Source organism: Planktothricoides raciborskii GIHE-MW2 (assembly GCF_040564635.1).
GTDB classification, from domain to species: Bacteria; Cyanobacteriota; Cyanobacteriia; order Cyanobacteriales; family Laspinemataceae; genus Planktothricoides; species Planktothricoides raciborskii.
Window position 1 is genome coordinate 2,357,474 of the sequence record NZ_CP159837.1, and the last position, 57,671, is coordinate 2,415,144.

Below are 57,671 nucleotides of genomic sequence, written 5' to 3' on the forward strand. Positions count from 1 at the left end.
AATGCCATCAATCAGCAAGCCAGTCAATCGAGCAAACGCTTTGTGACCGTAGAAGATAGAGAAGGAGATGTTTTTAGTTTTTTTAAAGCCGAACGAAAGACAAATGTAGATCTGCTCGTCAGGGTATATCAAGCTCGTAATTTGGAAATCGTCAGCAGTAATATAGTCTGCCAATTGCCCGATGTGTCGTCTCACTTGCCCGACTATGGAACCCAACGAGTACGCATTTATCGTCAAAACCGGGAAGTAGAACTGATTCTTCGCTTACGGGCAGGGGCAGTCAATGTTTATCCAGATAAAAATTTGAGTGCCAACAAGCATAAAACCCAAGGTTTATCTTTGGTGGTCGCCCAAGAGATCGGTTGTATCGATCCCAAAACAAACGAAGATATCTTCTGTTCAGAAGATGCAGCCACATGGTATTTACTGACCAGTCTTCCGATTGCCACTACCAGTAATGTCCAAAGGGTGACTCGATTTTATGCCCTGCGATGGCGGGTAGAACGCTTTCATTACACTCTTAAGTCTGGTGCTTTACAGGTGGAAAAATTACAAGCAAGATGATATTCAGACATTGATTAACTCCTTGGCTTTTTATTCGGTCGTGGCTTGGCAGATTCTCGCTCTTACTTATGCCGTCAGAGAAAACCCAGACCAAAGTGCCAGTATTCTGTTTGATGAGTCTGAGGTGATTCTGTTAGAAAAAGTATCTTCTAAAAAAATCATCTCTATACGTGATGCTGTCTTAGCTGTGGCCAAAATTGTCGGCTTTGCACCTACCAAAAAGCAACCATACCCTGGGGTTAAAGTCCTAGCTACTGCAATCGAAAGATTTTTCTTTATTAAGCTTGGTTCTACTGCATGAATCAAAACCCCTACAAGATTAGCCTTTGAAGGGGGGTTGCTGGTTGTTAGTTGTTGGTTATTTGGAGAAAGCCACGAATAACTAATAACAAATAACGAATAACCAATTTATTGCGCCAGCAGCCAATCAAATAATTGATGGGCTAGTGCTAATTTAGTGCAAGGAAGAATCGACTTTTGATTGCCTGACTTGTGGAGAAAGATGCCTTGATTGCGATCGCTGCCAATGCCCGTATCTGGTTGATCGATAGGGTTGGCGACAATGGCGTCTAATTTTTTGCGTTTTAACTTATCCAGGGCGGGGGTCATAATATCCCCAGTTTGGGCAGCAAAACCCACCAAGATTTGATGGGAGTGTTTGCGATCGCCCAACTGAGCCACAATATCCGGCACTGACTCCAGGGGCAAACTTTCTGGCAAAGCACTTTTGGGCAATTTTTCCAGGCTGCACGATCGCGGTCTAATATCTGCGACTGCTGCCGCCATCACCGTAATATCCGCCGCCGGAAATAGTTTCAACATCGCATCTTGCATTTGCGCCGCGCTAGTGACAGAAATAGACTGAATCCCATACACCGAGGACATTAATCGAGAATCAATCGGCCCATGCACCAGAGTGACCGCCGCCCCTCGATCCATCGCCGCTTGCGCCAAAGCAATGCCCATTTTGCCGCTAGAAGGATTACTAATAAACCGCACGGGATCCAAATACTCGCGAGTGCCCCCCGCACTAATCAAAACCCGCTTACCCGCTAAATTTCGTTTGCCCCCCGTGTATAGCAGGGATTCTAAAGTGGCTTTAATCTCGTGGGGTTCGGCCATGCGACCATCCCCCACGCGATCGCACGCCAAAATCCCCGTCCCCGGACCCACTCGATGATAACGGCGGTCTTGCATCAAGTGCTGCCAATTCTGTTGCACCACCCGTTGTTGCCACATATCCGTATTCATCGCAGGCGCCAGCAAGATAGGACAAGTGGACGCCAACACCGTGTTGGTCAGCAAATTGTCCGCCATACCATGAGCTAACTTCGCCAGAGTATTCGCCGTCATTGGGGCGATCGTCAACACTTCAGCCCATTCGCCCAAATCGATATGTAGGGGTCGAGCATGAGTCGGTTGCCAAAAATCTTGATCCGTATAAGCGTGATGACGGCAAAGAGTCGCCACCGTCAGAGGCGGAATAAACTGCTTTGCCCCCTCGGTCATAATCGCGCGAACTAACGCCCCTTCTTTCGCCAGACTGGAAATCAGTTCACACACCTTGTATGCGGCAATTCCACCCGTAATCCCAATCAGAATCCGTCGATTTTGTAACATCATTAGTTGTTGGTTGTTGGTTGTTGGTTGTTGGTTGTTGGTTGTTGGTTGTTGGGTAGGGATTCTTTGGTTGTTTGTTGTTGGTTGATGGTTGATGGTTGATGGTTGGTGGTTGGTGGTTGATGCTTGTTTGTAGACCGCTCCCCTGCACCAGAAGCTCCTCTGCACCTCTGCACGGTGAGCGAAGCCTGTCCTGAGCGCAGCCGAAAGGCCGAACCGCCGCTCCCCCGCTCTCCACACCCCACACCCTGCGACAAATCACAACCGTCAACGGTCAAGAAATACAAATATTAACTAATATTATGGCAAATATTAAAAATTGCATAAACGTCTTGCCAGATTTCATAGAAATGTACGACACTAAAAAAAGATCGGCAAAAGATTCAGTAGCATTGGAATATGATCGCCATAAATTCTCAATTAAACGACTTGATTTCCCAAAGCGAGGGTCGCTATCTGAGTAATTCAGAACTTCAAGGCATCAAGCAATATCTCCAAACCGTCTCGGAACGGGCAAAAATTTACGATATTTTGCAGGCCAAAAGCGACCCGTTAATCCGGCTGGCCTTGAAAAAGTTCATGACCCTGCATCCAGACGTGATGAAAAAACACGGAAAACGTTGTTATTATGACATGACCGAAGTGATGCGGTATATCGCCCTGTCAGTTTTGCGAGACGATCCGCAATTTTTTAAAGAGGCAATGGCTTTGTGGGAAACCAATATTTTAGCGGCTTACCAAAAGCAATATCCTTGTTTGGTCTGTTATCGGTGTTTACAGGAAATAATTCACGAAAATTTACCGACTAATGTAACCAAATATATGGATCCTTATATTACCATTATGATGCAAGCTCTGGATTTACCGGCTAAAATGATGAATGCCGCCTAGACAATATCCAGAATTCAGTATGGGGAAATATTGGAAAAATTTGACATTTCACTAAAACAATTGAAGTGGGGTAATCAAGATGTCAGTCAACAAGTCATTCAACAAAATTGAACTCAAAAATACATCCTCCAGCGAAGAAAGAGAAGCGGTGCTGAAACCCATTTATCAGCAAGTGCTAGAACGGCAACCCTATCAATGGGAACGCCGCCAGTATTTGCAGGATTTGGAGAAACAATTTATTAAAGGAAAACTGGGGATTAGACATTTTTTGAAAGGTCTGGCAGTTTCGCCGCTTTATTTGCAGATTTTCTATGAAAATAGCTCTAATGTCAAGTTTATTGAAAATGCGTTTAAGCATTTTTTAGGCCGATCGCCCCATGATGAAAACGAAATCCGCGCTTGCGATCAAATTCTGGCAACCCAAGGGGTGAAAGCAATGGTTTCCGCTTTAATTGACTCGGACGAATATCGCAAGCTATTTGGCTCATTTACCGTTCCTTATTGGCAAAGCGATCGCACTTATGATTCTCCCAATGATTATTTAGAAAATCAGTTATTGCATAAAGAACACGCAGGCGATCGCGGCTGGGCAGTGCCCACTTTATATTGGCATGAACTCAACCTTGAATGTAAGGGGAATATTTGTCGTCCTAAGTGGCATCCTTCTTCTCGGTTACGTTCTGAATAAAAATATATCGGCTATATCGGCAAAAAACCCAACACAAAGCCACAAAAAAATCAACAAATTACCTATCAAAATTCCTTTGTGGTCTTTGTGTCTTGGTGGTTTTTTCTTTCGATCGCTGATTAATCGCATTGCCAGATTTTAATCGTTTTATCTTCACTAGCACTAATCAGAGTTTTGCCATCGGGACTAAAACATAACGCCAGAATCCGATTAGAATATTCCGGGAGCGTATGAATTAATTCCCCCGTGACAATATCCCATAATTGAATCGCCACGGTTTGATGCCCCAAAGAATCCCCTAAAAAATCTGCCGTGGCGACAGTTTTGCTATCTGGACTAATGGCTACCGCATAGACAGCCCCAAAATTGCCATACAGGGTGCGGACTAATTCCCCAGTTTCTAACTGCCAAATTTTGATCTGTTTTTGCCCATGACCGCTGACAATGGTTTGACCATTGGCACTAATATCTAAAGCATAAATCGCCCCAAAATATCCGTGAATGGTGCGGATTAATTCCCCAGTTTCTAACTGCCAAATTTTAATCGTGCCATCATCACTGCCACTGAGGATCTTTTGGTTATCTGGAGCGATCGCCACCACTTCTACTTTATGGGAATGTCCGTGGAGTTTTTGCAATAATTTGCCCGTGTCTAACTGCCAAATTTTTACGGTGCGATCGTCCCCCCCAGAGACAAACTTCTGACCATCTTGGCTAATACTCACCGACTGAACTTTTGTGGCGGTATTTCTCTGAGACGCACTATCTTTCACGGTGCGAATTAATTCCCCGGTGGCGGCATTCCACACTCTCATTGTGCCATCATCACTGCCACTGACTACGGTTTTTTTATCTGCACTAATGGCTACAGAATGGACACTGCTACTATGTCCCACTAAAGTATAAACAGATTTTCCTGTGGGTAAATCCCAGAGTTTAATCGTATTATCATAGCTGCCACTGACCAATATTTGCCCATCTTTACTGATAGCCACCGCATCAACCCAGCTACTATGACCTTTGAGAGTGCGGGTATTCTTAAAAGACCGAATTTTATCGCGGTATAATTCAGGAGCGATCGCTGGTTTAATCTGAGACTGAGACATTTGTTGCTTTTGAAGGGTTCTGAGGCAATGAGTATAGGGTTGAATCCATTCCCAGGTTATGCCATTTTCTGAAGCATAATTTGCTAAATAAAATAGTCTAGGATCCGATAATGGATTGACTTTGAGATAATACCAATCGGCGATAAATGCGGTTAAAACTTGGTGAATAGCGATCGCAATTTCTTGAATGACTTCTAAGGCTTTTACGGAGTCGATTCCCTCAGCTTCTAAGCTGCTTTTAGCCGATTGCCAATTCCACGAGGGCAGGGGATAAAAGGCAATATGAGAATTCCCAGGCATCCAGAAACCCAAATGGCAATTCATTTGAGTATCGGTGATATTGGTGTATAAAATAGCCGTAGGAATTGGGGCAAATATTTCTTGCATCATCGAGAGAGTGATTTTAGAAATCGGTGCCGGAAAATATGTTCCATAAAATTCTACCGGGGAAGCAGGCGCGATCGGTGAACTGCTGCCTAGGGGATAGTAGTGGTGAAAAAATCTTTCCAGTTGATCGGTGAATTGCAGGGTCAAGTTTTCGTGAAAAGTTTCTGGACAAGTTTGGCTGATTTTCAGTGGGGCGACTAAGATTAACAGGCGATGTTGTTCCTTGTGTGATCGCAAAATTTTCTGGGTTACGGTTTGACTTAATCTAAACAGCCAACTCTCCTTTTGCCAAATTTGCGGCAATTGTTCTAATTGATACTGAATTTTTTCCCCTTGCCACTTTCGCAACAGTTCCAGTATCACTTCAGTTTGTTGAGTCCGGTCTTGTAATGCTTCTTGCTGGATCTGTCGGATCGATTCTTCATTTTCTGGATGCTGAGAATTTTTTTCTAACTCTTGTTCTCGTTTTTCCTGTCGCTGCCAATAGCCACTAATAACGTTTCGATAGCTGTTGATTTCCGGTAACGGTGGCTGTACCGCCCCATTATCCTCTGAGAAAGCGATCGCGGCAAAAGCCTCCGCTAAACCAATCAAAGTCGGTTCGAGTTTTTCCGTGAGACTTTGGGCTGTAGATTGTGAAATTTGCCAAAGAACGTCGATGACAGCAGTGGGTAAAGACATATCAGCTAAGAAGGCGATCGAGGTTAGTAGCATTTAGTTTAGCCTAGCCTAGGGGAATTTGGGTAGACGATAATATTAATTATTAATTAATTATTAACCAAGAACTACTTAACTCGCCCTAATCCTTACACTTTCCGCTTCAAGCATGGGTAGGGTTGAGGGAAAAATCCCTTGAAATCATTGAGGAAAGTGCTGAAACATTAAAAATGTTAAATAAAAATTAAAAATTAACGATAAAAAAATAAGCAACTAAATATTATAATAAATTTTGAAGTGATTAAGCAATTTTTGAATTAGGATCGGCCATGATTTCTGTTGCCAATAAAGTTGCCAATAAAGTTGCCAATAAAATTGTTGTGATTACGGGCGCCAGTTCTGGAATCGGTGCCGCTTGTGCCAAACTTTTCGCGCAAGCTGGGGCGAAGTTGATTTTAGCTGCCCGCCGTCGGGAAAATTTGGCAAAACTTGCTCAGAGTCTCCAAGAAACCTATCAAACTGAGACTTATTTAATTGAGCTAGATGTGCGCGATCGCCTCGCCGTAGAATCGGCCTTTGCCCAGCTTCCAGAATCTTGGCAAAATATAGAAATTCTGATTAATAATGCCGGGCTCAGTCGGGGCTTAGAAAAATTTCACGAAGCCAGCATCGAAGACTGGGAAGAAATGATTGATACCAATGTCAAAGGCTTACTATATGTCTCTCGCACCCTCATTCCTGGGATGGTGCAGCGTGGGGCGGGACATATTGTGAATATTGGCTCAATTGCCGGTCGCGCTGCCTATCCTGGAGGCCATGTTTACTGTGCATCCAAAGCCGCCGTCCGCACAATTTCTGAAGGGATGAAACAAGATTTATTAGGCACTCCTTTACGGGTGACAGACATTCAACCGGGACTGGTGGAAACAGAATTTAGTATCGTGCGATTTCATGGGGATACCAACCGGGCGAATAAGGTTTACGAGAACTTAACCCCTTTAACGGCTGATGATATTGCGGATGTGGTTTTCTTCACCGTCACTCGTCCTGCCCATGTGAATATTTCCGAAGTTTTATTAGTCCCCACAGACCAAGCCAATGCCACCTTAGTTTATCGACATCAATAGTTATTTGTTAATTGTTAATAGTTATGTGTTATTTATTATTTGATTGAATAACAAATAACAAGCAACAAATAACTATTAACAATTAAGATTAAAATCTTAAACCCAACCCTCCTTGTAAAGAAACGGCGGTTTTATTGTCATTTTCATAAGCATCGAAGGAAAAAATGGCATTGCCAAATACCACCAGACGGCTATTGGGAACGCTATAGTCAATTCCGGGCTGAATGGCAAAACTACTTTGATCCCCCACGGGAGTTTTCCCGCTCATCACAAAAGACCCGCCTGCCCCTAGATAAACATCCGCTTGCCAAGTAAGGGGAATATCATAAGAAACTGTGGGGACTACGGCGCTACCGTCGGCGCTAAAGATGCCCTGAGCGCGAAGAGAAATCGGATATCTTAATAATTTATATCGAGCCGCTACAACTACCGCATTTTGCCGGTCTTCAGTCAGTCCGTTGCGATTGACTCCTTCGGTTAAGCCAAAAGAACCGCCGACCCCGACATAGCTGCCGTAGGCGGCTTGGGCAAGGACCGGGGCAGGGTTGAACCCTACCGCAGAGGCGATCGCCGCCCCAACCAGCAGGACGGATCTAATTTTACTGCCCGGATAATTCCAGAAATTAGCAAATTGATTCACGGATCTAACTCCTCACATCATTGAAATTGATTGACAAAGAATTGACAAAGATTAGGGTTGCGGAGTCATGTCACATTGCTCGTGTACGACCCCTTGGGTGCATAAATATGAGATTTGTTTCAGGTCTAAATTTTGCACTTGATTAAAATTTACTCCCTGCAATAAGCCCATGCCCAATGCTGGGGGTGACTTAATGATAAATGAATCGGTTTTTTGGGTTTTTGGGGATTTTTCTGCTGGCGCAGTGGCAAAGATCGCTCCTTGAAGGTTGGCTCCAGCAAGGTTCGCCCCCCGCAAGTCAACCCCCGTCAGATCCGCGTTTTGGAAATTGGCATTTTGTAACTGGGCATTGGCTAGGTTGGCTCCACTGAGGTTGGTTGCTGATAAATTAGCATTTTGTAAATTGGCATTGCTTAAATTCGCCTCCCGGAAATCCGCCCCCTGCAAGTCAGCAGCCCCTAAAGTAGGATTTCTAAAATTGGCTCCCTGAAAGTTGGCGGCTTTGGCGATCGCTTGCCCCAGGCGCCCCCCACCCAGTTGTGCTTGGGAAAAATCGGCGCTGACTAAATTGGCGCCCGTGAGTTTGGCTTGAGAAAGATTGGCATAGGTCAAATCAGCCCCAATGAGTTGAGCGCTGCTGAGGTTGGCATCAATTAAGTTGCTATTGGATAAGTTCGCCTGATTTAAGTTCGCCCGACTCAGGTCGATTTTTTCCATGATGGCGCTGGGGAGAAAGGCTTCACTCAGGTTCGCGTCTGCCATCAAAGCGCCGCTGAGGTCTGCTTTGACATCATCGAAGGTGCCGAAGCGGCGATCGGGTCCCGCGCTGGAAAATTGGCTGCCGTGGAAATTGGCGCCGGTGAGGATGGCACCCCGTAGCTGAATCCCAGAAAGATTTACTTTTTCCAATACGAGGGTAAACTTAGCCAAAGAAGAGGTGACTTGCCCTAGGTCAATGCGATTGAGATTAATCCCTGGCAGTTCGCTACTGTAAACTCGGAGAATTTTGGCGATCGCCCGTTGAGTTGACCGCTGTTTCAGGGCAGCGATCTGTTGTTCTGCCTGATTGCCCCCATAGCGCAGGGAGTCCAAATCCGTTCTCAGGGCTTGATTGAGTTTATGCAGGTATGGCAAGGCATTGGCCCCGGCACTGACTAGGGCTTGCTCAATACTAGAAATCTGGGCGGGGTCATCTTCTAAGGCTAATAAATCCGTCAACATTTTAATCCCCACTTCTGGGTGATTCAGACTACCCAGGGCAAGGATTGCCCCTTGGCGTTCGTTCGGGGCAAATTGATCTACTAATTTGAGAAACTTTTGATTTTCCTGTTCTTGGCGCGATCGCAGGGATGCCTGATTTTGCACATAAGCTTGTGTCCCCACCAACGCCCCCAAAATCACGATCATGGTGATCGCAATGCCGCAGACCAAGCCAATTTCTTGGTGTTCTCGCAGCCAACGAATGATTGAACGAATGATTGTTTCTTTCTCTTCCTGATGTTCCATCACTCCCTCCTCCACCTCCGAGGTCAAAATTTGACTCTCCGAGACGGCTGTAGACAGTTGCCAAGGAACCGATTGACTGGTGGGCAAGGCATTAACCCAAGTTCTAGCCCATTTATCATGGAGTGTCCGTTGTTGGGGATCGAAACCCGCGCTGATGTTGTCAAATAGCCACAGCATTCCCGTCAGTCCGGCTAAAATTCTTAAGTCCGGGACGGCGCCTGTTCCCCACCATAAGCTGTAGGCGATCGCCACAGGCAGCCAGAATTTGCCGATTCCTTCTCGCCAAAATGCCCGCCAAATTCCCGGTGGGTTGCCTGAGTCCGTCACCACTTGGATGTTGCACCAACGTTTCGCGAAAGTTTGGCCGGTTTTACCTAATTTATATATATGTGAGATCGCCAAAATTCCCGGTGCGGCGATCGCTACTGACCAGAATAAGTTGGTTACAGGGGCTACGGGACGACCGCACCAAATCAGCCCTTGATGGTCAACCTGGGGGTTAGAAGCGTTGCGGAAATGGCTGCGAATCCCTGCATCCCGAATCGACCCCTGGGGACAACCGGGGAGGGCTAATTTCACCGCTATTTCTTCGACGGCGATCGCCAAAACTGGATTTAACGGCACAAGCTTGCCGGTATGGTACTCATTGGCATACCAACCAGCGGCCAGGGGAACGGCTGTCACCGTGACAAACACCGTGGTTTCCAGGGTGCTGGCGCCCAAGCGCCGCAGGGATTGGAGGAGGCGATCGACTCGTTTGAGCCAATGAATTCGCCAATCAGGGCGATTCGCGTTGCTCGTCTCCTTCGCGGAATCGTTAATTAGATCGTCTTCTAGGGAAACATTCTCCCCAGGGGCGATCGTCTCTGAATAAGTGAAGACGCTATTATCTAAATTTCCGTTCACCGTTATTTCTTAATATTGGAAGACTCAGAAGCTAAAAATAGCTTATAAGCAAAATAGCCCCCCACGCCAATTACCGCCAGGGTCATCCCCAGGTTAATTAAATTCAAAACCGTGCGGAACACTGACAAACTCAGCATCAATCCCACAATCATCGTCCCCCCTTTGCCCCAGGTGGGCAATCCCTTATACCAAATCAGGACTTGTTCATAAAGAGACTTGAGAGAATTGGATAGCTCAGGAGTTGGTTTTAACGGCGAATCTGACTTGAGTTGCGTTTCGATTTCTTTTAATTTTTTCTGTAAGCGTTCCTGATTATTGTCTTTCATCGTAGGTCAGAATCAATGGGTTTAAGCGAAAACAAATATAAATAGAACTGACTAAGTTTGTCAGCCATTCACGGCCTAAGAGACTCGCGAACCGAGTATCCTCATGGTAGCATTGATCCGGTCTTTTATGCCACCACGAAATCAAGCATTTTACTGTAGATAGGGTCTAAATCTATTTACAGCGAGAGAATTCCCTAAGTCTTGTTTCTCAATTTTTCAGAGCCCGACAATTTACCTGCAACGTAATTAAGAAACCGGGTTTCTTGTAGGGGCGATCCGGGTGTCCCGGTATGAAGCAGAAACCAGGTTTCTCCTTTGTTATGGCTAAACTTCACTTAAGTAACTTGAAAAATACTGGCAAAAACTGGCAAAAATTTAAAATCCGTGTTTATAATTAGATTGTCCCGCAATATGGCTAATTAACAGAGGTTATTCCGGTGGAGATTAATCTCTGGTTGAATTCTAGAAAATCATAATCTGCTAACAATTAAAACTATGTTGCGGCTGGTTAGAGTCCCAAATAACTTTTTTCTTACCTGAATTAAGGATGGGTATGTCCATTCATTACCTTACTACTGTAGATTGACCGATGACGAAATCGCTGAAAACCCTAGGTCTATTGGTTTTCTGTGTTAGATGATCGGAACAGCGATGCAGGTAAACAAAAATACTGCCAAGCATCTCAATTATTGTTTTTTAATTTTACCCCCTAGCCATCTCTGCGTGTTTTAGGGATTACCCAAGATTAAGTTATCAATATCTTGGGAAAAGTCTGATTTGATCAATTTTTTTGTGATTCGGGCAATTTTTCCCTAATTGTCCATAATTCTCCATAATTGAGCGAAATTTCGTTGATATTTTCAGATATTCTGCGGAACTGAAATTTTGGGAATGTAAATAGTAAACATCAAGGTTAGTTAGATTGCAAATAAAGCAGCGATCGCGCGAGTCAAGGACAACTCTCTTGAGTCAGGTTGCTATAGCAAAAAATTGACCACGATAAACATCAATTTCTTTTTTTGAACAGGTTTTTAACACCTATGGATCTTCATCCTTGGTCGAGGCTATAGCAAACAACTGCTGGGCAAATCATTAGAAGCTTTACGGCAACAAAATATCCTGATGATTTATCTGGAAGTGGAAACCGAAAACCGGACAGCGATCGGGCTTTACCAATCCCTCGGCTTTGCCCCGGTTAAACTCTTAAAAGATTACTATCAACCCACCAGAGATGGCTTAAAAATGAAATTGAACTTAGTAGCCTAGAACCATCGGGAATAGTCGATCGCGAGAATAATTTATCACCACAGAGACACAGAGAACACAAAGAAAAAACACAGAAAATTTTCCTGGACTTTCTTTGTGTCCTTTGTGTCTTTGTGGTAAAATTATAAACTTATATTATGACGCATTATTTGCCAAAGTCACATCCTCATATAAATCCTCAAATCTGGTGCGAAAATCGATAGATTCTAAATAAATTTCACTCCCTGGATTGTATAGTCGAAAATTCCAATTTTCCTCAGCATTACGACGGAAACATTCGACGCGCTGGCGTTTTTGGCTAATAATGACATATTCTTGCAGGGTTGGTAATTGCTGATAGTTAGCAAATTTGTCGCCTCTGTCAAAGGCTTCTGTACTATCTGATAAAACTTCAACAATTAAACAAGGATATTTTTTATGATTCGTCAATTCTTTATCTCTGGCATCACAAGTCACCATCACATCAGGATAATAAAATATATTCCCGATATTCGCGGCTGACATATTCGCTTTCATGTCGGACATATAGACGCGGCAACCGCTACCTCGTAGATGATTTCTTAACAAGGCAAATAAGTTTCCGGCAATGGTGACATGAGCATCACTAGCCCCAGCCATTGCGTAAACTTCTCCATCTATATATTCGTGTTTGATGGGGCTGATTTCTTCTCCGCTTAGATATTCTTGAGGAGAAATATAATTTTGACTTGGATTGGCAATCATGGTTAGGAAAATTAAGTTATACCTAAGTTATAGCATTTTCAATTAAATAACCGTAAACATAACTCTGTCAGACACAGAGAAAGAAGTAAAGAAAAAAGTAGGTTGGGTTAAGCGATCGCGCAACCCAACAAAAACCAGACTTGTTTAAAGTTGGGTTTTTTTACCTCAACCCAACCTACATCTACATACAAGAAAAATGGCCTTTAATTGACCATTAGCTATCACTACTGCTACTAGAACTTTCTCGCTGTGCAGCGGCAACTTTGCTGCTGATGATGTCGCTAATTTTCCCTTTCATAAATGCTCGTCCGTAGGCAGTCCGGGCAATCAAAACTGTGCCGGTGCCTTCGTAAACATTCACAAATCCTTCTCCCGACAACATCGAACCCATGAAAGTTCGAGCCGCTTTTTCTACACGATAATCCAAATTACCTTTCCGGGCTACGGCATATTTGCCATCCACCACCAAACGGTTATTTTGTAAATGAATTTCCCGGATCGGTCCAGGAGTGGAGAGGACAAGTTTGCCCCGCCCCCGCGCCACGGTTTGGAATAACCCTTCACCACCGAACAATCCCGATATCAACTTGTTGCGCTTGGCGGTGATTTCTACGGTTTCCTCGGAAGCAAAGTAACCGCCTGCATCCATAATCCATTCCTCCCCTTGCAGTTCTAGGATATGGAAGCCGCCAAAGGAAGGTTCTAGGTATAGTTCGCCGGTGCCTTTGTAAGTAGGACGAAAGATATTTTCGCCGGTGACAGCAGATTTGAGAAATCCACCTAAGCCACCAGTTCCGGCTGATTCCATTTGGATGTTGCCGCGCATATAGTACATGGCCCCAGATTCAGCCCGGACGGTTTCATTTTGCAGGGTTATTTTAACCAGGCGCACACCTTCGCGATCGATGATTTCAATTTCTGCCATCTTAATTGTTAACTCCTGTGAGCCAGAATTATTTCCATTGCCGATATTGCCGATATTGCCGAAAAGTCACTTTAAACGGCCCAAAGCTGACGCAGCATCATTACTTCCCAATAGGCATTGGGTGCCAGCAGGACTGTGCCCGTTCCTTCGTAGGTGTTGACAAAGCCTTCCCCAGAGGTCAAGCTGCCCAATAATGATTTGGTGGCTTTGGTGACGGTGTAATTTAAAGTGGCAGAACGGGCAACGGCAAAAGTGCCATCTACCACTAGGCGATCGTTCCGAAGATGGACTTCTTCAATCGGACCTGGGGTTTTAATGACTACCTTACCCTGCCCTTTCGCGGTGGTTTGAAATAGCCCCTCGCCCCCAAATAACCCGGTCAGCAATTTGTTGCGCTTGGCATCAACCTGGACGCTGCCCTCAGAAGCCCAGTAACCGCCTGTATCCATCACCCATTCCTCGCCCTGCAAGTTCAGAATGTGGTAGCCTTCAAAGCTGGGTTCCAGATACAGTTCTCCCGTTCCCGTATAGCTGGGTCGCACCACGGTTTCCCCAGTGGCAAGGGCCTTGAAAAAGCCCCCAACCCCACCAGTGCCTTGGGACTCCATCCGAATGTCGCCGAGAAAATAAAATAATGCTCCAGCTTCAGCAAGGATGGTTTCGTTGTTTATCAGGACTTTGATAAACCGTAAGCCTTCTTCTTCGATGATTTCAAACTTGGCCATAAGTTATCTTTTGGATTCTTTATTAATATTCTGGCTAGTTTTTGGGGAATTGTCACCCCGAATTTTGCTGGGTATTCTGTAGGGGCGAAGCATGACCGCAGTAAATATCCGCTTAAAACTAATAACCTATGTACCGGAATGCGCGGGTCAGATATCTGTAGGGGCAAAGCATGACCGCAGTAAATATCCACTTAAAACCAATAACCTATATACCGGAATGCTTTGCCCTTTGCAAAATTCAGTTTACCCCTAACCTATAATTTTTTTGTTTGGCCAAAATATTGATTTTTTCCCAATAATTTGAGATTATTTAAAATAATATTCATAATTCACTAAAAAATCTGAGCGATCGCCGTCTAAATGCCCCGGCAACTGAACGCAACCGCGAACCAATTTTAGCGGTATTACAGCAAGTGCTACCCCCCACAGGGACAATTTTAGAGATTGCTAGTGGGACGGGTCAACATGGGATTTTTTTGCCCCTCGGTTACAACCCCGAAAATGGCTACCCAGCGAAAATCATCCCGAATTAAGACTCAGTATTGCCGCGTGGCAAGATGACCAACCGATCGCAAATCTTTATGGGGCGATCGCCTTAGATGTTTGTGAGAATCCTTGGTCAATTGAACGAGGGAAATTGCCGGATAACATGACAAAAGATGATTTAGTGACTCATCCAATTACTGCTATTGTGAATATTAATATGATCCATATTTCTCCTTGGCAAGCTTTAAGTAGGTGAACATAATTAATTGCACTTTTCGTTCCCCGCCGATAGGCTTTGGATTCCCGCCTGTAGGAAGGAGAGAGAATAGAGAATAGAGAATAGAGAATAGAGAATAGAGAATTTTCCTCTTTCCTATGCATCCTCTTTCCTCTTTCCTATGCATCCTCTTTCCTATGCATCCTCTTTCCTATGCATCCTCTTTCCTCTCTTCTCTTTCCTCTAATGGGGTCTGCGGTGCATTTATTTCTGCCCGTAAACTTATATATTCTAGGGCAAATGCTCCCGCATTGAGATTCTGAGAGAATGAAACGGGGCACTTGCCCTAGACTTGAAAATCAAGACTCCCGTGCGCTTCGTTTATTGGGGAGGGCAGGGGGCGACTTTTCTGATTAGATTTCATAAAGAATTTGAAGGCAACACATCAATGCCGGAAAATTTTAGAAGCCAAGTTGTAACCCAAGGAACCCAGCGATCGAGAAAAAGCGGATAGTACCGCTGAGTCCGCCTTTTAGTCAATGCCATTCGCCATCAAATACTGCCCCGGCAAATTCTGACTCGTAAAGCCTTTGATGCAGGCGATCGCCAAAAAATATGATAAAGTTTTGTCGATGTACTAGATTTATACTATGAGCAACAGTCATCCCGATTCAACTCTACCATTGTGGGTGCAAGACCGCGATACAGTCATCGCGAATGATACTGGAGTAATATGGCGTGATGGAAACCGTCCAGATTATTCAGAAAATAATCAAGTTTTCCAAAAAGAAAGCAAAAGAAATCATGTAGAAGGTTCTTTAGAGGCGATCACGCAAAATTTAGTCAGAACTTTCGAGTTGGAAGCATCCAATAAAACCGATCCTCATCAGTGGCTGTCTGTAGTTTCCGAAAAGTTTCGCATGAGTACCAACGGCGGCCCACAATACACGGCGCAAGAAATTTCTGAACGGGGCACCTATAATCTATTTCTGGGTGATACGGAACATTATAAATCCTCCGAAGAAACCTTTGAATCATCCTGGAAAATTGTCACAGAAGCTTTTCCCAAGGGCTTTCTCTGGGAAGTCATAGAAGTATTAGCCGGACCGCCCAAGGTTGTTTTCAAATGGCGACACTGGGGAACCTTTATCGGCAAATTCAAAGACTATTCTCCCACCGGAGAAACGATCGAAATTGTGGGAATCACGATTGCTCATGTCAATGAAGAATTGAAACTTGAAGCGGTAGAACACTTTTTTGATAACAGTGAGTTTCTCCATAAATTAACTGCCGGTGGCTGTCCTTTTCACTAGCAATTAGACATGATATATTATTTGCAATAATCTACCTAAGTAAGCTATCACTATCATTGATGATAAAAATCTTAATCAACCTAGGTAATTATTGCATAATTTATATCTAATATAAATGGATATTATTGGCATATTTTAATCGTAAATTAAGTGATTATTCTGGACAAATTTGTTGTGAATTTGTCCAGAATAATTTGAATCATTTAAAATCGCTTACTTTTGGCCTTTGGCCACGATCTCCATCTTTAGGTAAAATCGATCAGAACAAATAACCTCTTGATCGTGCGATTCAATCAGTCGATTTAATTTGAGCTTTCGGACAAAAATTTTGATTGTAAAAACTGAAAATTTACCCCTTGAATGCTTCGCCCCTAAAGCTGGGAATCATTTTTTAAATAACAAATAAAGAACAAGAAATATTAAATTACCAGTAAAAATAATGAATTTCTTCAGCAAAAAAATTATCCCCGGTCTGAGATTCTGAGAGAATGATCGGGGGCACTTGCCCTGGACTTGAAAATCAAGACTCCCGTGCGCTTCGTTTATTGGGGAGGCAGGGGGCTACTTTTCTGATTAGATTTATTATGGAATTTGGAGGCAACACATCAATGCCGGAAAATTTGAGAAGCCAAGTTGTAACCCAAGGAACTCAGCGATCGCCTAACCGGGCTATGTTAAGGGCTGTAGGGTTTGGGGACGATGACTTTACCAAACCGATCGTGGGGGTTGCCAATGGGTACAGCACCATCACCCCTTGCAATATGGGTTTGGATGATTTAGCAAAACAAGCCCAAGCTGCGATCCGGGATGCCGGGGGAATGCCCCAGGTATTCGGCACCATTACCATTAGTGATGGGATTTCTATGGGCACCGAAGGGATGAAATATTCCCTAGTTTCACGGGACGTGATCGCCGATTCCATTGAAACGGTGTGTAATGGTCAAAGTATGGATGGGGTGCTGGCGATTGGGGGCTGCGATAAGAATATGCCCGGGGCGATGATTGCGATCGCCCGGATGAATATCCCCGCCATCTTTGTCTATGGGGGCACGATTAAACCGGGCAACTATGAAGGACGCGACCTGACCGTAGTCAGTGCTTTTGAAGCGGTGGGACAATATAGCGCGGGCAAGATTTCTGAGGCAGAATTATTAGGTGTGGAACGCAATGCTTGCCCAGGGGCGGGTTCTTGCGGCGGGATGTACACCGCTAATACCATGTCCTCGGTGTTTGAAGCGATGGGCATGAGTTTGATGTACTCCTCGACAATGGCTGCGGAAGATCGAGAAAAAGCGGATAGTACCGCTGATTCCGCCAAAGTTTTAGTCAATGCCATTCGCAATCAAATTCTACCCCGGCAAATTCTGACTCGGAAAGCCTTTGAAAATGCAATTTCCGTAGTCATGGCCGTAGGTGGTTCCACCAATGCGGTCTTACATTTACTGGCGATCGCCCATGCCGCAGGGGTCAAGTTAACCCTAGATGACTTTACGACCATTCGCGATCGGGTTCCCGTCCTCTGTGACCTGAAACCCAGCGGTCAATACGTCATCACCCAATTTCACCAAGCCGGTGGGGTGCCGCAAGTGATGAAAATGCTGCTGGAACATGGTTTGCTCCACGGCGACTGTCTGACGATTACGGGGAAAACCATCGCCGAACAACTAGCGGATATTCCCTCCGAACCCCCCGCCAATCAAAGCGTCATCCGTCCCTGGGATCAACCCATGTATGCTCAAGGACATTTAGTCGTCCTCAAAGGCAATCTGGCGACTGAAGGGGCAGTGGCGAAAATCAGCGGCGTGAAAAACCCCAAAATTACCGGCCCAGCCCGAGTTTTTGAATCCGAAGAAGAATGCCTCCAAGCCATTCTCGACGGTAAAATTAAAGCCGGTGATGTGGTGGTCGTGCGCTATGAAGGCCCCAAAGGTGGCCCAGGGATGCGGGAAATGTTAGCCCCCACCTCAGCCATTATTGGTGCAGGTTTAGGAGATAGCGTCGGTTTAATCACTGACGGGCGCTTTTCTGGGGGGACTTATGGCCTCGTGGTGGGTCATGTGGCTCCAGAAGCAGCGGTGGGTGGCGCGATCGCCTTGGTCAAAGAAGGGGACACCATCACCATTGACGCTACCACTCGTCAGCTAACTTTAGAAATTTCCGATCGAGAATTAGCCGAGCGTCGAGCCAACTGGCAACCGCCCAAACCCCGTTATACCGCTGGGGTAATGGCCAAATATGCCAAGTTAGTCGCTTCTAGCAGTGTCGGGGCTGTCACCGATTTGAACTTGTAATCAAAAATCAGAAAAACCGGGTTTTTGAGTATATAAATAGTAGGGTGGGCAAATCTTGCCCACCCTACTATATCTGTCACTGGGGTTTTGCTTTGCTTTCACATTACGGTAATTCCGCAAAAATCCGAAATCAAATCCTAAATATATCAAATCCTAAATATAGAAGATTGGCAGAAGATTGGCAGAAGATTGGCGCGTTAGGGTATGGTTAACACACCCTGATTATTCCTGAGCAGATAGATGAACAATCTTGGCTTTGGCGATCGCCTCATCCAAATTCACCGCATCGGATCTCATCAACGACATCCACTGACTTTGCAAAACCTGATTATTCGGCTCATACTCCATCAGACTGAGCAAACTACTAACCGTATCAAGCCAAATCCCAGACTCAGCATAAAGCATTGCCTGCTGCCACAAAGATTGTTCCGGGGATAACCCTTGATTCTTTTGCGCCGCTTGAGCAAGCTGGGAAGGAACTTCAACGCGGGTGATAAAACCTTGATCGTAATTAATCCCACCACTATCTCCAGGAGAACAAATCAAGGTCGCATAGTAGGTGTAAGTCTTACCAACCTCCAACTCTGGCAAACTTTCCGGTATTTTGATCGTGACTAAGCCACCTGTTGCCGTGAGATGCTTCGGCAGAGCAAACGTCGTCTCATAAATTTCCTGCACTTCGTCAGGACCACTGTCATCCTGAAGAATAAACTGGACTTCACCGGCAGAAGTTGGCGGCACATAAAGCAAAAGCGTAGGGTGACCAGACACCGTTAAACCTTGATTGGAAGCCGGTAACAGTGCCGTAAGCGTCTGTCCAGGAAACTCAGCATTTCTATCTTGGGGGCAAACAGCAGGTCCTCTTGTCGAACCCCCAACACTTTGCTGCGGCGCCCCTTGATCCGCTGGCGGTTGGAAATTAATCTGTTCGGCAAACCTAGTTGCGCCTCCCGTTGAACTATGGGGCAAGCCATTGTCTTCTGTCTCAAACTTAAGCTTACCTATGCCATCAGGGGTTTTTGCTTGGATCGTATTTAGCGCAGACAAACCCCCAAAAACTTCCCTGGGTTCAGCACTGGCGATTCTCGGAACCATTACCAACCCGAACGACAATGAGAGGAAAACCACTGGTAGAGAAGATGAGTATTTTTTGTGATATCCCATTGAAATGACTCCTGTTGCTGGACGAAAAACTACAATCAAACTAAAATTTTTAAGCTTTAACTTAAGTTTATAAATGGTTGGTTCTTTAGCGAGTTTAATTCTATTATAATTTGCGATCGCGGAATAATGTACAGAGCATTTATATGAAGATTGTGTAAAGACGGGCAAAAGTCCTGTAAATTCATAGATTACAGGACTTTTGCTTTGGGTCGGATTAATCAGTTTTCCAGACTAACTTGAGTGATTTTACGGAGAATCTCCAAAACAACTCATCCCTTTGTCTAAGTTTGCGTATTTTTGCGTATTTTTGCGGTTTTTTTTCTGTTAAATCCTTTTTGTTGTCATCAAATACTTAGATAGATTAAAGCCAGTTTAGTCAGAAGTTTTCAGCTAATTAAGCCAGAGAAACAATGCTGGAGGACTAATGCTGGACTGCTGGACGAATATTGATTGCTCCTCATAGCTAATTCTGCTACTTTCCTAAGACTACCCTAGACCTGGATTATTTATGAAGACTTTGATCTACAACAATTTTTTGTTTAAAATCGGGTTTTTTGAGCAAATTAACTGCCGATTCTACATTCAAAGGCTTAGAAAAAAAGTACCCTTGAATATACTCACAGCTAAGTTCTTGCAAAATGAGAAACTGTTCTAATGTCTCCACCCCTTCTGCGATCGCATCCATTTCTAGACTATGTGCCAGCAGGAGAATCGTCCGAGCAATCTCTAACTTATCGCGATCGCTTTCCACCCCATTCACAAAAGATCGATCGACCTTCAAAGTATCAACTGGGAACCGATGTAAATAACTCAAAGAAGAATATCCCGTGCCAAAATCATCAATACTTAAAGTAATCCCTAAATTTTTAATTTGTTGTAACATTTTAATCGCCATTTCTGCATTATCCATCACCACTCCTTCGGTAATTTCCAACTTCAAAGTAGAAGGATTTAAACCAGTTTCTTGTAAAATATCCGCAATTTTTTCCACTAAATCGGACTGGAGAAACTGCTTGCCAGAAAGGTTGACACTGACCTTTAAACCCGCTTGGTCGGGGAATTGTTGATGCCACGAGTGTAACTGGCGACAGGCGGTGCGTAAAATCCACCAACCCAACGGCACAATTAATCCGGTTTCCTCTGCCAAAGGAATAAATTGACCGGGAGAAACAAAACCCCGTTCTGGATGATTCCAGCGCACCAAGGCTTCAAACCCCGCCAACTCGGTGGTATTGGTCAATACAATTGGTTGATAATACAGTTCAAATTCTTCGCGATCGATTCCCTGACGGATATCCTCTTCCAGCTTAAGCTGGAACATCACATCCGCTTGCATACTGCTATCAAAAATCTCATAGTTGGCTTTGCCACGAGCTTTGGCTCGATACATGGCCACATCCGCAGCAGCCAGCCAATCCTCTGGCTGCTGATAATTCATCGTACTCAGGACAACGCCAATACTGGTACTGGTAAAGACTTCATGGCCATTGATATAAAATGGCAACTTGAGTTGCTGATGAATCCGTTCCGCCACCTGACTGGCGGTTTGGATTTGGTGAATATCTTCTAGGAGAATGATAAATTCATCGCCGCCTAAGCGAGCCACGGTGTCTCTAGGTTTGACACATTCTCCCAGTCGGCAAGCGGTGGCAATTAATAAGTCATCACCTGTTCTATGTCCCAAGGCATCGTTAATCAGTTTGAAGCGATCTAAGTCTAAAAATAGGATGGCGAATAAATAATCTGGGTTTTCTTGGCGATATTCAATGGCACTTTGCAGCCGAGAAATCAGACAACGACGATTTGGCAAGCCCGTGAGTCCGTCATGCAAGGCATTGAAGCGTAATTGCGCCTGCGATCGCTCCCGTTCGGTATAGCCAATATAGCCAACAATAATCACAGACGAGCCAAAAAAGCCCACCAAGGCGGGGACTACGGGAATCCACCAATTACCTAAGAAGGCGACAAAAGAGCCGAATCCGAGACTGGCGCCAACTAGGAAAATACTGACTACTTCCCATTTGCGGCCTAACAAACTCCAGGTTAACGTAGCACCAACGACTGACCAGAAAGAAATCCAGATCCATTCCACAGGTTCAGACCACACCCGGATTAAGCCGCGTCCATCTAGGGCGGCACTGAGAATTTGACTCACTAATTGAGCGTGGATGATCACCCCTGGAGTTCGCGCACTGCCCTTTTGTCCGTCAAAAGAAGTTAAAAAGCTGTCTTTCAGGCTGTCGGCAGTGGAACCAATTAAGACGATGCGATCGCGCAAAGCATCCGGTTCAATTTTGTCGGTCAAAACATCTCTCAGGGACACCGTATAGAAAACGTCGCAATTTAACTCTTGGATCGGACAAGACTTGCGAAAATTGTGCATAATCTGGTAGCCGCCGTTATCAGCGCGGACATACCCACCATCATTTTTTTGCAGTCGGAAAAATAAACTCTTGCCCAGAACATTCGCCTCTTTTTTTGCAGGGTGAGGCTGTAATCTGATTCCTTGTTCTTCCAGATACATGATGGCCAAACGGCTGGACAAAGCATAAATCGTCGGTTCACCGGGCGGCGTCACCGCAAGTAAGGCGCGACGAATTTTGCCATCTTTGTCACTGACCATATCCACCGCTGCCACTTGACCCAACTCACCCAACACTGCTGGCGGCGCCACGGGACCGCCATAAGCGTCTCCGAGAATTTTCTTCACGCCAATCAAATTCGGCGTAGATTTATATACTTTTACTAATTCTTCATAGCCCGGTTCTACCGGCAAATTCCGATAAATATCCATGCCAATGGATTTCGGTTGTTGCTGTTTAATTTTTTTTAACAACTCTGCTAAAACCCGGTCGGGAATCGGCCAAGTTCCCACATAGCTGATATCTGGCTCATCAATTTCTACGATCGCAATTCGTTCATCCTGGGGTTCCGAAGGACGCCAGCGAAAAAATAAATCTAGCGTTCGCAATTCCCATCCTTGGAGCAATCCGGTCATCCGTAATGCTAAAGTCAATCCTGCCACCGTGGGAGCAGTTACAATCACTCCTCGCCATTCCCACAGTAGCTTTTGGAGTTTTTTCCAGGTCTTAGAACCCATGAACAAACAAAAAATGAAAATTTTTTCTATTCTATCTACTTTTAATTTTCTCCGTGTTGTTCCTGAATCCGCCAACGGATTTCTAGGAATTGATCTAACTGTACTGTTTCGGAACTTAAAAGTTGTTGCCACGCATTCGTCGCCACTGTTGAATTTTCAGACTGAGAGATAAATTCAGCTAATGTTGATATGGTATCGTACCAAATGCCATTCTGGGCATAGAGTGACGCTTGTTCTGCGATCGCGGCATTTTGGAGTTGCTGACTCAGGGACGCAGGCAGATCAATCCGCTGAATCCAAGCATCTGCTACTTGATCTCGGAGTCGGTCATCGGCATTGCAAATCATGGCGATCGACCATTGATACCTCCGACCAACTTCTAAAGCCGGTGCCGTAATTGGCAATTGGATCCCCTGAATCCCAGGGGTTTCGCCGAGATCAAAAATAGTTTGGTAAATCCCATTTCCCTGTTCATCCCTGAGACTCAACTCCGCCTGTGTTGCCACGGTTTTGGGAAAATAAACAAAAAACATGGGTCTTTCGGCTACAGTTAAAGCCACCGTATTGGCCGGAACCAGTAAAGTTAGGGCCTTGTAGTCTTGCGGATCGGTACATTTTTCAGCATTCCGGCTTCCTGCCCCTACAGTTTGTTCCGGTTCCCCTTCGTCCGGTTCCTTCGTTTCAAAATTAATTTGTATCCGCAATGGTAATTCAACATCGCTGCTCACTGTCATATTCTTCTCCAATCTCACCTGTGCCTGGGTTGGCATAGCAGACAAGGTGATTAATCCAAAAGATAGGGCGATCGACAGCGTAGATAGATAAAATATCAACCGTTTAATTCCCATCATAAATTATCTCCTAATTTAAATAATACTCACGTCTGTTGACAAATGTTCATTTTTATGCGTATTTTTTCGGATTTTTTCTGCATTGGATCTCATGTTCATCCCGATCACCGGAAAGATCATGGCTTGTTTCGGTTTTTCTTGAAATCAAAGGATTTTTATTTTTTTTCCATCGCTTCAATATTTAAGCTTGGTTAAGGATTATACGATCGCTAATTTATATTAATTATTTTTAACCGAGCGAGAGTTTTTTGATATTTTCTTTATTTTTTTAGTATATAACATGAAGGATTGATTCTACCATAGACTTGATGATTTTCTGATACTGGCTCTGGTTTATAGGGCATTGGTTATAGATAGATGGGATTTTATCGAATGATTTCACCTTTTTTCAAGGTTTTGATGGGGGGGGGAGAAGTCTAGGTGAGACTTACTACCGTAAAATTACGAGCAAGTGAAGCGCTTCTCTGATTAAGGGGTCTGACCCTCTGTCAGGGTTATGCTTAAGACTCCCAGTCGATCGCCATAATTGATAACCATAATACTGATAACAATAGTAAAAAATACTTTGATATCTTTAAAAAAAGATTAATTGATTTCACTTCAGAAATAACACTGATTAGGCGCCCCTAAAATCTGCCAAAAAATTTCTAGGAATCAGCTTGAGGATCATTAATGCCCTGGTTTAGATAGAATTGATGATTCTTGGGATAATCTGCTCCATAACTGGGCAAAACATACCACAAAACTAAATTCCAGCGGATTATTGCCAATTTCCCACTAAAACAAACGGAGCCCAGTAGAAAGGATGACGATACTTCGGATCGGTGAGCAGCTTGATTTGCCCCAAGCGTTGCGCTTCGGCTTTGGTCATATTCGGTTGAGTGAGTTGTCGGTAAAACTCGGCCATGAAAGCAGCGGTAGACTCGTCATTGACTGACCAAAGTGTGGCTAAGGTACTCCGCGCCCCCGATCGCACAGCGATTCCCGCTAATCCAAGGGTAGCTCGATTGTCTCCTTCGGCGGTTTGGCAGGCACTTAGTACCAATAATTCCAGAGGGTTCTTTTGTCGGCGCCGATCGCGCAGAATGCTTTGTAAGTCCTCAATGTTGATTTTGTCATCCCAAGTCAAAATAAACGTCTCTTTAGGGTTAGAACTAAATTGTCCGTGAGTGGCTAAGTGAACCACGGGAAACGGAGTTTTCACCATTTCTTCTTTGAGGGCATCTTTGGTAAAAGCCTGATTTCGCAAAGTCTTGGTGGGAATTTGGGCGGCAATTGCCGCGAGTTCTAAGTCCACCGCAGGCAATGGACTAAATCCTTGGGTGGCTTCGCTGATTCCGCCCAGCAGGGCTTTTACCTCTTCCGGTGGCAGAGAGGATCGCTTTTTGCCCAAAAACTGCAAACCAGGATTAATGGCGATCGCGTATTTCTCCACTAAATACTGTTGCCCATCATAAAGCGCCGCCATCGGCACATTCCGAAACGGCCCATCGAGGACAAAGACCAAAGTCTTAATCTTGTCACTGGCTAAATCGTCAGCTACCGGACGAATCAACCAATCATAGAGTTTTTGCGCCAAGGGTAAACGCTCTTCCAGAAAAGAAGTTTTTCTCAGGGAATTACGCATTTGGCGGATCGTGGTTTCTACCATTTCCTTGGGTTCCCGGATCGTCGTTTGACGCAGAGGATGTCCGGGCAAAGCAAAAATCACTTCGAGGCGATCGGGCAAAATGATCGGATAAATCACCGCTGTATCGGGGTCAACTTGGTTAATCGCGATTTCCTTTCCGTGTCCCTGGCGCGGCATCGCCTCTGAAATATCTGCGAGTTGTGGTTGGTTCAGCAAGTTTGCTAATTCCTGTGCCGATTCATGGGTCATCTCTGGTGCTTTAATCTCTTGGTTTAAAGCCAGCGCTTCCTCAGTTAAGTGTTTGCCTTCCCTGTCATGCTTGGTCGCATCCCATATACAAATAAATTTGTAGGGGCAAAGCATTCCCGCAGAAGTTCGATGGGTTAGAAGCGTGAATTTTTTACGGGAATGCTTTGCCCCTATTCGGGCCGTTAATTTTCGCTTTTCCTGTAGGGACGATTCGCTTTTCGCCCCTACAATATCGTTACCCGAATGCTTCGCCCCGGCAAAAGTGGGATGCGACCCATGAAGGCTGACCGCAGTCAGGCAATTGCATAAACCAAAAAGAATCACTAAAAGCAAAATCTGCCCTAGGCGCCGCCGCTTTTGACACATTAGTTTATGAGACAGAGGCGATCGCTTAAACAGGGATATCAGACATTTCATCACGATTACACAACTGGGAAAGGCTGACAGATTTCACCCAGGGACTTTTTGGTTTTATCATTTGGTTTTATCATTTGCAGGACTTACGCAACGCCTGTGTAGGGTGCCGTTCCGTGACGGTGACACTCGGTGACACATCAATACAATGTCGGGGCGGTTCGCTTGGACGCCCCTACTACCGATCGTCCTGTTATTGACTCAATTTCACCAACGCATCCTGCACCAAAGGCGGTAATCGTCGAATAATCTTACCTTCAGCCATATCACAAGCGACCAATGTCACCAGTGCTTTGACATAGACTTCCTCACCATTAATCGATTGAATATTTTGCTCCCAATTCAGTCGCACTCCCCGCATTTCAGCCATCCGAGTTCTGACCACCGCATCAACCCCCAAGTGCATAGGCTTGTGGTAGCGCAAAGACATCTCGATCACCGGGAAATCACAGCCAATTGTCACCAATTGGGCATAATCAATGCCAATACTTCGCAGGGACTCAATTCGCGCTTCTTCCATCCAAGTTAAATATGTACCATGCCAAACCACTCCGGCATAGTCCGTATGATGTGGGTGCGATCGCACGGGATACTCAAACCAGCCGTCCTCGCTTCTGTGTACTGTAGGGGCGATCGCCCGGACTGGGGGTAACTGTTGCTGCGGATATGTCTGTTCAGTCATGTTACAAAACTACAAATTTTTAGTAAGTAATCAGTCTTATCCTTAAATTTTATCAGGGGATCTTGATCCAAAAGGATCAAGAGAACCTCACTCTGAAAAATACCTGTTTTATCAAGAGAGAGCAAATGATTCAAAAAATTTTAGTCGCCGTTGCCGGACGTGGCTTGTGTGAAGAAATGGTCAATATGTTAATGGACATTCCCGCTTTCCAAGGCGCATCCATTACCCTATTGCACGTCGTCACCCCCGAAACCATCGCCGATGAAATGTCTGCCAAGTTAGCCAAGGGAGGGAAAATTCTCGCCGATGCGGTCAAAGCCCTAAAAGTCGATGCCAAAAAAGTCAACCCCCGACTCAAACAAGGAGATCCAAAAGCCATCGTTTGTGAAGTCGCTGAAGAAGAAAACGTTGACCTGATTATCATCGGTTCGCGGGCATTAGGTCGCTTACGAGCCATTTTAGAAGGATCCGTCAGTCAGTATGTCTTCCAGCTTGCTTCCCGTCCCATGTTACTGGTCAAAGACGATAGCTATGTCAAACGGATCAACCGAGTCATGGTAGCGATGAATAACTCCCCAGAAGCCAAACAATCCTTAGAAATGGCCTTAGCTTTCACCCGAAATGTATCGGGGAGTCAGTTAATCCTCGCTCACGTCAACCCACCCAAAGCGGTCAATCAAGCGGAAGAAGACGAAGTATTAGCTGCCGCTGCTGCGGAAGCGAAAAAAGCCGGAGTTAACTATCGTTGCATCACCGGCAGTGGTAAACCCGGCCCAGAAATCTGCCGGATCGCCGAAGAAACCAATGCCGATCTCCTATTACTCGGTTCTCCCGATCGCCGTCCGAACATGGCCAAAAGCTTGGTGGATTTAGATCGCCTCCTGGGTAGCTCACTTTCCGACTATGTGCGCGTTAACGCTGACTGCCCAGTGTTATTAGTCCGTCGTTAATCCATCTAACCGGACTGACCCATCAGATCCAGCACTAGGGGCAATTCATTAATTGCCCCTATTTGTTGGTTGTTGGCTAGGGATTCTTTGGGTAGAGATTCTTTGGTTGGGGAAAGGGAAGGGGTGCTGGGGTGCTGGGGTGTTCTTTTTCGCCTCTGCGCCTCTGCGCCTCTGCTCCGCCACACCCCCACACCCCACACCCATAAAAACAAAAAGACACCTGTGATTAATCACCTAGGTGTCTGCTGAGTTAGTGAAATAATTTTCGCAGTTTTTCCTAATTTTTCTTACCTTCTCGGCTGGCGGTTTGAATGTACAAAATCAAGAGGAAAACAGCGGGAACCAGTACAAATAGGATGGTTGCCACAAAACCTAGATCGTTAACTTGCATACTACAACACCTCTATGTCAATGTGATTGTTGAACAAAATTAGAATATCATCATTTGTCTGCGGGTCATTTGGCGGTGGCGGTTTTGCCCCATTACAAATGACCAATTAGCAAACAAAAGATTAAGGCTTGATTTTCACGGTGACTGGCCCATTGACCAGAGTTTGGCAAGCCAACCTATAATTGGCGGGCTTTTTCTTGAGTTTTTTCTCTTCAACGCTGCTTCGAGGAGAAAGATTTTCTTCGCCCTCGACAATTTCCACAATACAGGTAGCACATTGACCGTAGCCACCACAGTTCATCATTTTGCCATAAAATTTGTAGAGATCGATTTGGTTTTCTAGGGCTTTCAGGCGTAAATTGGCTCCCTGAGCGGCCACAACTTCTTTGATTTCCTGATTGTCGCTATTGACAAATTTGATGTTACTCATTAGTATTTGAGACTCTGATTTATGTTGATGAACATGGGTAAACACTGGGAGGAACGATGGGCAGCCTAATGCCCAACATCCCAACTGGTCAAGCCGGAGATCGTCCATCCATCAGTCTGCGTGCCAAGGAAATAGGCTCAGACTCTTCTTTGCCCTGATGTTGAGCAATGTAATGGCGATCGGTTACTAGGTTTTAATTTATCACTATATATTACGAAATGTTAAAAAATTCCCCAGGGATATGGTAGCGATCGCCCCTGAAAGCCGCCCCTCAAGCAACCGGGCAAAGAAACCGGGTTTCTATCAGCATGAAGGTTGGGTGACAGAGATTTGGTGTCAATTACCCGGTTTCTGACTCGACAAATAAGCGATCGGGCGAAAGCTCTGGCGAGGGAATCGCCCCTCAGCAAGCAAGAAACAGGGTTTCTATGAGCATGAAGGTTGGGTGACAGAGATTTGGTGTCAATTACCCGGTTTCTGACTCGACAAATAAGCGATCGGGCAAACCAACCGGGTTTCTATGAGCAGGTTGGGTGACAGAGATGGTATGAAAAACCCATTTGCTGTTTACTGTTGACGATGATTGTGCATATTTCAGTAGTTATTAAAATTTTGCAATATATAGCTTTTTGAACACTATATAGCAATTCAATATTTTATGAGTTATACTATAATATAATTTCAATTAATTTTAATAAATTTACATTATTAATTAAATAATTAAATTTAAATTTAAATTTATAATTTTTTCGTAATAGTTATTAATTGTTAATTAAGCACAAAATAGGCTTTTTATATAATAAAAATTTTGGGGAGTATTACTATGTCTGTGTAACTGATTCAGGAGCAAACAACTCAAACGGAAAATCTTCAACTCGAAGACGAGTGGACTCCCTCTCCTCCCCCTACTGATTTAATTTTTGACGACGGAGAACCCTGGGAAAGTAATCGCCATCGCATCGCCATGAATGTTTTGATTTCTGCCGTGACTTTAGCTTATCAAGAACGAGAAGATTATTTTGCTGGTGGGAATATGTTTGTGTATTACAGCAGCGAACAAGCGCGAAATCGGGATTATAAAGGGCCGGATTTTTTTGTGGCTTTAAATGTGGATGGGAAAAAAGAACGTCAAGGCTGGGTGCTTTGGGAAGAAGGTGGCCGCTATCCCGACGTGATTGTCGAGTTGATGTCGCCTTCTACGGCTAATCAGGATCAGGGAAAAAAAAAGGATCTTTACGAGCAGGTTTTCAAAACCGGGCATTATTTTATTTACGATACTTTCGCTCCAGAATCCCTAAAAGGTTGGAAGTTAGGAGAAAATTTCCGTTATCAAGAAATTACTCCTGACGATCGCGGTTGATTGTGGTGCGAAAGTTTGGGATTATTGTGAGGCACTTGGGATGGAACCATTCTGAGGGAAACAGCTACTTGGTTGCGCTTTTAAGATCGGGCGGGTAATTTGGTCAAGTTATCCTTCGAGTTGGCGCCACAGGAACGGGAACGAGCCGATCGCGCTGAAATGAAACGGGAACAAGCTGAAGCCGCTTTAGCCGAAGAACGCCGACAAAAACAACTGTTATGGGAGCGACTCCAGCAAATGGGAATTGACCCAAATCAACTGGGCTAATTGCCAGCAAAAGACAGATAAATAACTGATAAGCATTCAACATTCAATTCAGCATTCAATTCAGTATTCATCTGGTTGGCAGTCTGGTTGGTAGCGCAGAGGTAATGGGTAGGCGATCGCAATTTATCGCCTATATTGATTAGAGATCCGATCAACGCTTCCCGGCTTTTTGACAAAAACCGTGGAGCTAAACCCTTGTCAGTTAAACCATAATGTTAATTCCCATACCACCAGACTGGAAAAATTATCTCAATGATGGCCCAAAGAGCGATCGCAATTTATGGATACTGGCTCTTTTAGTTTTGTTTAGCTTTGCATTCGCCCTATTCTTGCCCACATTAAACACTATGACTAATTCTCCCCAACTCCTCACCGACCCATTTGTCCAAAAACCCACAGAAACCTCAGTCAATATTGTTTGGTTTACGGATTTTCCCGGTGTCGATCATCGGGTAATCTACGGGTCAGATATGAAAAAAATTGTCGGCGCAACCACAACTAAATTAAGTCGGACTCGTGAAGACCAAAAATCTCGATTAGGCCACCAAACCGAAACGGGTCAAATTTGGCAAAAACCCACAGCGCGAGAAATTTGGCGACATGAAGCCGAACTGACTGATTTAGTGCCAGAAATTCGCATCCCTTATCAAGTATTTAGTACCCGCAATGATGGACTGCAAATTAGTAGCGATATCTTCACCGCATCCCCAACACCAAAACCGGGAACGTCCCTGAAAATTTTACTCACTTCCGATCATCAACTGATGCCCATGACTGCCGCAAATTTACAAAAAGTGGTGGAAACCGTGGGTCAGGTGGATGCAGTATTTCATGCGGGGGATTTAGTGAATGTCCCCGATCGCGCTTCAGAATGGTTTGACGATAACCGAGGCGGGGCGTTTTTCCCTTGTTTGCAAGGTCGAGCTAATTATCAACTAGCAAAAAAAGGCCGAACCACGGTTTATCGGGGTGGTAAAATTATTCAATATGCGCCGATCTTTACCACTTTGGGCAACCATGAAGTGATGGGCAGGTTTGGCAGAGAAGATAGTTTAAATGGTGAATTTAACGACCCATTTCCTCGAAAAATGGCCGAAGCAATTTATGCTAAAAAAGCCCTGGAGTTGAATCCAGAAGATTCCGAAGTGGTGCGCGATCGCTGGTTAGTTGATAATTCTTTTAATACCGAAACTTATGAAGAACTATTTACCTTGCCAGAAAGTAAACCTGGCGGGAAAAAATATTATGCTGTGACTTTTGGGGATATTCGCTTAGTAGTTTTGTATGTGACTAATATTTGGCGCAATTACAGTTTATCTCCAAATATTAAAGGCCGATACCAGGAACGGCAAGGGGATGTTAATCAACCAGAAAATTGGGGCTATGGTCAACATATTTTTGAACCCATTACTCCGGGCAGCCCGCAATATGAATGGTTTAAACAAGAATTAAATAGTCCTGAATTTAAACAGGCGAAATATAAAATTGTCATGTTTCACCATCCCCCACATTCTTTGGGGGGCAATGTTGTGCCGCCTTATACAGATCCACAGCAACGCTTGGAACAAGATGCAACAGGTCAGATTACGGTAAAATATGAATATCCCCAAAAACAAGATTATATTATGCGCGATCTGGTGCCATTAATAGAAGCAGCAGGAGTACAGTTAGTGTTTTATGGACATTCTCATTTATGGAATCGGTTTGTCAGTTCTACTCAAACTCACTATTTAGAATCCTCTAATGTGGGCAATAGCTATGGGGCGCATTTGTTCGCCGATCAAAAACGGCAGGTGCCGGAGAATTATCAAGAAAAATATGCGGCGATCGGCGATCCCAATGGCTTAGATCCGGTAATGCCCAATATGGCGCCTTTGGTGGGCGAAAATGGGGAAAAATTGCCCTATATTGCCAGTAACGATATTTCTGTATTTAGTATTTTTGATACCAAGACAGGAACCGTGAGTAGTTATCGCTTTGATACCAGAGAACCGGGCAGCCCTGCGATAAAATTTGATGAATTTGCCCTGAGAGTTAATTGGTTTTAACGGATACAATTCAGATTTTAAATATCTGCTATAAAATCTCAGCTAATCGGATCAATAAAAATATAAATCTAAATATATATTTTTTAGCCGATTAGCATCATAAATAATTAGGTGGGCAGAAATAAATGCACCACAGACCATATCAGAGGAAAGAGGATGCATAGGAAAGAGGATGCATAGGAAAGAGGAAAGAGGATGCATAGGAAAGAGGAAAGAGGATGCCTAGTCAATATATTCTCTTTTCTCTCTTCTCTTTTCTCTCTCCTTCCTATATGCGGGAATCCAAGGATTTACGGTGGGGAACGAAAAGTGCAATTAATTATGTTCACCTACTTAATTAGCAACTATTTATTAAAAAAAACAATAAACTTAGTAGAAAAGTGGCTCATTTGGCATTAATTCAGGTATAATTTTATCAGGAATTGGAGAGTATTACTATGTCTGTGCAACTGATTCAAGAGCAAGCAAATGAAACGGAAAATCTCCAACTCGAAGATGAGTGGATTCCCTCCCCTCCCCCTACCGATCTAATATTTGACGACGGAGAACCGAGGACAAGTAATCGCCATCGCATCGCCATGAATGTTTTGATTTCTGCCGTGACGCTGGCTTATCAAGAACGAGAAGACTATTTTGCTGGTGGGAATATGTTTGTATATTACAGCAGCGAACAAGCGCGAAATCGGTATTATAAAGGGCAGGATTTCTTTGTGGCTTTAAATGTGGATGGGAAAAAAGAACGTCAAGGGTGGGTAGTGTGGGAAGAAGGTGGCCGCTATCCCGATGTAATTGTCGAGTTGATGTCGCCTTCTACGGCTAATCAGGATCAGGGAAAAAAGAAGGATCTTTACGAGCAGGTTTTCAAAACCGGGCATTATTTTATTTACGATCCTTTCGCTCCAGAATCCCTAAAAGGTTGGAAGTTAGGAGAAAATTTCCGTTATCAAGAAATAACTCCTGACGATCGCGGTTGATTGTGGTGCGAAAGTTTGGGATTATTGTGAGGCACTTGGGATGGAACCATTCTGAGGGAAACAGCAACTTGGTTGCGCTTTTACGATCGCGCGGGTAATTTGGTCAAGTTATCTTTCGAGTTGGCCCAGCAAGAGCGAGAAATCGCGCAACAAGAGCGAGAAATCGCGCAACAAGAGCGAGAACGAGCCGATCGCGCTGAAGAAGAACGGCAACAAGCTGAAGCGGCTTTAGCTGAAGAACGGCGACAAAAACAACAGTTATGGGAGCGCTTAAAAGAAATGGGCATTGACCCGAATCAACTAAGCTAATTGTCAGCAAAAAGTACATATAGCTTTTTTCTGTTGAGTAAACCACAAATTTTTGTAGGGGCCCGCGCATTCCGGCAGAAGTTTGATGCTTAAAAGATTGTACGGGCGAATGCGCTCGTCGCCCCTACTGCCGGAATGCGCGGGCCCGCTAGTGGTTTAGTAATCAGAAAACCGCTGTATAGCTTTTTTCCATCCGCTCATTCACAAGTCTCAAAAATGTCATTACCGCCTTAGCGCAAGTCAAATTTTTGAGACTTGATTCCCTCGCCATCCGCAAGTGAAACGGGGGTTTTTGAGAACCGGATTTGGTATGATGAATTTTATAGCACTTTGCGGAGTTATGAAGTACAAAAAAAACCTGTCATTCCCGCGCAGGCGGGAATCCAAAAAAATCTGTAATTCAGCCAATAAAAACCGCTATATGTAACTATATGTAAAATATAATTATTTTTCGGCAAATATGTAAATATGTAAATATGCAAACATTGAAATCAAATTCAAATTAAAATTATGTTAGATACCCTAGATTTAAATCTGTCTCTGGATAAAGAGTCTTACGAAGCTCAAATCGAGTCTTTGATGCAAGAATTGCGGGAGTTACAACAAGCCTGTTGGGACAAAAAATTGCCGATGGTGGTGGTTTTGGAAGGTTGGACGGCGGCGGGAAAAGGTTCTCTGGTGAAGAAAATGGTGGGTTATATGGATCCCCGTGGCTTTACGGTTCACCCGATTTGGCCACCAACGGAGCAAGAACGTCAATATCCGTTTCTCTGGCGATTTTGGCAAAAATTACCGGCGAAAGGGACGATCGGATTTTTTTACCATAGCTGGTACACTCACCTTTTAGAAGACCGACTGTGTGGCAGAATTTCCGAAGTCAAAATCCCGGCGATGATGCGGCAAATGAATGCCTTTGAACGGCAATTAGCTGACGATGGGGTGGCGATCGCGAAATTCTGGATTCACTTAAGCAAAAAAGAACTAAAAAAACGCTTGAAAAAAGCCCAAGCAGACTCCCTGAGTTCTTGGCGAGTCCGTCCCGAAGACTGGCAACAAGCGAAAAAGTACGATCAATATGCCGCCTTTGCAGAGGATATGGTAATTCGCACCAGTACCGGCCCTGCGCCCTGGACTTTGGTAGAAGGAAACTGTCAACGCTGGGCGCGGGTGAAGGTGTTGATCCAAATGGCCAGCACGATTACGGAGGCACTCGATCGCCTCAGTTGTCGAACGCCACCTCCCACTTTGCCTTTACAAGAAGCATTAAAACCCGCTGAACCGGATTTTCTCTATAAAGTTGATTTGAGTTTATGTTTGTCCAGAGAAGAATATAAAAAACAGTTACGCGAAGAACAAATCCGACTCCGAGAACTGCAACTGGAAATGCATAAACACAAAGTGCCCGTGATGGTGTTATTTGAAGGATGGGATGCTGCCGGAAAAGGCGGAGCGATTAAACGCTTAACCGATGTGCTCGATCCTCGGAGTTATGTGGTGAATGCCTTTGCTGCCCCTAGTGCCGAAGAATTGGCTCGTCATTATCTATGGCGGTTTTGGCGCCGGTTGCCTGCCCCTGGTCAGTTTGGCATTTTCGATCGCACCTGGTATGGCCGGGTTTTAGTGGAGCGAGTAGAAGGGTTTGCCACGGAACCGGAATGGCGACGGGCTTATCAAGAAATTAATGAGTTTGAAGAACAAGTCACTGGGGCGGGTTATGTCTTGGTTAAATGTTGGCTACATATCAGCTTTGAAGAACAATTAATCCGATTTAACCAACGCAAAGATAGCCCTTTTAAGCAACATAAACTCACGGAGGAAGATTGGCGCAATCGGGAAAAATGGCCTTATTATTATGTGGCAGTGAATCAGATGATTCAGCGCACCAGTACCCCGATCGCCCCTTGGACGGTGGTGCCGGGAAATGACAAATACTATGCCCGGGTTAAAGTGATTCAAACGGTGATTCAAGCTATTGAAAATGAATTGAAACGCCGCAGTAAGTAACCTTGGTTAATTTTTTTACGATTAAGGGGGCGGTGTTGCCTGACCGCCAGAGTAACCGGGTTTCTGGGTTCATGGGCGACCACGGGGCGACCACCGCCATCGGAATCGCCCCTACAAGAAACCTGGTTTCTGAAAGCGTGAATTTTTTCCGGGAAAGCTTCGCCTGAAACCAAGAACAGTGGTTCACTTCTCTTTTACGAACCTGTCTCCTAGGTTGGGTTTCGTGCCTCAACCCAACCTACTATATAGAGGTATTTGTCCGGTGGGCATTGGCCAGCCAATACTATATCCAATACTATAACCCAATACTATATATAGCGCTTAAATCAAGCCATCAAGCGTCAGTCCGACTGAATGTCACCTTAATGTCACCTTTGAGAATTAAAAAAGGTGACAATTTGTGAGGTTGTTCCAACTTGGGGCAGAAATACTGTAAAATACAAACATAATTATTCGCGAAATCGCTGTTTAATCAGGATCGACAATCCCCTGTCCTGTAAAAGACTGACCCCTGGGCGATCGCCCAGCCAATCCTTCCTGATCCCACCGCTTTCTGTGAACCTGAGTTTAACCCTTGGGACTTGAATCAATCTCCAAGATGATCCATGACCCACCGCAAAAATCCCAAAGCATCTACAGATTTCCGATAAATTTACCCATCATTTTGGGATTTCCCAAAACTTCGCAGGTCGATCATCTTGAAGCCGATCTGTGATAAGTTGAGATAATTTGGCCTTAGCATCTATCACCCAGAAATTCACAATTAGACTGAAACTGATGCTTGCTTGGGGTATATCTTGGGGTGTATTTTGAGCAACAACAGCAAATCCTTGAAACTTGTATAGTAAATTTTTATGATTTTGAAGACATAGAAACCGGGTTTCTGTGTAGAGGCTGGTGGGGAGGCAGACATTTTTCATAGAAACCCGGTTTCTTGGCGATTCTATCTCCATTCAAATCATAAATATCCAGAAATATCCAGAAGGAAAACCCATAAGTCATAAGGTGATTCTCTGCCATGAACGGAAATAAAATACACGGCTGTTACCAAATTATTAAAACCTTTAAAAAGGGAGCATTTGGCAAAACCTATTTAGCAGAATATCATCCCGATTTAGCCGCCGAACCAGACCGCAGCCAAGGGGAAGGGGCAGTTAGTACCAAATCCTCATGGCTTGAGGGCGATCGCTGTATTCTCAAAATCCTGCAAACCTCCAGTAATCATGCATATATTTTAGATGAAGCCCAAAAACGCTTTAATACGGAAGTAAAAAAGTTGGAAAAATTAGGGCATCATCCTCAAATTCCTTCAATATTAGACTTTTTTATTGAAAACAATCAATTATATGTGGTTGAAGAATTTATTGATGGGCAAGATTTAAGCCAAGAAATTTGTGAAGGAAAATCTTGGCCGGAATCTCAAGTAATTGCTTTATTATATAATGTCCTAGAGGTTTTGGCGGTAATCCATGAACAAGGGACAATCCATCGCAACATTAAACCCTCGAATTTAATCCGCCGCTTTTCTGATTATCAAATTGTCCCGATTGACTTTGGTTCTCTGAAAGAAATTGAAACCTTAGTTCTCAGCTTTGGCGGCAATATCACTACTTCGATGATTGGCACGCCCGGTTATATGCCTATCGAACAACTTGGGGGCAAAGTTTATCCCAATAGTGATATTTATGCTCTGGGAATTACCGCCATTCAAGCGTTAACAGGAATGCCTCCAACCAAGTTAGAGCGAGATATTAAAACCGGCGAATTGCTTTGGCAACATTTGGTGCAATGTCGCCAAGAATTAATCGATATTTTGACCCTGATGGTGCATCCAGATTGGGAGCAGCGCTACCAATCCGCCACCGATGTTTTAAGAGACCTTCAGGGTTTCCATGAAATTGGGGAGACGATAGAAAACCGCTATAAGATTATTAACTTTTTAGGGGAGAGTTCTTTTGGCAAAACTTATTTAACTCTTGACCGAGAACGGGGCAATTCCCCTTGTGTGCTGAAAAAAATTGAACCTCATAAAGTCGATCGGGTCAGCGGTGCGGAGCACTCTCCATTTCCGTTTTGGGAAGCGAGAATTTTATTTGATACGGAAGCACAAAATCTGCAACGGCTGGGAACCCACGATCAAATTCCCAGACTTTTAGATGATTTTCCCGGTGAAACCGGATTTTATCTGGTTCACGAGTTTGTTCAAGGTAAGTCCCTGGCAGAAGAAATGAATGAGCGACGCTGGAAAGAATCAGAGGCGATCGCGCTGTTGCAAGATGTTTTGAATACACTGACGTTTGTGCATCAGCAAAATGTGATTCACTCTAATATTCATCCGGCGAATTTGATTCGCCGTTCCAGCGATGGTCAACTGGTGTTGTTAGATTTTGGCTCAGTTAAACAAATTAGTACCATGGCGTTGGATGACCAAGGTCAGCTAATTAATACTGGGTCGGTGGGAACTGTGGGTTATATGCCCAAAGAACAACAAGCGGGCAATTTACGTCCGAATAGCGATATTTATGCCCTGGGAATGGTGGCAATTCAAGCCTTAACTGGGGTTCATCCCAGCCAATTAGAACCGGATCCGCAAACCGGAGAAGTGAGTTGGCGACATTTGACCCAGGTGAGCGATCGCCTCGCGGAAATTATTAATAAAATGGCTCATGCTTATTTTCGCGAGCGATATCAATCCGCCGCCGAAGTTTTAAAAGATTTGGCTTTGTTGTCCGGTGCATTATCCGGTACGCAGTCATTTGCAGAAAACTTGGCCATAGCATCTTCCTCGGAACCGACAGTCGTGCCGTCGGTGACAAAACCACAGCCTTCAAAGGTGACAGAAGGGGTGATAGAAAATCCCGCAGATGGCGATCGCCCCAAGTCGAATTCTGAGGCAACCCCCCCAGAGACGTTACCAGAAAATTCATTTATTATCAATTTTGCCAAAGTCACCTTACCTTTTTCTGAAAAAATCTGGTTGCAGGTGTTGTCGGTGACGGGAGGAGTTTTACTGTTAATAGCGCTGATCGGGGGAACGGTTTTGTGGACTAACGCTCAGAAACATCGCCGTCTACTGGAAAAAGCCGATGCGGTGATTCAACAAGCCTCCGCACAGTTAGATTTACGCCAAGCTTTAGAAGCGGAAGAACTCTGCAATCAAGCGCTGGCGATTAAAGAAGACTATTCAAATGCTTGGAAATGTCGGGGGGATGCCCTGTTTTTATTACAACGATATCCAGCGGCTTTAGTGGCTTATCAAAAAGCTACGGAACTGGAACCGAAAAATGCTAAATTTTGGAATAACCAAGGAGAAGTCTATTCTCAGTTAAATAATTATAATGAAGCCCTGGCTGTCCACGATCAAGCGTTGAAATTAGATCCCAGAAATGCTCAAGCCAAAAAAGGACGGGCGATCGCTTTAATCGGCTTGAAAAAATATCCCGAAGCTTTGGCAGAGTTGCAAGAGGGAGTGTCTTTCGCTCCAGAGGAACCGACCCTCTGGGAATATCAAGGATTAGTCCAAGAAAGACTAGAAAAACCTCAAGAATCCGTCCTCGCTTATGAAGAAGCAGTGGCAGTTTACGATCGCCAATTAGAAAGTAAACCCAATGACTTAATTCTCTGGATTGAACGGGGTCGGATTTTAAGCAAACTTCGACGTTATGATGATGCGCTGGCTTCTTACGAACGATCTCTGAAAATCAATCCCAAATTCTATTTAGCTTGGAATGCTAAAGCCACGACATTCTATGAAATGGAAAAGTTTGAATTGGCTCTCGATGCTTATAATAAAACCGTAGAACTGAACCCTAATTTCTATATCGGATGGCACAACCGAGCCTCGTTACTCAGTGCAGGTTTAGAACGCTATGCCGATGCGGTCAAATCTTACGATCAAGCCCTCAAACTTAATCCCAGTTTTTATCATGCGTGGCGCGATCGCGGGATTGCTTTGGCGGAAATTAAGCAATATGAAGCAGCGATTAAATCTTTTGATGAAGCGATTAAAATTGAACCCAATGACTATCCCTCTTGGGTGAGTCGGGGCATGGCTTTAACTGAATTACAGCGAGATGAAGAAGCTCTCGTATCTTTTAATCTGGCGATTGAGATTTATCCCAACGATCCATTTGCTTGGACACAACGTGGTTTGTCTTTGGAATACCTGAAACGGAATGAAGAAGCGATCGCCTCTTACAATAAAGCGATTGAAATTCAACCGAATTTCACCCCCGCAATTAATGCTAGAAGTCGATTAAAATAATTTTTGGTTGGGTAGGGATTCTTTGATTGTTCATTGTTGGTTGTTGCTTGTTGTTGGTTGGGTAGGGATTCTTTGGCGGTTGTTGAATCTGTAGGGGCGAAGCATACTCTTCGAGAAGGCTTCGCCTACGGGCGTAAGGGCGAAGCATAAAGCCTACCCTACGGGAAGCCGCTTCGCGTCTACGGCATGGCGAAAGCTTACCGGGTAATTATCTTGATTGTAAAAAGCGAGAATTAACTGCCGGGTTCGGGCAAAGCATTCGGATAATTATCTTGATTGTAAAAAGCGAGAATTAACTGCCGGGTTCGGGCAAAGCATTCGGATAATTATCTTGATTGTAAAAAGCGAGAATTAACTGCCGGGTTCGGGCAAAGCATTCGGATAATTATCTTGATTGTAAAAAGCGAGAATTAACTGCCGGGTTCGGGCAAAGCATTCGGATAATTATCTTGATTGTAAAAAGCGAGAATTAACTGCCCGAATGCTTTGCCTCTACAAGCCCCTACAGGAAAAACTCAAAAATTTATTACCCGTAGGCGAAGCCTTCTCGAAGAGTATGCTTCGCCCCTACAGGTGTGCCATTTTTACTGGAAAAACCCGGTTGTTTTTTACCCGAATGCAACGCCGCCCTGACATATATTAGAATAAATCTATGATGCATAACCTAAAAAATGAGGTATAATTATATTTAGTCAATCGGGGAAGACTCATGGGATAAATTATCGGATAACAATTGGGGCGGAATAATTATGCAAGTCAATCAAGTCAGTCAAGTCAGTTTAATTAACTACAATATTCTCCACCAAAGCTTAGGGATATTTCGGGCACACCAGAAAATTTTAGTCAATTCATCTAATATTTTGCCCGTGGCTTTTTTACTGTTGCCGTCAGTGGCTCAATCTCAAACTGGAGATAATTTTTATCGGGAACAGCAGCTAAATAATTTTAGCAATTTTATCGATATATTATCTCCACAAAATATGGTAAATCAGCCGGTTAATTTTTCGACAAATTTATTAGGAAACTTAGGAGGAAAAAATAAAACCATAAATGAGGAAAATTATCCGGGGATAAATTCGGCGGGTGTGATGTTTGAGGCAATGGCATACGGATTGATGCCAGTGGATTTATTTGGCACTAACACTGAGTTAGGTGATGCTATCAGTATTACGGGAGGCTTACCTAAGCTTTGGATGAGTGCTTATGATATTAATTATGATATTAATCTTGAGCCAGAGTTTCGGCAGCCCGGGGCTGAGGTGATTCAGGCGATCGCTGCAAGGGTTGAAGGGAAGATTTCCGGTAAATTTATTGAAAATCCAGGGGGTTATCGTAGTTTAATTATTGGGGCAACTTTGAATAATCAATTGAATTTGCTACCCACAGAAGCCCAAAAGCAAAATAGTTCAGAGAGTTCAGAGTTTAGTTTAGATTTACCGGAAAATTTACCGGAAAATTATCAATCGTATGCCGGGGTCAGCGCTGAGGATCGTAATTTCGATCATAATTTATTTAGTGGATTTTTCCTAGAGTCTACGGATGTAGTTGCATCTGAGGCTTCAACAGTTTATCCAACAAGTCTATCAGTGACAGGGAGAAATTTTTCCCTGAGCAATGTTGTTGGAAATGTCGGCAATTCGGAGACTTTTCAAGAAGCGATCGCCTCTGCTTTGCTCATAGATAGTTCCATTCCACCAGAGATATTATTGTCTGAGGGATTGCGAGATATTTTAAATCCGCAAAATATCTCAGTCAATCCGGTGAATTATCACACACTCATTGACCCAGAAATTCCTTATGTTTATGATGTTGATGAAAATCTAACGGTTGCCGCAACTAACCCCGATGAAACGGTGTTGGAGGAGACAGTTTTTGATGCATCAGAAATTAGCGTTCCTTGGCAAGAAATACCCGCTAAGGTTAATTTGACGGCATGGAGTGGCTTTGCCCCAGAATTCAACGGCGATCGGGAGCGATCGGCAAACATATCTGAACCGGAGCAAAATGCAGCTATTTTTAACAGTAATGCTCCGGTTAAAGTAGCGAATAATAACCCAGAAGATCAACCAGAAATTCAGCCAAAAGTTACTACAGAAGTAACCCCAGAAGTTACCGAAAAAACTATACAAACTATAGGAAAAAATTCGATATATTCGCTGTCTTGGAGTGGGTTACCTCCAGAATTTAGCCCAGAAAGCCGCGATCGCCCACCAGTAAATCAGAAATCAGGGGAAAAATCTACGAGTTGGTCTGCTTCAATTGTTTTAGATGAAATAGATGATTTGCAATATCAACCAACTATCCCAACTACACCGAGAAACACCCGGTCTTGGAGTGGTTTGCCTCCAGAATTTAGCCAAGAAAATGGCGATCCAAATCCAGCTAATCAACAAAATAAAGCATACTTCGATCGCCATCTATCTTGGCAAGATGCTCGGATTTCCCCATCCTGGGGCAATTATGAGCACGGAACTCTGGGGAATCAGTCATTTTCTTTTTCAGAACCCATCGAGGATTCAACCAGTTTCTCTAATTCACCGATTAACCTCGATCCAGTTGCGGATTTATTCCCAAATTCAAGCATAACCGGCACCAGAGAAATTTCAGAATTTGCGCCATCAGAAATACCAGAAATAGCTGAAAATAACTCTTATACAATTCAGGCGAAAGTTTTAGATTCTCCAGTCAGCTATTTGACTGATTCCGCGAACCGGATCGCTACCGCGAATCGCCAATCCTGGTCAGAGGCTTATTCCTCATTAATTAATCGTGATTTACAAAACTCTTTAGAGGCGATCGCTTTAACCACTAACTCCACCCCTGGGGTCGTGTATGTTTTGGCATTTAGCGATTACTTAGAATTGATGTTGCTGTCTCCTGGGCAACCGACAATTCGCCGAATTGTCCACCATGCCAATCGGGACTTACTCAATGCTACGATACAAGAGTTAATTGCCGATGTCACCAATCCCCGAACCTTGGGCAGCGAAAGTGCATCCGCACCGCTTCGCGAACGCTATTTATCCTCGGCACAACAACTATATCAATGGTTAATTAGCCCCATTGAAGGGGAATTAAACGGTCGGGGGATTGACACTTTAATGTTTTCTCTCGATCCGAATATTCGCTCCCTGCCCCTCGCCGTTTTGCATGACGGTCAACAGTTTTTAGTGGAAAAATACCGTCTCAGCTTAATTCCCAGCCTGAATTTAACGGATCTCAGCTATCAGAACCTTAGTCACTCAGCGGTATTAGCAATGGGGGCGTCGGAATTTGCCGATCCGAGAATTCAACCGTTGGATCAAGTCCCCTTGGAATTATCCGCGATCGCCGCCAATCGATCCAGTAATATCTTCATCAATGAAGCATTTACCCCAGAAAATCTCAAATATCAAAGCGAGGGAGGAAATTATCAGATCGTTCACCTCGCCACCCATGTGGAATTTAATCCAGAAAATACCCAAAACTCCTATATTCAATTTTGGAATCGCCGACTCACCCTGCATGAAATTCAAGAAATCGGATGGCAAAACCAACCATTAGAACTCCTGGTGATGAGTGGCTGTGAAACCGCCTTCGGGAGTCCCAATGCCGAATTAGGTTTTGCCGGGTTAGCGGTACAAAATGGCGTTAAATCCGTGCTCGCAAGTCTTTGGCAAGTGAACGATCAAGGTACTTTCGGCTTAATGAGTGAATTTTATCGCCACCTGAATTCTCAAACCCAGACCATTAAAGCGGAAGCCTTGCGGCAAGCGCAGTTAGCGATGCTGCAAGGCAAAATTCACATAGAAAATGGTCAGTTGACTTGGGTAGATGACGATCCGCAGACATACTCTCAGTCCTTAGTCGGAGAAATTGGGTTGAGCAATCAACAAGAAAATATCTCTTCCCAAGTCCAGGGAAAAAATTTAGCCCACCCGTATTTTTGGGCGGCTTTTACCTTAGTCGGGAATCCCTGGTAAATCCTAGTTTTGCGGGGGAACTAAGGGTTTATTCACAAACACAATTACGCCGTTTTGGGTGCGTAAAGTGCTGGTGATTTCCACATCCTGATTGAGTAGAAAGCGATCGCCACTGGCATTTTCGTGAATGGTCAGGGTAGCACCACTTAGAGTCTGGATTTCCCCAGACTCTAGCTGGGTTTGAGTCACCGCACCGGGAACAATATGGTAACGCAGAATCTTTTCCAGAGTTTCTGGATTGGCACGAACTGCCGCAGCCAAAGTTTGCCACTCTTCGTTGGTGGGTACAAACACGGTATATAAAATCGTGTTGCCATCACCGCTATCTTGGTTGCTTAAGATTTCCGTGAGTCCCATTTGTTGGAAGTCCTGGGCGATCGCGCTAAAATCCCAACCATATTTAATCGCACTTCTGAGAGTGCCACTGACAGTCCCATCCAACGTGCGACTAGGGCCATAGATCGGGTCGTTAAAAATTGTGATATATGGATTGGATCTTTCCGTCCGTGGGGACGCGATCGCCACAGGGCTACCTAGTTCAATACCTAAAATGTTTGCGCTAACTCCAAGGCTAACCCCAAGAGCGACCAGCACCCCTGTGAGCTTGGATAAGTTTAAATTTAATCTCTTTGAGCAATTGCGATCGCTCAAAGACCCTTTTAAGCAGTCGAAAGTGTTTGTTTGCTTCATGGCTTTTTCTCTGAAGATGACGAAATCATAATCAGTAGAGCCCTGATGGAATTAATCATTGGATAATCAATTGGGTTTCCTTCATCAACCCAACCTACAGAAAGTGGGTGCGATCGCCATTGGGTATATTGCGTGGGGCAAGCCGCCTCGCGGGCGTAAGCATTACGCCTCTACCTTGTTCGATCGGGGGAAATTGTAACCTGGTTAGATTATCAACCACCACTCTTTAGTTCTCTTTAGTTTCCCCTAGTTCCCGAAAATCGCTCAAGAAAGATTAAAGGTTAGTGACTTTTGAATTTTTTGTTACTAACATTTAATCGGGAAAATTATCTATGGGCAAAATTTGGTAAATTTTGCCCATAAAAGCATTATACAAGGAATGAGCGATTTTCGGCGAATTTGTTTATTTTCAGCGTAATAAATATTTTTTCTAAAAAATATTGTCATAGGGGTGCTTCCTGGCATACCCTATAAGAGCATTATCAGGTTAATATCTGGGGAAAAATGTGTGAGGAGATAAATGTCTGAACAAAAACGATCGTTTTCTGGGCGCCTAGTAATTGCTGGGTTATTCCTGGCTGGAGTCGCCGGTGCTTATTTTTACCTACAGGGAATCGGGCGGAAATTAACCCCCGTAGATAGTGCCAAAATTGTGCCTAAAGATACGATGTTAGCTGCTTATGTTGACACGAATTCTCATCATTGGGATCGATTGCAACAATTTGGTACTCCAGAATCACAAGCGGCGATCGCCAAAGTCTTTGACCGTTTCCAACAGGGAATTTTTCCCCAAGAGGAACTGAATTACCAAACCGACTTAAAACCTTGGGTGGGTGATGTCATGTTTGTCTTATTACCCCCCTTGAGTGAAAAGGACTCAACAAACCCAAACAGCGACTTACCTAGTGGGGCAACAACCAAATCGGCACCCCCGACGGATCAGGAAGCGAATGTCTTGCTAGTGGTTGGCATTCAAAATCCTTTAAAAGCTTGGATATTTCAGCGGAACTTTAAATCTCAAGCCGACCTAAAATTTGTAGAGTCTGAATATAAAGGAGTAAAAATTTCCCAAAGCACAATTGGTGAAAATCCCTCAAATTACAGTGCCGTAGTGGGCAATCATTTACTCTTAGCCAAGCAGCAAAAAACCCTAGAACAAGCGATTGATAGTTATCAAAATGCCGCATCGTTTGCTGCCAGTCCCGAAGGAACTGAACTACTAAAAAAATGGCAAGAACTTAAAAATCCTGTGCTGCAATTGTATTTGCCTAACTCGACTCTATTAGCGCAGGTATTAGGGGAAAATATTTCAGAAAATCCGAGATTTCCCCAACAACTAGAAGGGATAAAATATGCAGTGATTGGGGCAGGCATCGAGCCAGAAGGGATGCGAATCAGGGCGATCGCACAAGTCGAGCCAGGGATTTTTCCAGAATCAGCATCGACCGACAATCAGACTGGATTAATGAATCGGTTTCCCAGTGAAACCATTGCCGTATTGACCGGAAAAGAACTTAAAAGTTCCTGGGCAACGGCGCTAGAACAATCCCGGATTGACCCCATGCTTGAAAGTAACCTAAAATCCCTGAAAGCCGCTTTCAAATCTAGCACCAATTTAGACTTAGAGCGAGATATTTTTAGCTGGATGGATGGTCAGTTTGCTTTGGGTTTTATTCCCTCCAATGAAGGAATTCTAGCGCAAGTGGGATTCGGCGGAGTCATTCTCTTGGAAACCAGCGATCGCCCCTTGGCAGAAGCCAGCATGAAAAAACTTGACAAAAGTTTCACCACCAAGTTTCCGATGTTAGAAGCCGGTTCTAACACTTATGAAAGTATTCCCATGACCGAGTGGAAAGTTAAGTCCCAAGAAATTGTCTTAGGTGGCTATGGCTGGTTGGATGAAAACTTATTATTGATTACCTTGGGTCAGCCCATGATGTCTCTGATGTCTCAGCCGATTTCTCAACCCTTGAATACCAGCCAAAATTTTCAGGCGATCGCCGGTTCTTTACCCACTCCCAACCAAGGCTACTTTTACTTAAACATGGATCAATTAATGACCGTGGTTAATCGGGCGCCTCTGCCGCCGGGAAATCAAATTTCTCCAGATGTTTTAGCCGTGCTCAATTCCATTCAAGGCATCGGGGTGACTAACACCAGGCCAGCAGCAGAAATCGCCCAAATGGATATGTTAGTGGCGCTGAAATCCAAGCAGTAATTATTCCCTGTATTCCACTCATTCAAATCACACTTTTTAACTCTCGGTGCGTCGATCGGTGCATTTATCAGTTATTTAATGTTCGCTCCATTTCCCTGATTAAATATTCTATATTTACCCCAAAAAATGACTTGTTTAATCCATAACTTTGTTTAGAAGTAAACAAGTCATTTTTACTCGGATGCCGGTGGCGATCCGGGTTCAAAGCTAATTAACCACTGACCCCAGATAACTGCTGACGAATCGCGATGTAATCCGGTTCAACGGATTGGATTACCCCATGATTTAGGGTCCAAAAGCGATCGCCAATCTTTAATAAATCCCCGGCATCGTGAGTCACCACCAACAGACTCCAATGCTGTTTTAATTTTGCCAAAAGCCGGATTAAATTCTGTCGCATTGACCAATCTAAACCCGCCGTAGGTTCATCCAGCAATAAAATTTGCGGTTGACGAATTAACTGCACCGCCAAAGCTAAACGCCGTTGCTGTCCCCCACTCAAGGATTGCGGTGCGGTATTCAGAGATAAATGATCTAAGCCCACTTCCTTCAGGGCTTCATCCACTCGTTCCGAACCTAGTTCGGGGTGTCCCAAGCGCAATTCTTCCAAAATAGTGCCACAACAAAAATGTCGTTCGGGAAATTGAAACACCAATCCCCCAAGCTGTTGCAGGTGTTCGGCGGTAAGGGGCTGTTCTCGCCAGTAAATTTCCCCAGAGGTTTTTTCCGCCAGTCCAGATAAAATCTCTAAGAAGGTACTTTTACCCGATCCACTCGGTCCGATAATCACGCCCAACTGCTGTGGGGCGAGTTCCAGGGTCATGGATTTTAAAATCGGCGTTGGGGTTGCCGCTGGGTGATAACTTAAGTTTCTCAAATAGAGCATTATGTAACTGTGTGGATGATTTCCCGTAGATTCTCTTTGGAACTCGGTTTTGCTTACACCGTCTATCCTAGTAATTATTTTAGATTTTTTCCATGATATTTTGGCAAAATCGACTTAAATCTAGTTAGGCAAAATCTCTCGGAAAGAAACCGGGTTTCTATGTAGAGGCCGGTGGGGAGGCAGACATTTTTCATAGAAACCCGGTTTCTGGGCAATTCTCGGTAAATTTTTTGAGGCGCAAAATATGAAGATTGATCGTCCGGTTTCTTTTTCGAGACGAATAGTTCAAGCGATCGCTTCTGGAGTGGCGATCGCTACTTTTCTAGTTGGCAGTCCTAGCCATGCCAAAGATCCATTTAGAACCACCAATCCTCACGAAATTGGTGATACCACAGAAATGGCCTTTCGGGTTCTATTTGAACAGGGCAACTATCAGCAAGCAGACCGTTATTTAGATGAAGCGGAAAAAATAGACACCAATGAACCCTTAGTCTATGCTATGCAAGCAGCCTTTGCCTATCTTAATGAAGATTGGGATGCTCTGCTTACTTACGCCACACAAACTCGTGAAACCGCACAGCAACTCACGACTAAGAATGAATTACGCGGTCATCTCTATACGGGAGTGGGTCATTTTCTGGAAGGAGCACATATTATTAGCACCGAAGGCACAATATCCGGCACCCCAAAAGCTCTGCGAAAACTTCGCTTGGTGCTGCAACATATTAATGCCGCCGAAAAGATTAATCCCACCGATCCAGAAGTTAATTTGATTAAAGGATTCATGGATTTAATGTTAGCGGTGAATTTGCCTTTTGCCGAAATTGATGATGCGATCGCCCGCTTAGAAAACTATGCGGGGCCAAACTATCTCGCCTATCGGGGAATTGCCGTGGGCTACCGAGATACGAAACAAAACGAGCCAGCTTTAGCTGCCGTAAATCAAGCCCTAGAATTAACCCCCAATAACCCAGAGTTATTTTATCTGAAAGCACAAATATTAGTCCAACAAGGTCTGGAGCAAAAAAATGTCACCATTCTCCAACAAGCCCAGGAAAATTTCTCTCAAGCCCTTGCCCAAGCCCCGGATAAATTTCCCGCTGGGCTGAAAAAACAACTGCAACGAGAAAGCGATCGCAATACACGACGCATTCAAGAAATGAGCGCTAATTCTCGTTAATTATCATTAAAAAGTTTTCAACGTTCTAGCGAACCAAATCAACCCGGTGTTTTCCTAAAAGATCGGGTTGTTTCTTTTGTAGGGTTTTTCTGTAGCATCTCCCTGTGTGGTAAAATACTCCTGTGGCTTGATGCTGAGGTGCAACCACCTCCTGCGGACACTCATAGTACACCGTTTCCAATTAAAAATGCAATCATTTAGGCGCGGGGCGACCACTTAGGGGAACCCCTACTGTTGTATGAATTTTTGTAAATGGTAGGACTTTGAAGCCATCAGAAATCGGCAGTCATTCCACACAGATAAAGAGCAATCCGCTCATTCAAATCACAATCAAGACGCCAAATAGAAGGCCAATAATTATGACTTTCAAAATTCTCAGTTTAGATGGTGGCGGCATTCGCGGAGTTTTATCTGCCAGACTTCTCCAGCAAGTAGAAACGACATTGGCAGCAAAAAAAGGACAGAAATTACATGAATATTTCGATTTAGTTTCTGGCACCTCTACTGGCTCAATTCTGACGGCGGGAATTGCCTGCCAGATGAGCACCCAGGACATGATTGATATCTATCTGGAACAGGGAAAAAATATCTTTTTAGACTCGGTTCGCAAGCAGCGAGGTTGGCGAGTTGTTAGTCAAGCGATCGGCAGTGGTGTGTTGTATCCCCACGAAGAGGGAGAGCAAGGTTTGGCTAAAATATTGCAGAAAAAATTGATTCACCCGGAATTGGGTAAAGATGCGAAGATTGGCCAGATTACTAAACCCAATATTCTGATTCCTGCTTATGACGTTTATTCCCGCAATACCACCTGGTTTAATAATAGCGATCCTACGGTATGGTACAGCAATTTGGAACTGTGGAAAATCTGCACTGCTTCAGCATCAGCGCCCACGTTTTTCCCCCCTTATCAACTTCCCTATAACGATGACCAAAAGCTGCCCCATATTGATGGTGGAGTATCCGCGAATAACCCGGCTTTATTGGCGATCGCTCATGCCTTGTATATCGGAAAACAGAATGGAATAAACTTGAGCGATATTGCAGTTCTCTCCATTGGCACGGGTAATACAACTCGGGTTTACAAATATGAAGAAATCAAAAAGTGGGGACAGTTTGGCTGGGCTGGACATTTACCGGATATGTTTATGAATCCGGCGGCGCAAAATGCTGAAGCTATTTGTTATCAAATTATGGAAAGTGCCGGACGGGATTATCTGCGTTTGGATTTCGATCTCAACCAGCAATTGAAAGGCGATCCCCAGCCCGGTCGTCTGCGGGAATTGCTCGACAAACCCTATAACAAATATATTGCCGCACAGAAAAAGCAGAATAAAGAAGTCAGCGAAGACATAGACAATCCTGAGAATTGTCCCAGCTTGATGGAAGCGGCGGAATGTTATCTTGAAGTGGGCAAAGTCTATTATAAGGATCCCAAGGTTCCGGTTAAAGTTCAAGAGGCGATCGAGCAGTTTATTGAATCGAATTAAGGATTAAACGATCGGCATTTACGCACAATCTCTAGATTTAGTAGGGGCGCGGGGCAACCACCGCCACGGAAATGCCCCTACTAAATATTTTTTATGGGCAATTTCTCAAGCAATCCGATGGCGGTGGTTGTCCCGCTTTTTCGTCAGGACTTACGCAGCTACTCCACATTGTGTTGGTGCGCTACGTCTGGGAACGGCACCCTACTGATAGAGGCGTTGGTTGCGTAAGTCCTATTCGTGTTAGAACCAGACCGTTATCTATATCGAGCCGAAAAAGTAGACACCAATCAACCCTTTAGGCATCGAAATCAAAAGCGCCCGGTTGAACCGAACAAAAATATTGCATATTATTAACATAGAATACTTTATCATGCTTACCTCAATTGTGACCTTAATGTTACTTTTGTGTTCCATTGTGTTCCTTTTGTGTGAATTTTTTGTTCCCTTGATGTTCCTTTTGTGTGAATTTTTTGTTCCCTTGATGTTCCTTTTGTGTGAATTTTTTGTTCCCTTGATGTTCCTTTTGTGTGAATTTTGTGTCTTTTTACAAATCTATTTTTTTTTATTTTGATGTATTTTTTGTTTTTTTGCTGTATAGTCTTTCTAAGCGGGATCTGATTCCAGCCAAAAAACCTGGCAATATTTTGGGGATATTGATTAGTTTTTTGCTAAATCAAAAATATCTCTAATATATCTATGATGATATTTTGGGACTTCAATCGAATAGAAAATTCAAATAATATAAAGGATGGTTAACCGAATCAATCTTCACAGTCCGATACGGGCTGAGTTAAACTGGCGCTCGGCTATAGTTATTGACCCTTACACTCAAGTGTTGCCCAGTTGGGTAAACCCTTGCCAGTTGGGAGAAGGAGCCTTCCTCATTAAGCATCGGGAAGTGGCTTTTCCGGGTATGGAAGTGGCCTATTTTTTTACGGAGAATACTTTTAGCGATCGCCTGGTAATTCCCCCAGGAGAAACTCATTTTGCCTTGGCACTTTTCCCCCATCTTCCGGTTCTTTCTTGGATGGGATATAAGGATCTGATAGCTCAGACGATCGCCGTTCATCGTAATAATAATGTGGAATATACTTCCGTGATGCCTCCGGGTTGGATTGGGCTGTATATTTGCATGAATAATGAATTGATCGCTAATCTCGATTTGCTGCCGGAAAAGTTTTGGCAACATAGTCGCGATCCAAATCGGGCGCTTTTGCAAGTAGATCCGACAGCGTTCGATCGCTTCCGGCAATTTATGCGATCGTGGTTTGTGCGATCGCAAGATTTGCATACTCGCAGTTGCCTCAACCCCCAACAGGCAGTAATTCTCCGGGAAGAACTGATCGGCGAATTTCGGCAACTACTCGATCGCACTTTTCAAGAACGGGGCGATCGCACCATTTTCAAGCCTTCTCGACGCTATTGGATTTTTGAAAGCGCCTGTGCAATGCTGGACGCTAATCTGGCTCAAAACCTGACCACCGAGGAGTTTTGCCAAAAGCTTAGGGTGTCTCCGCGAGCATTGCAATACGCTTTCCAGGATATTACAGGGATGGGGCTTCAGGAGTATATCCGGGCTCGCAAACTCAACGCGGTTCGGGAAGAACTGATCCGCCGTCACCCGGACGAAACTACGGTGAATGCGATCGCTGCCAAATACGGATTTTTCCACTCCGGTCGCTTTTCCCAACAGTTCCATCGTCAGTTTGGCATCCATCCCTCAACTATTCTGCAACATCGTCCTTAGTAGGGGGCATTTCCCCTATATCTGGTAGGGGTGATTCGCGAATCACCCCTACGTTTAGCAACACCGTCCTTAGTAAGGTGGGCAAAATTTGCCCACCTTACTTTTTTTCATCTTTGCTCAAAAAGTTGCGCGAATCGGATAGGCGATCGCCTCAAAGTTGAATAAGCTAGTCAATCAGGGAAAAACTTTAGAGACAAAGGAATCCGTCCCTTGACGAATCAGAAGATACATCTACCAAATCAGCAACCTCATTTGATCGAGGAATCAAAACTAAAACATGGTGCGTGAACAGGATACAGGTGTAGAGGCAATTTTTTGGTCTCAGTGGCAAGAACACCGAGACTATCTTTATCGCTGTTGTCTGAAGTACCTGGGCAACTCAACGGATGCCCAAGATGCTCTCAGTGAGGCGATGCTAAAAGCCTGGGATAAAATCCGAACCACGGCTCAACCGATTCAGAATATTAAAGCCTGGTTAGTCAAGCTGACTTATCATCACTATATCGATATTCGGCGAAAACGCGGATATCTTACGGGACTCGCTCCTGAAGCAGAGTTAGTTAGCCAGGAAGAAACACCAGTTGGCGCCGCGTAGCGGCGCCAACTCGAGTTATTTTTTCGGGATGAAAATGCATCCCCCCTAGGGACACCGCATTGCGGTGTCCAAAACCCCCTGGATGAACAACGTGGCGCCCCGACATGGACTGTCATTCTCGTGAAGACGGGAGTTCAAAAAAGCGATCGCCCCCCAGCCCAAGGTGAGTTTGTCCGGGCGTGGTGGCTGGCGCCCTTTCCCGGATCGTCATTCCCAGGCACAACCGACACAACCTGGAAGAAAAAACATTTACAAACAAAAATTACCCAATATTTAGCAGTACAAATCCTCCAACAGTTTCAACGGTTCTGGCGAGTCTGGATGGACAGTGGGGGCGATTCATTTCTTGATGCTTAACAGAATTAACCCCTAATCATCTCCAATCATTAGACTTCTTGCACCCCCCTTAAGCCCCCCTTATTAAGGGGGGTTGGGGGGATCAATCCGGTATGAAAGCCAGAATTGTCTATTTATATCAATTTCATTGTTTGGCTGAATATTGGACTGGAATAACTGGCAATTGTTCTACTGGGAATAAGGGTTGGAGATGAAAAACGCGATGGTTTTTTTGCAAAAACTATGGCGTAATTTCGTATGCCAATAAATAGTAACTTTATAAAAGTATGAATTAATTTTATAAATTTGTTGCCGAATTATTCTGGACGCGAGCAATCACCACATTAAGGAATTATCGAAAAAAAATTTTTGAGATTTTTTTCATAAAAGCTCTACCTGAAACGTCTAATAACCAGAGGCATCGATTAAAGACTGATTGAGGGCGGATCCGCCCGACCCAAAAATCCCTAATCCATCCCTGGTCAAATATCAAGCTAACCCGATGATAATGACGACTCTGATGAATTTTGACGTTTCTGGGGAGCCAGCCAATTCTCAGCAACTCCCACCCTTAACAGAAGAACAACAACTATTACAACGCCTTGCCGCCGGGGAAATGAATGCTTTTTGGACCCTCTGGCAACGGCACCAAGACTATTTGAAAAAATGCTGTCTCAGGTGGACGAACGGCAACTCAACGGCAGCGGAAGATTTGCTGAGTCAGGGGATGCTCAAAGCCTGGGAAAAGGCGCAGAAATACGCGGAAAAAATCACCAATTTTAAATCTTGGGTGACGACGCTGACTCGGAATTTTTGGCTGGATTTAAAACGTCGTCGAGATGTGGACTTGGTTGAAAATATAGAAGTATATGCGGAGCAAGAGGAGGTAGGACGGGTTTCTGTAGGCGATACGCCTGGAAGCGCCTTGGAAGAGGAAGAGAAAAACCGGGTCATTCGCGCCGCCATTGATGAGTTACCGACCAAGATGCGCGAGACTTTTATTCTGCACTATTATGAAGCATTATCTAATCAAGAAATAGCCGAAAGGCAAGGAATTTCCTACGCGAATGTTTGCAAGCGCATATCCCAGGCGCGGAAAATTTTGCGTCCTAAATTGCGGGGTTATTTTATCGAGGAGGAAAAGACAAGCACGGAAGTGTCAGTTACACCTGTGGCAATAGAGCCCCTAATTGAGGAAACTCCCCTGGAGAATGCGGGAGTTGAAGCGATCGTGGATGAGTCGGTACTTTCAGTTGCGGTGGCGGAAGTGGAGTGTGTTGTGGGTGAGGAATTGCCGGAGGTAGCGGTATCTGATCAGCAGTCTGAGTCGGATTCTGTTGTGGGGAGTTCTGAGGGGAAGTTAGAAGTCAAGAGTGATGCTTGTCGGTGTGTTAAGGCGGCGCTGTGCGAAAGGCTGCTTGTACCGATTTTAGCGTTGGCACAATTTGATGAAAAAATTGGAAGTTGGGGGAGACTGCCGATGGGGAAAGTTAGGGGAGAATTTGTGCGATCGTCCCGCTCTCCTCCGCAGCCCAACCCCAGAGTTATTACAAGAAATCATGAAGTTGTATGCTGTCCCGACTCTCGGAAAATTCAGAAGTTGCCTCAATATTTCGTCCTTATGTTTAGAAAAGGGTAAAAGGTAAAATCAACTATTATCTTCAAACCTTGCCATAGCTAATGTCTAAAAACTAACAAAGGAAAAACTAGCCATGAATATGACTGTGCAATATGAGCCAAATGCTCTATTCTTTTTGCAAAACAACAATATTAATGTGCCAAATTTCACAAATCAATTGCAACAATTTTTAAACCAAAATGGACAAAATATTAATCCTAATGGGGGTAATATGCAGTTTAATTTCAACAATCAAAATTACCAGGTAAATTATGGTGCAGTTAATAATAATGTATTTATGGTGAACCAAATAGTTTAAGAAAATAAGGCGATCGCGTCTCTTATTTGTGGATGCGATCGCTTTTCAAGCTAATCACCCGTCTCACAAGAGCGATCGCCTTAACTAAAAATAACCTATAAATTTACAAAAACAAAAATGCCATGATAGAAATCAGATTAGCTCAGACTCCTGAAGAAAAAGAACAGGTTTTTAAGTTACGCTATCAAATCTATGTTAAAGAAATGGGTTATCAACAACAGTATGCTAATCATAAATCGCAAATAATAGAAGAACCTTTAGATGAGTCAGGCAACATATTTGTAGCTTTTCAGGATAATAAAGTAGTGGGAACTGTTCGGAATAACTATGCCAGACAATCAGATTTAGGATACTATGTTAGTCTTTTTAAAATGAGTGAAGCTACTCGACAATCACATCTTATAGATGTCTCAGTTTGTACAAAGTTCATGGTCATAAAAAATCTAAGAAGAACAGGCATAGGGTTTAGTTTAATGCAATTTCATTACAATCAATTACTGCTAGATCAAATAAAATTTGATTTTATAGACTGCGAACCACACATGATTCCTTTCTTTCAAAAGCTAGGCTACCAAACCATTGATATGATAAATCACCCGGAATATGGCAGTGGTATGGCTATGATATTAGATGTTTTTAATTTGAAGCATCTACAGCGAGTTAAATCGCCTTTTATGCGGCTGCATATAAAAGACTTTAATTTTTCAAAACATGGCATAAATATAGTCAATGTTAAGCCATAAATCACTCATAAATTACGCTATGTTTATACGATTAAACAATATTGATTAATAGGAAAAAATGAAATTAATTCAAACAACAAAAACTCCGCAAAAAATTATAGACAAAGAAATACTTGTCTGGGCATTCATTCCTTGTCTATCTCTAGATCAAGATTTTTCTAACCAAGAATTTAACCCTTTATATTTTCAGCAAGAACTAGGAGAAGTTTTTGCCGAACTGGATATAGCATGGAAGTTAAAGCTCGTCACCTTAGAGAATATGAATGAGGTGATTTCTGAAGTGGCTGCTTCCCAAGCCCAATTTTTCCCAGTTGTACTCAACTACTGTGCCGGATTAGATGAAATTGATGGATATCCAGGTGCTTCTGTTGTTAAATTGCTGGAAGCTAAGGGTATTCCCTTCACTGGGGCAGACTCTCACTTTTTTAAAATGGGAGACTCCAAAATATTGATGAAACAGGCTTTTGTTGAGGCAGGAGTTTCAACTGCACCCTATGAAGTAATTAAAGATATGAATAGCATTCGGGGATTATGCGATCGCCTTATTCCTCCACTGATTGTTAAACCTTCAAGTTCGTTTGGCGCTAGGGGTATTTCCTTACAATCTGTTGTCCATACTGATGAAGAAGCGATCGCTCGATTTGAGGCTTTACAGCAAGGACAACATGGGATGGAAATTCCAGCAAATAGTATCTTTGTAGAACGATTTATCAAAGGTCGAGAATTTACGGTTTTAGTCACAGGGACTGCTCAACATCCAGAGGGAATAAAGATTTATCCAGCTTTGGAAACAGTTTTTCACTCTGGTGTACCCGAAACCGAAAGATTTTATACCCGTGATTTATGGACAGTAGAAGCAGAAGAACGAACCCCTCTACCCGTTGATGAGTCGTTATACCGATATCAATTAGCACCAATTGAATTACAGGATCGACTTTGCGATTTAGCTAAACGTGCTTACTTTGCAGTCGGTGGTACTGGATATGGACGGGTAGATATCCGTATAGACGATACAACTGAAGAGATGTTTGTTCTGGAGGTAAATCCCTGCCCTTTTGTCACTTCCATGTCTCTCGCGATGGCTTTTGAAAATCCAAATGCATCCAAAGTCGGTACTATTTTACACCTTGCCAAAGTTCCATTTTCTCATCTGATGTCAGAAATAATCGGGGAGGCTTTGACCGAAGACCTATCAATTGCACTAAACCTTATCAATAACAGGAAAATTCAAAATGGTTAGCAAAGGAATCGATTGTTTCACTTATCTCAGCACTTCGCAGTTCAAAACGGTTGTAGCTTCTCGCGGCAACTCGAACATAAACTTTAACTTTGTGCAGCACGACCAGAATACTACACTAGGAAAGATGCAGACGGCTCATTGTGAGATTTCGCGGAGTTCTTTAGATTTATTTGAAAACACAGGCAGGCTAAGGATAGACGCTTATCACAACAACACTGGGCTTCTATCAAGATATGCTGAAGTTAATCCTGTAACTGGAAATATAGCTGATTCCAACATAAAAAAATGTTGGAGACCACCTCAGAGATTGGAGAAAATTATGCGGTCAGCTATGGATTTTATGATGCTGGGGCAGGAAAGAGTCACCAAGTTTATGTTTACATCACGGAGAATTACTCGAACTGGATGGGCGATCTGATTGATGCGATTCCCAGCTTAAAGGATAAGCCATTTGGCACTTTTGTTTTACCCGGTTCTCATGATGCTGGATCTTTCACCGCATTTCTTAATGACGAAATCATTCAAGAAATATTTAAACATTTAGGGAAAGTCGTTCCGGTAATGCCCATAGCTAAACGCGCAATCGTTAATTTGTTTTATACACAAAAAGACAATATTAACACACAACTGAAGCTCGGCACTCGGTATTTTGATTTTCGCCCTGGATATACCATTCGTCGTCTGGTAGATAATGAGTTGCGTCATCAACACAATTGTCTTCCTGGATATCGCTTTGACAGTTTTTTGTCTGATGTAGTTGATTTCTTAAAAGAGCATCAAAATGAGGTGGTGGTAGTCAATATTAAATATGATGGCTTTGCGCGGAAAGATATGGAACCATCCGATGATGTTGTCGAACAGTATATCAGTAATACTCTTGCCAACTCAAACATTAAAAAAGGTACAATAGAAGATATCAAGCGAAAAACTAGCGAAATTTTGACTGAGAATAAAAGACTGATTGTTCTTAAAGGGTCTGACAATTGCCGTGATTCCTACAACGATGACAATTATAAAACTGAGGATGTCAATAAACTCATTGAATCACTGCAATCAACACTAGCCAAAGCAGAGGAAAGCTGGACGGTTTTACAATTACAAAGTACATTTAATGGTACTTTAGACGGTATAACAGGCGGTGTATTGACATTAAGTGATGCTTCTTCAGCACTTCTTTCCACGAAAGCTAAGTTTGATTA

Annotated in this window: 47 protein-coding genes and 1 pseudogene (2 of these 48 running past the window's edge); 30 read left to right on the forward strand and 18 right to left on the reverse strand. The window is 43.9% G+C overall.

Features of this window, described 5'->3' with window-relative positions:
• A protein-coding gene (locus ABWT76_RS09840; RefSeq protein ID WP_054470481.1) for an IS4 family transposase crosses the window boundary here: on the forward strand, positions 1–564 show its 3' portion. 354 nt of this gene lie to the left of the window's left edge; 564 of the gene's 918 nt are visible here — the last part of the coding sequence; the start codon falls outside the window, past its left edge; the stop codon is at positions 562–564.
• Positions 565–574: 10 nt separating this feature from the next.
• Positions 575–865, forward strand: a complete 291-nt coding sequence (locus ABWT76_RS09845; protein WP_054470484.1) for a hypothetical protein — start codon at positions 575–577, stop codon at positions 863–865.
• A 107-nt stretch (positions 866–972) separates the two neighbouring features.
• Here the strand turns inward: ABWT76_RS09845 and coaBC are convergent, their stop codons facing one another.
• Positions 973–2,184 carry a bifunctional phosphopantothenoylcysteine decarboxylase/phosphopantothenate--cysteine ligase CoaBC gene (gene coaBC / locus ABWT76_RS09850; RefSeq protein ID WP_054466349.1) on the reverse strand — a complete coding sequence of 404 codons (1,212 nt, stop codon included), beginning with the start codon at positions 2,182–2,184 and terminating at the stop codon, positions 973–975.
• A 399-nt stretch (positions 2,185–2,583) separates the two neighbouring features.
• On the opposite strand from coaBC, the gene ABWT76_RS09855 reads away from it, so the two are divergent.
• Both ABWT76_RS09855 and ABWT76_RS09860 read left to right on the forward strand, forming a co-directional pair.
• A complete protein-coding gene (locus ABWT76_RS09855; RefSeq protein ID WP_354636025.1) occupies positions 2,584–3,075 on the forward strand; it encodes a phycobilisome protein in 492 nt (163 codons plus the stop codon).
• A gap of 79 nt (positions 3,076–3,154) precedes the next feature.
• Positions 3,155–3,763: a phycobilisome rod-core linker polypeptide gene (locus ABWT76_RS09860; protein WP_054466336.1), complete on the forward strand. Its 609-nt coding sequence runs from the start codon at positions 3,155–3,157 to the stop codon at positions 3,761–3,763.
• A gap of 119 nt (positions 3,764–3,882) precedes the next feature.
• Here ABWT76_RS09860 and ABWT76_RS09865 read toward each other — a convergent pair whose 3' ends face one another.
• Entirely contained in the window at positions 3,883–5,970 is a 2,088-nt protein-coding gene (locus ABWT76_RS09865; RefSeq protein ID WP_082348855.1) for a WD40 repeat domain-containing protein, read from the reverse strand.
• A 272-nt stretch (positions 5,971–6,242) separates the two neighbouring features.
• On the opposite strand from ABWT76_RS09865, the gene ABWT76_RS09870 reads away from it, so the two are divergent.
• A complete protein-coding gene (locus tag ABWT76_RS09870) occupies positions 6,243–7,040 on the forward strand; it encodes an SDR family oxidoreductase (protein WP_054466334.1) in 798 nt (265 codons plus the stop codon).
• 88 nt (positions 7,041–7,128) lie between these two features.
• Here ABWT76_RS09870 and ABWT76_RS09875 read toward each other — a convergent pair whose 3' ends face one another.
• From ABWT76_RS09875 to ABWT76_RS09885, 3 genes are read right to left on the reverse strand one after another with little or no spacing between them, the layout of a single operon-like run.
• Positions 7,129–7,680 (reverse strand): hypothetical protein, encoded by a 552-nt coding sequence (locus tag ABWT76_RS09875; protein WP_156331711.1) that lies wholly within the window; start codon positions 7,678–7,680, stop codon positions 7,129–7,131.
• A gap of 51 nt (positions 7,681–7,731) precedes the next feature.
• On the reverse strand, positions 7,732–10,092 hold the full coding sequence (locus tag ABWT76_RS09880; RefSeq protein WP_054466333.1) for a pentapeptide repeat-containing protein: 2,361 nt from the start codon (positions 10,090–10,092) through the stop codon (positions 7,732–7,734).
• Between the two features lie 2 nt (positions 10,093–10,094).
• Positions 10,095–10,418 carry a hypothetical protein gene (locus ABWT76_RS09885; protein WP_054466332.1) on the reverse strand — a complete coding sequence of 108 codons (324 nt, stop codon included), beginning with the start codon at positions 10,416–10,418 and terminating at the stop codon, positions 10,095–10,097.
• A gap of 1,050 nt (positions 10,419–11,468) precedes the next feature.
• Here ABWT76_RS09885 and ABWT76_RS09890 point away from each other — a divergent pair.
• On the forward strand, positions 11,469–11,684 hold the full coding sequence (locus ABWT76_RS09890) for a GNAT family N-acetyltransferase (protein ID WP_255353189.1): 216 nt from the start codon (positions 11,469–11,471) through the stop codon (positions 11,682–11,684).
• Between the two features lie 135 nt (positions 11,685–11,819).
• Here the strand turns inward: ABWT76_RS09890 and ABWT76_RS09895 are convergent, their stop codons facing one another.
• The 3 genes from ABWT76_RS09895 to ABWT76_RS09905 all read right to left on the reverse strand — a co-directional run bounded on the left by ABWT76_RS09895 (position 11,820) and on the right by ABWT76_RS09905 (position 14,057).
• Positions 11,820–12,407, reverse strand: a complete 588-nt coding sequence (locus tag ABWT76_RS09895; protein WP_054466331.1) for a Uma2 family endonuclease — start codon at positions 12,405–12,407, stop codon at positions 11,820–11,822.
• A gap of 214 nt (positions 12,408–12,621) precedes the next feature.
• Positions 12,622–13,332, reverse strand: coding sequence for a TIGR00266 family protein (locus ABWT76_RS09900; RefSeq protein ID WP_354636026.1), 711 nt, complete (start codon positions 13,330–13,332; stop codon positions 12,622–12,624).
• A 71-nt stretch (positions 13,333–13,403) separates the two neighbouring features.
• Positions 13,404–14,057, reverse strand: a complete 654-nt coding sequence (locus ABWT76_RS09905) for an AIM24 family protein (protein ID WP_054466330.1) — start codon at positions 14,055–14,057, stop codon at positions 13,404–13,406.
• Positions 14,058–14,398: 341 nt separating this feature from the next.
• On the opposite strand from ABWT76_RS09905, the pseudogene ABWT76_RS09910 reads away from it, so the two are divergent.
• Positions 14,399–14,799 (forward strand): annotated as a pseudogene (locus ABWT76_RS09910) (DUF938 domain-containing protein).
• Positions 14,800–15,296: 497 nt separating this feature from the next.
• Here ABWT76_RS09910 and ABWT76_RS09915 read toward each other — a convergent pair.
• Positions 15,297–15,425: a hypothetical protein gene (locus tag ABWT76_RS09915; RefSeq protein ID WP_354636027.1), complete on the reverse strand. Its 129-nt coding sequence runs from the start codon at positions 15,423–15,425 to the stop codon at positions 15,297–15,299.
• Between ABWT76_RS09915 and ABWT76_RS09920 the strand changes: the two genes are divergently transcribed.
• Both ABWT76_RS09920 and ilvD read left to right on the forward strand, forming a co-directional pair.
• Positions 15,411–16,073 carry a SnoaL-like polyketide cyclase gene (locus tag ABWT76_RS09920; RefSeq protein WP_054466329.1) on the forward strand — a complete coding sequence of 221 codons (663 nt, stop codon included), beginning with the start codon at positions 15,411–15,413 and terminating at the stop codon, positions 16,071–16,073. The two genes, ABWT76_RS09915 and ABWT76_RS09920, sit on opposite strands and share 15 nt — an antisense overlap.
• Before the next feature lie 608 nt (positions 16,074–16,681).
• Positions 16,682–18,364, forward strand: coding sequence for a dihydroxy-acid dehydratase (ilvD, locus tag ABWT76_RS09925; protein WP_054466347.1), 1,683 nt, complete (start codon positions 16,682–16,684; stop codon positions 18,362–18,364).
• Between the two features lie 222 nt (positions 18,365–18,586).
• Here ilvD and ABWT76_RS09930 read toward each other — a convergent pair whose 3' ends face one another.
• From ABWT76_RS09930 to ABWT76_RS09950, 5 genes are all read right to left on the reverse strand, one after another.
• The gene (locus tag ABWT76_RS09930; protein WP_054466328.1) at positions 18,587–19,459 is read right to left on the reverse strand and encodes a DUF928 domain-containing protein; all 873 of its coding nucleotides are present in this window, start codon (positions 19,457–19,459) and stop codon (positions 18,587–18,589) included.
• Positions 19,460–20,030: 571 nt separating this feature from the next.
• Positions 20,031–22,628: an EAL domain-containing protein gene (locus ABWT76_RS09935; protein ID WP_054466327.1), complete on the reverse strand. Its 2,598-nt coding sequence runs from the start codon at positions 22,626–22,628 to the stop codon at positions 20,031–20,033.
• Between the two features lie 41 nt (positions 22,629–22,669).
• On the reverse strand, positions 22,670–23,479 hold the full coding sequence (locus ABWT76_RS09940) for a DUF928 domain-containing protein (protein WP_054466326.1): 810 nt from the start codon (positions 23,477–23,479) through the stop codon (positions 22,670–22,672).
• Positions 23,480–24,239: 760 nt separating this feature from the next.
• Positions 24,240–25,775: a CHAT domain-containing protein gene (locus ABWT76_RS09945; protein WP_082348852.1), complete on the reverse strand. Its 1,536-nt coding sequence runs from the start codon at positions 25,773–25,775 to the stop codon at positions 24,240–24,242.
• Between the two features lie 190 nt (positions 25,776–25,965).
• Complete coding sequence (locus ABWT76_RS09950) at positions 25,966–26,454, reverse strand: thioesterase family protein (RefSeq protein ID WP_054466324.1); 489 nt, start codon at positions 26,452–26,454, stop codon at positions 25,966–25,968.
• 125 nt (positions 26,455–26,579) lie between these two features.
• Between ABWT76_RS09950 and ABWT76_RS09955 the strand changes: the two genes are divergently transcribed.
• The gene (locus ABWT76_RS09955; protein WP_354636028.1) at positions 26,580–27,404 is read left to right on the forward strand and encodes a universal stress protein; all 825 of its coding nucleotides are present in this window, start codon (positions 26,580–26,582) and stop codon (positions 27,402–27,404) included.
• 277 nt (positions 27,405–27,681) lie between these two features.
• Here ABWT76_RS09955 and psbM read toward each other — a convergent pair whose 3' ends face one another.
• On the reverse strand, positions 27,682–27,795 hold the full coding sequence (gene psbM, locus ABWT76_RS09960; protein ID WP_072160741.1) for a photosystem II reaction center protein PsbM: 114 nt from the start codon (positions 27,793–27,795) through the stop codon (positions 27,682–27,684).
• A gap of 121 nt (positions 27,796–27,916) precedes the next feature.
• On the reverse strand, positions 27,917–28,225 hold the full coding sequence (locus tag ABWT76_RS09965; protein ID WP_054466321.1) for a 2Fe-2S iron-sulfur cluster-binding protein: 309 nt from the start codon (positions 28,223–28,225) through the stop codon (positions 27,917–27,919).
• Positions 28,226–29,063: 838 nt separating this feature from the next.
• Between ABWT76_RS09965 and ABWT76_RS09970 the strand changes: the two genes are divergently transcribed.
• The 9 genes from ABWT76_RS09970 (at position 29,064) to ABWT76_RS10010 (ending at position 43,413) form a co-directional block, all read left to right on the forward strand.
• Complete coding sequence (locus ABWT76_RS09970; RefSeq protein ID WP_354636397.1) at positions 29,064–29,585, forward strand: Uma2 family endonuclease; 522 nt, start codon at positions 29,064–29,066, stop codon at positions 29,583–29,585.
• Between the two features lie 99 nt (positions 29,586–29,684).
• Positions 29,685–29,852 (forward strand): hypothetical protein, encoded by a 168-nt coding sequence (locus tag ABWT76_RS09975; protein WP_322096570.1) that lies wholly within the window; start codon positions 29,685–29,687, stop codon positions 29,850–29,852.
• Positions 29,853–30,064: 212 nt separating this feature from the next.
• Positions 30,065–31,900 (forward strand): metallophosphoesterase family protein, encoded by a 1,836-nt coding sequence (locus ABWT76_RS09980; protein WP_375341522.1) that lies wholly within the window; start codon positions 30,065–30,067, stop codon positions 31,898–31,900.
• Between the two features lie 437 nt (positions 31,901–32,337).
• The gene (locus ABWT76_RS09985; RefSeq protein WP_354636029.1) at positions 32,338–32,874 is read left to right on the forward strand and encodes a Uma2 family endonuclease; all 537 of its coding nucleotides are present in this window, start codon (positions 32,338–32,340) and stop codon (positions 32,872–32,874) included.
• A 99-nt stretch (positions 32,875–32,973) separates the two neighbouring features.
• Positions 32,974–33,183, forward strand: a complete 210-nt coding sequence (locus ABWT76_RS09990; RefSeq protein WP_354636030.1) for a hypothetical protein — start codon at positions 32,974–32,976, stop codon at positions 33,181–33,183.
• A 510-nt stretch (positions 33,184–33,693) separates the two neighbouring features.
• Positions 33,694–35,187, forward strand: a complete 1,494-nt coding sequence (gene pap / locus ABWT76_RS09995) for a polyphosphate:AMP phosphotransferase (RefSeq protein WP_054466319.1) — start codon at positions 33,694–33,696, stop codon at positions 35,185–35,187.
• Between the two features lie 2 nt (positions 35,188–35,189).
• Positions 35,190–35,354, forward strand: a complete 165-nt coding sequence (locus ABWT76_RS10000) for a hypothetical protein (protein WP_156331709.1) — start codon at positions 35,190–35,192, stop codon at positions 35,352–35,354.
• 851 nt (positions 35,355–36,205) lie between these two features.
• Positions 36,206–39,451, forward strand: coding sequence for a tetratricopeptide repeat protein (locus ABWT76_RS10005; RefSeq protein ID WP_354636031.1), 3,246 nt, complete (start codon positions 36,206–36,208; stop codon positions 39,449–39,451).
• A 749-nt stretch (positions 39,452–40,200) separates the two neighbouring features.
• Complete coding sequence (locus ABWT76_RS10010) at positions 40,201–43,413, forward strand: CHAT domain-containing protein (protein WP_190879599.1); 3,213 nt, start codon at positions 40,201–40,203, stop codon at positions 43,411–43,413.
• Positions 43,414–43,416: 3 nt separating this feature from the next.
• On the opposite strand, the gene ABWT76_RS10015 is transcribed toward ABWT76_RS10010, so the two are convergent.
• The gene (locus ABWT76_RS10015; protein ID WP_082348850.1) at positions 43,417–44,103 is read right to left on the reverse strand and encodes a fasciclin domain-containing protein; all 687 of its coding nucleotides are present in this window, start codon (positions 44,101–44,103) and stop codon (positions 43,417–43,419) included.
• 520 nt (positions 44,104–44,623) lie between these two features.
• On the opposite strand from ABWT76_RS10015, the gene ABWT76_RS10020 reads away from it, so the two are divergent.
• Positions 44,624–46,321, forward strand: a complete 1,698-nt coding sequence (locus tag ABWT76_RS10020) for a DUF3352 domain-containing protein (protein ID WP_190879595.1) — start codon at positions 44,624–44,626, stop codon at positions 46,319–46,321.
• A 211-nt stretch (positions 46,322–46,532) separates the two neighbouring features.
• Here ABWT76_RS10020 and ABWT76_RS10025 read toward each other — a convergent pair whose 3' ends face one another.
• Complete coding sequence (locus tag ABWT76_RS10025) at positions 46,533–47,207, reverse strand: ABC transporter ATP-binding protein (RefSeq protein WP_054466314.1); 675 nt, start codon at positions 47,205–47,207, stop codon at positions 46,533–46,535.
• Positions 47,208–47,451: 244 nt separating this feature from the next.
• Between ABWT76_RS10025 and ABWT76_RS10030 the strand changes: the two genes are divergently transcribed.
• From ABWT76_RS10030 to ABWT76_RS10075, 10 genes are all read left to right on the forward strand, one after another.
• Positions 47,452–48,387 carry a Sll0314/Alr1548 family TPR repeat-containing protein gene (locus tag ABWT76_RS10030; RefSeq protein ID WP_054466313.1) on the forward strand — a complete coding sequence of 312 codons (936 nt, stop codon included), beginning with the start codon at positions 47,452–47,454 and terminating at the stop codon, positions 48,385–48,387.
• Positions 48,388–48,746: 359 nt separating this feature from the next.
• The gene (locus ABWT76_RS10035; protein ID WP_054466312.1) at positions 48,747–49,874 is read left to right on the forward strand and encodes a patatin-like phospholipase family protein; all 1,128 of its coding nucleotides are present in this window, start codon (positions 48,747–48,749) and stop codon (positions 49,872–49,874) included.
• A 748-nt stretch (positions 49,875–50,622) separates the two neighbouring features.
• The gene (locus ABWT76_RS10040; protein ID WP_190879593.1) at positions 50,623–51,621 is read left to right on the forward strand and encodes a helix-turn-helix transcriptional regulator; all 999 of its coding nucleotides are present in this window, start codon (positions 50,623–50,625) and stop codon (positions 51,619–51,621) included.
• 277 nt (positions 51,622–51,898) lie between these two features.
• Entirely contained in the window at positions 51,899–52,216 is a 318-nt protein-coding gene (locus ABWT76_RS10045; protein ID WP_054466309.1) for an RNA polymerase sigma factor, read from the forward strand.
• 120 nt (positions 52,217–52,336) lie between these two features.
• Entirely contained in the window at positions 52,337–52,573 is a 237-nt protein-coding gene (locus tag ABWT76_RS10050; RefSeq protein ID WP_054466308.1) for a hypothetical protein, read from the forward strand.
• Positions 52,574–53,054: 481 nt separating this feature from the next.
• Positions 53,055–54,191, forward strand: coding sequence for an RNA polymerase sigma factor (locus tag ABWT76_RS10055; RefSeq protein ID WP_190883054.1), 1,137 nt, complete (start codon positions 53,055–53,057; stop codon positions 54,189–54,191).
• A gap of 73 nt (positions 54,192–54,264) precedes the next feature.
• Complete coding sequence (locus ABWT76_RS10060; RefSeq protein WP_190879589.1) at positions 54,265–54,489, forward strand: hypothetical protein; 225 nt, start codon at positions 54,265–54,267, stop codon at positions 54,487–54,489.
• A gap of 122 nt (positions 54,490–54,611) precedes the next feature.
• A complete protein-coding gene (locus tag ABWT76_RS10065) occupies positions 54,612–55,232 on the forward strand; it encodes a GNAT family N-acetyltransferase (RefSeq protein WP_190879587.1) in 621 nt (206 codons plus the stop codon).
• A 58-nt stretch (positions 55,233–55,290) separates the two neighbouring features.
• Complete coding sequence (locus ABWT76_RS10070; protein WP_190879585.1) at positions 55,291–56,472, forward strand: ATP-grasp domain-containing protein; 1,182 nt, start codon at positions 55,291–55,293, stop codon at positions 56,470–56,472.
• A 285-nt stretch (positions 56,473–56,757) separates the two neighbouring features.
• A protein-coding gene (locus tag ABWT76_RS10075) for a hypothetical protein (RefSeq protein ID WP_190879583.1) crosses the window boundary here: on the forward strand, positions 56,758–57,671 show its 5' portion. The gene runs 145 nt beyond the window's last position; 914 of the gene's 1,059 nt are visible here — the first part of the coding sequence; it begins with the start codon at positions 56,758–56,760; its stop codon lies beyond the right edge, outside the window.

Bases quoted from the DNA above. Each gene is read 5' to 3' on its own strand.
- coaBC (WP_054466349.1), bottom strand. From the start codon at position 2,184: ATGTTACAAAATCGACGGATTCTGATTGGGATTACGGGTGGAATTGCC.
- ABWT76_RS09855 (WP_354636025.1), top strand. From the start codon at position 2,584: ATGATCGCCATAAATTCTCAATTAAACGACTTGATTTCCCAAAGCGAG.
- ABWT76_RS09860 (WP_054466336.1), top strand. From the start codon at position 3,155: ATGTCAGTCAACAAGTCATTCAACAAAATTGAACTCAAAAATACATCC.
- ABWT76_RS09865 (WP_082348855.1), bottom strand. From the start codon at position 5,970: ATGCTACTAACCTCGATCGCCTTCTTAGCTGATATGTCTTTACCCACT.
- ABWT76_RS09870 (WP_054466334.1), top strand. From the start codon at position 6,243: ATGATTTCTGTTGCCAATAAAGTTGCCAATAAAGTTGCCAATAAAATT.
- ABWT76_RS09885 (WP_054466332.1), bottom strand. From the start codon at position 10,418: ATGAAAGACAATAATCAGGAACGCTTACAGAAAAAATTAAAAGAAATC.
- ABWT76_RS09895 (WP_054466331.1), bottom strand. From the start codon at position 12,407: ATGATTGCCAATCCAAGTCAAAATTATATTTCTCCTCAAGAATATCTA.
- ABWT76_RS09900 (WP_354636026.1), bottom strand. From the start codon at position 13,332: ATGGCAGAAATTGAAATCATCGATCGCGAAGGTGTGCGCCTGGTTAAA.
- ABWT76_RS09905 (WP_054466330.1), bottom strand. From the start codon at position 14,057: ATGGCCAAGTTTGAAATCATCGAAGAAGAAGGCTTACGGTTTATCAAA.
- ABWT76_RS09920 (WP_054466329.1), top strand. From the start codon at position 15,411: ATGAGCAACAGTCATCCCGATTCAACTCTACCATTGTGGGTGCAAGAC.
- ABWT76_RS09915 (WP_354636027.1), bottom strand. From the start codon at position 15,425: ATGACTGTTGCTCATAGTATAAATCTAGTACATCGACAAAACTTTATC.
- ilvD (WP_054466347.1), top strand. From the start codon at position 16,682: ATGCCGGAAAATTTGAGAAGCCAAGTTGTAACCCAAGGAACTCAGCGA.
- ABWT76_RS09930 (WP_054466328.1), bottom strand. From the start codon at position 19,459: ATGGTTCCGAGAATCGCCAGTGCTGAACCCAGGGAAGTTTTTGGGGGT.
- ABWT76_RS09935 (WP_054466327.1), bottom strand. From the start codon at position 22,628: ATGGGTTCTAAGACCTGGAAAAAACTCCAAAAGCTACTGTGGGAATGG.
- ABWT76_RS09940 (WP_054466326.1), bottom strand. From the start codon at position 23,479: ATGATGGGAATTAAACGGTTGATATTTTATCTATCTACGCTGTCGATC.
- ABWT76_RS09945 (WP_082348852.1), bottom strand. From the start codon at position 25,775: ATGAAATGTCTGATATCCCTGTTTAAGCGATCGCCTCTGTCTCATAAA.
- ABWT76_RS09950 (WP_054466324.1), bottom strand. From the start codon at position 26,454: ATGACTGAACAGACATATCCGCAGCAACAGTTACCCCCAGTCCGGGCG.
- ABWT76_RS09955 (WP_354636028.1), top strand. From the start codon at position 26,580: ATGATTCAAAAAATTTTAGTCGCCGTTGCCGGACGTGGCTTGTGTGAA.
- psbM (WP_072160741.1), bottom strand. From the start codon at position 27,795: ATGCAAGTTAACGATCTAGGTTTTGTGGCAACCATCCTATTTGTACTG.
- ABWT76_RS09965 (WP_054466321.1), bottom strand. From the start codon at position 28,225: ATGAGTAACATCAAATTTGTCAATAGCGACAATCAGGAAATCAAAGAA.
- ABWT76_RS09980 (WP_375341522.1), top strand. From the start codon at position 30,065: ATGTTAATTCCCATACCACCAGACTGGAAAAATTATCTCAATGATGGC.
- ABWT76_RS09985 (WP_354636029.1), top strand. From the start codon at position 32,338: ATGTCTGTGCAACTGATTCAAGAGCAAGCAAATGAAACGGAAAATCTC.
- pap (WP_054466319.1), top strand. From the start codon at position 33,694: ATGTTAGATACCCTAGATTTAAATCTGTCTCTGGATAAAGAGTCTTAC.
- ABWT76_RS10005 (WP_354636031.1), top strand. From the start codon at position 36,206: ATGAACGGAAATAAAATACACGGCTGTTACCAAATTATTAAAACCTTT.
- ABWT76_RS10010 (WP_190879599.1), top strand. From the start codon at position 40,201: ATGCAAGTCAATCAAGTCAGTCAAGTCAGTTTAATTAACTACAATATT.
- ABWT76_RS10015 (WP_082348850.1), bottom strand. From the start codon at position 44,103: ATGAAGCAAACAAACACTTTCGACTGCTTAAAAGGGTCTTTGAGCGAT.
- ABWT76_RS10020 (WP_190879595.1), top strand. From the start codon at position 44,624: ATGTCTGAACAAAAACGATCGTTTTCTGGGCGCCTAGTAATTGCTGGG.
- ABWT76_RS10025 (WP_054466314.1), bottom strand. From the start codon at position 47,207: ATGCTCTATTTGAGAAACTTAAGTTATCACCCAGCGGCAACCCCAACG.
- ABWT76_RS10030 (WP_054466313.1), top strand. From the start codon at position 47,452: ATGAAGATTGATCGTCCGGTTTCTTTTTCGAGACGAATAGTTCAAGCG.
- ABWT76_RS10035 (WP_054466312.1), top strand. From the start codon at position 48,747: ATGACTTTCAAAATTCTCAGTTTAGATGGTGGCGGCATTCGCGGAGTT.
- ABWT76_RS10040 (WP_190879593.1), top strand. From the start codon at position 50,623: ATGGTTAACCGAATCAATCTTCACAGTCCGATACGGGCTGAGTTAAAC.
- ABWT76_RS10045 (WP_054466309.1), top strand. From the start codon at position 51,899: ATGGTGCGTGAACAGGATACAGGTGTAGAGGCAATTTTTTGGTCTCAG.
- ABWT76_RS10055 (WP_190883054.1), top strand. From the start codon at position 53,055: ATGATAATGACGACTCTGATGAATTTTGACGTTTCTGGGGAGCCAGCC.
- ABWT76_RS10060 (WP_190879589.1), top strand. From the start codon at position 54,265: ATGAATATGACTGTGCAATATGAGCCAAATGCTCTATTCTTTTTGCAA.
- ABWT76_RS10065 (WP_190879587.1), top strand. From the start codon at position 54,612: ATGATAGAAATCAGATTAGCTCAGACTCCTGAAGAAAAAGAACAGGTT.
- ABWT76_RS10070 (WP_190879585.1), top strand. From the start codon at position 55,291: ATGAAATTAATTCAAACAACAAAAACTCCGCAAAAAATTATAGACAAA.